This window comes from Marinithermus hydrothermalis DSM 14884 (assembly GCF_000195335.1).
GTDB classification, from domain to species: Bacteria; Deinococcota; Deinococci; order Deinococcales; family Marinithermaceae; genus Marinithermus; species Marinithermus hydrothermalis.
Genome location: NC_015387.1, coordinates 310,001 through 364,026 on the forward strand (window position 1 = coordinate 310,001; position 54,026 = coordinate 364,026).

The 54,026-nt window shown below is 68.5% G+C and carries 58 protein-coding genes, 2 tRNA genes and 1 pseudogene (1 of these 61 cut by a window edge); 40 read left to right on the forward strand and 21 right to left on the reverse strand.

Annotated elements, in window-relative coordinates:
- Both MARKY_RS01625 and MARKY_RS01630 read left to right on the forward strand, forming a co-directional pair.
- On the forward strand, nt 1-259 hold the 3' portion of the coding sequence (locus tag MARKY_RS01625; protein WP_013703128.1) for an NUDIX hydrolase. 182 nt of this gene lie to the left of the window's left edge; only the last 259 of its 441 coding nucleotides appear in the window; its start codon lies beyond the left edge, outside the window; it ends in the stop codon at nt 257-259.
- Entirely contained in the window at nt 244-1,557 is a 1,314-nt protein-coding gene (locus tag MARKY_RS01630; RefSeq protein ID WP_013703129.1) for a nicotinate phosphoribosyltransferase, read from the forward strand. The genes MARKY_RS01625 and MARKY_RS01630 overlap by 16 nt, the downstream gene beginning before the upstream one ends.
- Here the strand turns inward: MARKY_RS01630 and meaB are convergent.
- From meaB to MARKY_RS01650, 4 genes are read right to left on the reverse strand one after another with little or no spacing between them, the layout of a single operon-like run.
- Nucleotides 1,540-2,463: a methylmalonyl Co-A mutase-associated GTPase MeaB gene (gene meaB / locus MARKY_RS01635; protein WP_013703130.1), complete on the reverse strand. Its 924-nt coding sequence runs from the start codon at nt 2,461-2,463 to the stop codon at nt 1,540-1,542. The two genes, MARKY_RS01630 and meaB, sit on opposite strands and share 18 nt — an antisense overlap.
- A gap of 41 nt (nt 2,464-2,504) precedes the next feature.
- Nucleotides 2,505-3,341: a universal stress protein gene (locus MARKY_RS01640; RefSeq protein ID WP_013703131.1), complete on the reverse strand. Its 837-nt coding sequence runs from the start codon at nt 3,339-3,341 to the stop codon at nt 2,505-2,507.
- Nucleotides 3,341-3,718, reverse strand: a complete 378-nt coding sequence (locus MARKY_RS01645) for a RidA family protein (RefSeq protein WP_013703132.1) — start codon at nt 3,716-3,718, stop codon at nt 3,341-3,343. The genes MARKY_RS01640 and MARKY_RS01645 overlap by 1 nt, the downstream gene beginning before the upstream one ends.
- A gap of 9 nt (nt 3,719-3,727) precedes the next feature.
- Nucleotides 3,728-4,666 (reverse strand): Stp1/IreP family PP2C-type Ser/Thr phosphatase, encoded by a 939-nt coding sequence (locus MARKY_RS01650; protein ID WP_013703133.1) that lies wholly within the window; start codon nt 4,664-4,666, stop codon nt 3,728-3,730.
- Between the two features lie 165 nt (nt 4,667-4,831).
- Between MARKY_RS01650 and MARKY_RS01655 the strand changes: the two are divergent.
- The 3 genes and pseudogenes from MARKY_RS01655 to MARKY_RS01665 all read left to right on the forward strand — a co-directional run bounded on the left by MARKY_RS01655 (nt 4,832) and on the right by MARKY_RS01665 (nt 9,578).
- Nucleotides 4,832-5,931, forward strand: a pseudogene (locus tag MARKY_RS01655) (transposase).
- Nucleotides 5,932-7,240: 1,309 nt separating this feature from the next.
- Nucleotides 7,241-8,023, forward strand: a complete 783-nt coding sequence (locus MARKY_RS01660) for a carbohydrate kinase family protein (protein ID WP_013703135.1) — start codon at nt 7,241-7,243, stop codon at nt 8,021-8,023.
- Between the two features lie 46 nt (nt 8,024-8,069).
- Nucleotides 8,070-9,578 carry a carboxypeptidase M32 gene (locus MARKY_RS01665; RefSeq protein ID WP_041657764.1) on the forward strand — a complete coding sequence of 503 codons (1,509 nt, stop codon included), beginning with the start codon at nt 8,070-8,072 and terminating at the stop codon, nt 9,576-9,578.
- Here MARKY_RS01665 and sppA read toward each other — a convergent pair.
- The 4 genes from sppA to MARKY_RS12035 form a co-directional block, all read right to left on the reverse strand.
- A complete protein-coding gene (sppA, locus tag MARKY_RS01670; RefSeq protein WP_013703137.1) occupies nt 9,575-11,209 on the reverse strand; it encodes a signal peptide peptidase SppA in 1,635 nt (544 codons plus the stop codon). The genes MARKY_RS01665 and sppA overlap by 4 nt on opposite strands.
- A gap of 61 nt (nt 11,210-11,270) precedes the next feature.
- On the reverse strand, nt 11,271-11,594 hold the full coding sequence (locus MARKY_RS01675; protein WP_013703138.1) for a nucleotide pyrophosphohydrolase: 324 nt from the start codon (nt 11,592-11,594) through the stop codon (nt 11,271-11,273).
- A gap of 75 nt (nt 11,595-11,669) precedes the next feature.
- Nucleotides 11,670-12,725 carry a M42 family metallopeptidase gene (locus MARKY_RS01680; RefSeq protein WP_013703139.1) on the reverse strand — a complete coding sequence of 352 codons (1,056 nt, stop codon included), beginning with the start codon at nt 12,723-12,725 and terminating at the stop codon, nt 11,670-11,672.
- Nucleotides 12,722-13,066 carry a type 1 periplasmic-binding domain-containing protein gene (locus tag MARKY_RS12035; protein WP_013703140.1) on the reverse strand — a complete coding sequence of 115 codons (345 nt, stop codon included), beginning with the start codon at nt 13,064-13,066 and terminating at the stop codon, nt 12,722-12,724. Before MARKY_RS12035 ends, MARKY_RS01680 begins: the two co-directional genes overlap by 4 nt.
- A gap of 44 nt (nt 13,067-13,110) precedes the next feature.
- Between MARKY_RS12035 and mgsA the strand changes: the two genes are divergently transcribed.
- The 17 genes from mgsA (at nt 13,111) to MARKY_RS01770 (ending at nt 28,816) form a co-directional block, all read left to right on the forward strand.
- Nucleotides 13,111-13,497 (forward strand): methylglyoxal synthase, encoded by a 387-nt coding sequence (mgsA, locus tag MARKY_RS01690; RefSeq protein ID WP_013703141.1) that lies wholly within the window; start codon nt 13,111-13,113, stop codon nt 13,495-13,497.
- Complete coding sequence (locus tag MARKY_RS01695; protein ID WP_013703142.1) at nt 13,475-13,705, forward strand: hypothetical protein; 231 nt, start codon at nt 13,475-13,477, stop codon at nt 13,703-13,705. The genes mgsA and MARKY_RS01695 overlap by 23 nt, the downstream gene beginning before the upstream one ends.
- A 53-nt stretch (nt 13,706-13,758) precedes the next feature.
- Complete coding sequence (gene ygfZ, locus MARKY_RS01700; RefSeq protein ID WP_013703143.1) at nt 13,759-14,751, forward strand: CAF17-like 4Fe-4S cluster assembly/insertion protein YgfZ; 993 nt, start codon at nt 13,759-13,761, stop codon at nt 14,749-14,751.
- 20 nt (nt 14,752-14,771) lie between these two features.
- On the forward strand, nt 14,772-15,971 hold the full coding sequence (locus tag MARKY_RS01705; protein WP_013703144.1) for a CinA family nicotinamide mononucleotide deamidase-related protein: 1,200 nt from the start codon (nt 14,772-14,774) through the stop codon (nt 15,969-15,971).
- Nucleotides 15,968-16,549, forward strand: coding sequence for an RNA 2',3'-cyclic phosphodiesterase (gene thpR, locus MARKY_RS01710; protein ID WP_013703145.1), 582 nt, complete (start codon nt 15,968-15,970; stop codon nt 16,547-16,549). Before MARKY_RS01705 ends, thpR begins: the two co-directional genes overlap by 4 nt.
- Nucleotides 16,491-17,540 (forward strand): recombinase RecA, encoded by a 1,050-nt coding sequence (recA, locus tag MARKY_RS01715; protein WP_013703146.1) that lies wholly within the window; start codon nt 16,491-16,493, stop codon nt 17,538-17,540. Before thpR ends, recA begins: the two co-directional genes overlap by 59 nt.
- 14 nt (nt 17,541-17,554) lie before the next feature.
- Nucleotides 17,555-19,276, forward strand: a complete 1,722-nt coding sequence (rny, locus tag MARKY_RS01720) for a ribonuclease Y (RefSeq protein WP_013703147.1) — start codon at nt 17,555-17,557, stop codon at nt 19,274-19,276.
- A gap of 99 nt (nt 19,277-19,375) precedes the next feature.
- Nucleotides 19,376-20,410, forward strand: a complete 1,035-nt coding sequence (mreB, locus tag MARKY_RS01725; RefSeq protein WP_013703148.1) for a rod shape-determining protein — start codon at nt 19,376-19,378, stop codon at nt 20,408-20,410.
- Nucleotides 20,411-20,412: 2 nt separating this feature from the next.
- A complete protein-coding gene (lpxD, locus tag MARKY_RS01730) occupies nt 20,413-21,396 on the forward strand; it encodes a UDP-3-O-(3-hydroxymyristoyl)glucosamine N-acyltransferase (protein ID WP_013703149.1) in 984 nt (327 codons plus the stop codon).
- The gene (locus MARKY_RS01735) at nt 21,386-22,150 is read left to right on the forward strand and encodes a UDP-3-O-acyl-N-acetylglucosamine deacetylase (protein WP_013703150.1); all 765 of its coding nucleotides are present in this window, start codon (nt 21,386-21,388) and stop codon (nt 22,148-22,150) included. The genes lpxD and MARKY_RS01735 overlap by 11 nt, the downstream gene beginning before the upstream one ends.
- Nucleotides 22,138-23,079 (forward strand): Gfo/Idh/MocA family protein, encoded by a 942-nt coding sequence (locus tag MARKY_RS01740; RefSeq protein ID WP_013703151.1) that lies wholly within the window; start codon nt 22,138-22,140, stop codon nt 23,077-23,079. Before MARKY_RS01735 ends, MARKY_RS01740 begins: the two co-directional genes overlap by 13 nt.
- Complete coding sequence (gene fabZ, locus MARKY_RS01745; RefSeq protein ID WP_013703152.1) at nt 23,076-23,504, forward strand: 3-hydroxyacyl-ACP dehydratase FabZ; 429 nt, start codon at nt 23,076-23,078, stop codon at nt 23,502-23,504. Before MARKY_RS01740 ends, fabZ begins: the two co-directional genes overlap by 4 nt.
- Nucleotides 23,501-24,259: an acyl-ACP--UDP-N-acetylglucosamine O-acyltransferase gene (gene lpxA / locus MARKY_RS01750; protein ID WP_013703153.1), complete on the forward strand. Its 759-nt coding sequence runs from the start codon at nt 23,501-23,503 to the stop codon at nt 24,257-24,259. Before fabZ ends, lpxA begins: the two co-directional genes overlap by 4 nt.
- Before the next feature lie 32 nt (nt 24,260-24,291).
- Nucleotides 24,292-25,467 (forward strand): glycosyltransferase family protein, encoded by a 1,176-nt coding sequence (locus MARKY_RS01755; RefSeq protein ID WP_013703154.1) that lies wholly within the window; start codon nt 24,292-24,294, stop codon nt 25,465-25,467.
- A complete protein-coding gene (locus MARKY_RS01760) occupies nt 25,458-27,146 on the forward strand; it encodes an ABC transporter ATP-binding protein (RefSeq protein WP_013703155.1) in 1,689 nt (562 codons plus the stop codon). The genes MARKY_RS01755 and MARKY_RS01760 overlap by 10 nt, the downstream gene beginning before the upstream one ends.
- A 54-nt stretch (nt 27,147-27,200) precedes the next feature.
- Nucleotides 27,201-28,172, forward strand: coding sequence for a hypothetical protein (locus tag MARKY_RS01765; protein WP_013703156.1), 972 nt, complete (start codon nt 27,201-27,203; stop codon nt 28,170-28,172).
- Nucleotides 28,163-28,816 carry a S4 domain-containing protein gene (locus MARKY_RS01770; protein WP_013703157.1) on the forward strand — a complete coding sequence of 218 codons (654 nt, stop codon included), beginning with the start codon at nt 28,163-28,165 and terminating at the stop codon, nt 28,814-28,816. The genes MARKY_RS01765 and MARKY_RS01770 overlap by 10 nt, the downstream gene beginning before the upstream one ends.
- A gap of 43 nt (nt 28,817-28,859) precedes the next feature.
- Here MARKY_RS01770 and MARKY_RS01775 read toward each other — a convergent pair.
- The 5 genes from MARKY_RS01775 to MARKY_RS01795 form a co-directional block, all read right to left on the reverse strand.
- Nucleotides 28,860-28,951: transfer RNA gene (locus tag MARKY_RS01775), tRNA-Ser, on the reverse strand.
- A 12-nt stretch (nt 28,952-28,963) separates the two neighbouring features.
- Nucleotides 28,964-29,052 (reverse strand) — tRNA-Ser (locus MARKY_RS01780).
- A 153-nt stretch (nt 29,053-29,205) separates the two neighbouring features.
- On the reverse strand, nt 29,206-30,006 hold the full coding sequence (locus MARKY_RS01785) for a chlorite dismutase family protein (protein WP_013703158.1): 801 nt from the start codon (nt 30,004-30,006) through the stop codon (nt 29,206-29,208).
- Nucleotides 30,007-30,063: 57 nt separating this feature from the next.
- A complete protein-coding gene (locus tag MARKY_RS01790) occupies nt 30,064-30,627 on the reverse strand; it encodes a superoxide dismutase family protein (protein ID WP_013703159.1) in 564 nt (187 codons plus the stop codon).
- A 169-nt stretch (nt 30,628-30,796) separates the two neighbouring features.
- Complete coding sequence (locus MARKY_RS01795; protein ID WP_013703160.1) at nt 30,797-31,588, reverse strand: enoyl-ACP reductase FabI; 792 nt, start codon at nt 31,586-31,588, stop codon at nt 30,797-30,799.
- Between the two features lie 63 nt (nt 31,589-31,651).
- Here MARKY_RS01795 and MARKY_RS01800 point away from each other — a divergent pair, with 63 nt between their 5' ends.
- Nucleotides 31,652-32,179, forward strand: coding sequence for a DinB family protein (locus MARKY_RS01800; protein WP_013703161.1), 528 nt, complete (start codon nt 31,652-31,654; stop codon nt 32,177-32,179).
- Nucleotides 32,180-32,223: 44 nt separating this feature from the next.
- On the forward strand, nt 32,224-32,898 hold the full coding sequence (locus tag MARKY_RS01805; RefSeq protein ID WP_013703162.1) for a hypothetical protein: 675 nt from the start codon (nt 32,224-32,226) through the stop codon (nt 32,896-32,898).
- A 152-nt stretch (nt 32,899-33,050) separates the two neighbouring features.
- Here the strand turns inward: MARKY_RS01805 and MARKY_RS01810 are convergent, their stop codons facing one another.
- Together MARKY_RS01810 and MARKY_RS01815 are read right to left on the reverse strand one after the other, a co-directional pair.
- Nucleotides 33,051-33,677 (reverse strand): response regulator, encoded by a 627-nt coding sequence (locus MARKY_RS01810; RefSeq protein WP_013703163.1) that lies wholly within the window; start codon nt 33,675-33,677, stop codon nt 33,051-33,053.
- A complete protein-coding gene (locus MARKY_RS01815) occupies nt 33,674-34,795 on the reverse strand; it encodes a sensor histidine kinase (protein ID WP_083804407.1) in 1,122 nt (373 codons plus the stop codon). Before MARKY_RS01815 ends, MARKY_RS01810 begins: the two co-directional genes overlap by 4 nt.
- Before the next feature lie 167 nt (nt 34,796-34,962).
- Here MARKY_RS01815 and MARKY_RS01820 point away from each other — a divergent pair, with 167 nt between their 5' ends.
- Both MARKY_RS01820 and MARKY_RS01825 read left to right on the forward strand, forming a co-directional pair.
- Nucleotides 34,963-35,070, forward strand: coding sequence for a cytochrome c oxidase subunit 2A (locus MARKY_RS01820; RefSeq protein ID WP_013703165.1), 108 nt, complete (start codon nt 34,963-34,965; stop codon nt 35,068-35,070).
- 3 nt (nt 35,071-35,073) lie between these two features.
- Entirely contained in the window at nt 35,074-35,475 is a 402-nt protein-coding gene (locus MARKY_RS01825; RefSeq protein WP_013703166.1) for a cupredoxin domain-containing protein, read from the forward strand.
- 1,100 nt (nt 35,476-36,575) lie between these two features.
- Here MARKY_RS01825 and MARKY_RS01830 read toward each other — a convergent pair.
- The gene (locus tag MARKY_RS01830; RefSeq protein ID WP_013703168.1) at nt 36,576-37,676 is read right to left on the reverse strand and encodes a transposase; all 1,101 of its coding nucleotides are present in this window, start codon (nt 37,674-37,676) and stop codon (nt 36,576-36,578) included.
- Nucleotides 37,677-37,802: 126 nt separating this feature from the next.
- Here MARKY_RS01830 and MARKY_RS11765 point away from each other — a divergent pair, with 126 nt between their 5' ends.
- Both MARKY_RS11765 and MARKY_RS01835 read left to right on the forward strand, forming a co-directional pair.
- A complete protein-coding gene (locus MARKY_RS11765; protein ID WP_281004375.1) occupies nt 37,803-37,916 on the forward strand; it encodes a cupredoxin domain-containing protein in 114 nt (37 codons plus the stop codon).
- Between the two features lies 1 nt (nt 37,917).
- On the forward strand, nt 37,918-39,609 hold the full coding sequence (locus MARKY_RS01835) for a b(o/a)3-type cytochrome-c oxidase subunit 1 (RefSeq protein ID WP_013703169.1): 1,692 nt from the start codon (nt 37,918-37,920) through the stop codon (nt 39,607-39,609).
- Between the two features lie 69 nt (nt 39,610-39,678).
- Here the strand turns inward: MARKY_RS01835 and MARKY_RS01840 are convergent, their stop codons facing one another.
- The 4 genes from MARKY_RS01840 to MARKY_RS01855 form a co-directional block, all read right to left on the reverse strand.
- Nucleotides 39,679-40,440 (reverse strand): sulfite exporter TauE/SafE family protein, encoded by a 762-nt coding sequence (locus MARKY_RS01840; protein WP_013703170.1) that lies wholly within the window; start codon nt 40,438-40,440, stop codon nt 39,679-39,681.
- Nucleotides 40,437-41,099, reverse strand: a complete 663-nt coding sequence (locus MARKY_RS01845) for a rhodanese-like domain-containing protein (protein ID WP_013703171.1) — start codon at nt 41,097-41,099, stop codon at nt 40,437-40,439. The genes MARKY_RS01840 and MARKY_RS01845 overlap by 4 nt, the downstream gene beginning before the upstream one ends.
- A gap of 12 nt (nt 41,100-41,111) precedes the next feature.
- On the reverse strand, nt 41,112-41,426 hold the full coding sequence (locus MARKY_RS01850; RefSeq protein WP_041657766.1) for a rhodanese-like domain-containing protein: 315 nt from the start codon (nt 41,424-41,426) through the stop codon (nt 41,112-41,114).
- Between the two features lie 61 nt (nt 41,427-41,487).
- Nucleotides 41,488-42,930: an MBL fold metallo-hydrolase gene (locus tag MARKY_RS01855; RefSeq protein ID WP_013703173.1), complete on the reverse strand. Its 1,443-nt coding sequence runs from the start codon at nt 42,928-42,930 to the stop codon at nt 41,488-41,490.
- 213 nt (nt 42,931-43,143) lie between these two features.
- Between MARKY_RS01855 and pdo the strand changes: the two genes are divergently transcribed.
- Together pdo and MARKY_RS01865 are read left to right on the forward strand one after the other, a co-directional pair.
- A complete protein-coding gene (pdo, locus tag MARKY_RS01860) occupies nt 43,144-43,812 on the forward strand; it encodes a protein disulfide oxidoreductase (protein ID WP_013703174.1) in 669 nt (222 codons plus the stop codon).
- 14 nt (nt 43,813-43,826) lie between these two features.
- Nucleotides 43,827-44,216, forward strand: a complete 390-nt coding sequence (locus tag MARKY_RS01865; protein ID WP_013703175.1) for a rhodanese-like domain-containing protein — start codon at nt 43,827-43,829, stop codon at nt 44,214-44,216.
- Nucleotides 44,217-44,259: 43 nt separating this feature from the next.
- Here MARKY_RS01865 and MARKY_RS01870 read toward each other — a convergent pair whose 3' ends face one another.
- Nucleotides 44,260-45,390 carry an MFS transporter gene (locus MARKY_RS01870; RefSeq protein ID WP_013703176.1) on the reverse strand — a complete coding sequence of 377 codons (1,131 nt, stop codon included), beginning with the start codon at nt 45,388-45,390 and terminating at the stop codon, nt 44,260-44,262.
- 126 nt (nt 45,391-45,516) lie between these two features.
- Between MARKY_RS01870 and MARKY_RS01875 the strand changes: the two genes are divergently transcribed.
- From MARKY_RS01875 to MARKY_RS01920, 10 genes are all read left to right on the forward strand, one after another.
- A complete protein-coding gene (locus tag MARKY_RS01875; RefSeq protein WP_013703177.1) occupies nt 45,517-46,449 on the forward strand; it encodes a M23 family metallopeptidase in 933 nt (310 codons plus the stop codon).
- A gap of 10 nt (nt 46,450-46,459) precedes the next feature.
- Nucleotides 46,460-46,858, forward strand: a complete 399-nt coding sequence (locus MARKY_RS01880; RefSeq protein ID WP_013703178.1) for a bactofilin family protein — start codon at nt 46,460-46,462, stop codon at nt 46,856-46,858.
- Nucleotides 46,859-47,713, forward strand: coding sequence for an acetyl-CoA carboxylase, carboxyltransferase subunit beta (gene accD, locus MARKY_RS01885; protein ID WP_013703179.1), 855 nt, complete (start codon nt 46,859-46,861; stop codon nt 47,711-47,713). It abuts the gene before it with no gap.
- Nucleotides 47,703-48,662: an acetyl-CoA carboxylase carboxyltransferase subunit alpha gene (locus tag MARKY_RS01890; RefSeq protein ID WP_013703180.1), complete on the forward strand. Its 960-nt coding sequence runs from the start codon at nt 47,703-47,705 to the stop codon at nt 48,660-48,662. The genes accD and MARKY_RS01890 overlap by 11 nt, the downstream gene beginning before the upstream one ends.
- Nucleotides 48,663-48,719: 57 nt before the next feature.
- Nucleotides 48,720-49,916, forward strand: coding sequence for a PEGA domain-containing protein (locus MARKY_RS12200; protein ID WP_013703181.1), 1,197 nt, complete (start codon nt 48,720-48,722; stop codon nt 49,914-49,916).
- A 58-nt stretch (nt 49,917-49,974) separates the two neighbouring features.
- Nucleotides 49,975-50,712 carry a molybdenum cofactor guanylyltransferase gene (mobA, locus tag MARKY_RS01900; protein ID WP_013703182.1) on the forward strand — a complete coding sequence of 246 codons (738 nt, stop codon included), beginning with the start codon at nt 49,975-49,977 and terminating at the stop codon, nt 50,710-50,712.
- Nucleotides 50,696-51,235, forward strand: a complete 540-nt coding sequence (locus tag MARKY_RS01905; RefSeq protein ID WP_013703183.1) for a hypothetical protein — start codon at nt 50,696-50,698, stop codon at nt 51,233-51,235. Before mobA ends, MARKY_RS01905 begins: the two co-directional genes overlap by 17 nt.
- 58 nt (nt 51,236-51,293) lie before the next feature.
- Nucleotides 51,294-51,533 (forward strand): ferredoxin, encoded by a 240-nt coding sequence (locus MARKY_RS01910; RefSeq protein WP_013703184.1) that lies wholly within the window; start codon nt 51,294-51,296, stop codon nt 51,531-51,533.
- A gap of 81 nt (nt 51,534-51,614) precedes the next feature.
- On the forward strand, nt 51,615-52,472 hold the full coding sequence (locus MARKY_RS01915; RefSeq protein WP_041658213.1) for an NAD(P)H-dependent flavin oxidoreductase: 858 nt from the start codon (nt 51,615-51,617) through the stop codon (nt 52,470-52,472).
- A 216-nt stretch (nt 52,473-52,688) separates the two neighbouring features.
- On the forward strand, nt 52,689-54,014 hold the full coding sequence (locus tag MARKY_RS01920) for a KamA family radical SAM protein (protein ID WP_013703186.1): 1,326 nt from the start codon (nt 52,689-52,691) through the stop codon (nt 54,012-54,014).
- The last annotated feature ends 12 nt before the right edge of the window (nt 54,015-54,026 follow it).

A 54,026-nucleotide genomic window follows, 5' to 3' on the forward strand; every position in this document is an offset into this window, starting at 1 on the left:
CCGCGTGCGTGCCCCGCTTGGATCGATCCGTTACCACTTCACGGTGCGGGAGAACGGACGGCACGTGCGGGTGACCAAGACGGTGCATTACTTTCTAATGGATTACCGGGGAGGGCGGATTCGACCCCAGGTTGAGGAGGTGGACGGCGTGGCCTGGGTGCCCGTGGAGGATGCCCTCTCGCGGCTGACGTATGATAATGAACGTGTCATTTTAAAGAAGGGCCTTTCCCGCTGGAGGAAACTATGCGCGAAGCCTTAACCATGGACCTGTACGAGCTCACCATGGCGTATTCCTACTTCAAACGCGGCCTGAACGGGCCGGCCACGTTTGATTACTTCGTACGTGCCCCGACCGAGCACCGCCGTTTCCTTATCTTTGCCGGCCTCGAGACCCTCCTGGACTACCTCGAGAACCTGCGCTTCGAGCCGGAAGACCTGGCCTACCTGGAGTCCCTGGGCTTGTTTGACCGGGAGTTTCTCGAGTACCTGAGAGGCTTTCGTTTTCGCGGCGAGGTCTGGGCTGTACCGGAGGGGGAGGTGGTGTTCCCTGGAGAGCCGTTGGTCCGGGTGAGCGCTTCGCGCATCGAAGCGCAGCTCATCGAGACGTTTTTGTTGAACGCCTTGAACTTCGAGACCCTGATCGCCTCGAAAGCGGCGCGCGTTTTGCTCGCGGCGGGGCTGGAGGCCTCGGTGGTGGACTTCAGCCCGCGGCGGGACCACGGCGTGGACGCGGCCTTGAAGGTCGCCCGCGCAAGTTACCTGGCGGGGTTCGCCGGGACCTCGAACGTCGCGGCGGGCCGGGCGTTTGGGATCCCGGTGGTCGGCACGATGGCGCACGCGTACGTGATGAGCTTTCCCGATGAGCTTTCGGCCTTCCGCGCATTCGCCGAGGACCACCCGAACCCCACGCTGTTGATCGACACCTACGACGTCCTCGAGGGCGCGCGCAACGCACTTCGGGTCGCACAGGAGCTAAGGGCGCGGGGGCGGCAGCTCTTTGGCGTGCGGATCGACTCCGGAGACCTGGCCGCTTTGAGCCGGAAGGTGCGGCGCCTCCTGGACGAGGCGGGGTTTCCCGAGGTGAAGCTCATCGTTTCGGGGGATCTGGACGAGTACCGCATCCAGGCCTTCCGGGAGCAGGGGGGAGTGGCCTGGGGGTACGGGGTCGGTACCCGGCTGGGAGTCTCGTGGGACCTGCCCGCCCTCGGCGGGGTGTACAAGCTCGTGGAGGACGCGCACGGCCCCCGCATCAAGAAGAGCGCGGGGAAGCTGACCCTGCCGGCCAGGAAGCAGGTGTGGCGCCTCGAGGAAGGCGAGGGGTTCCGCGACGTGATCGGCCTCGAGGGGGAGGACCTTCCCGGCCGTCCGCTGCTCCGCAAGGTGATGGTGGACGGCCGGCGCCTCGAGCCGCCAGCGGACCTTAGGGCGCTGCGGGAGCGGGTGCGCGCCCGGATCTTTGCCTTGCCGGAGCCCTTGCGGGTGATCCGGCTTGAGGAGGCGCCCGCCTACCCGGTGGGGTACAGCGCGCGCCTCGAGGCGTTAGTGCGCCGCTTGTAGGGCTTCGCGCAGGAGCCGTTCCGCAGCTTCCTCCGGCGTGAGGTGGCCCTCGGCGACCTGTCGAACGAGGGCGTCGTCCTGCACGCTGCGGCGGCCCCACTCCTGGATGACGCTTACCACCTCAAAACGAGCGCGCTCGAGGCGGTGCGCTTCGAGGAGGCCGTGGGCCACCATGTGGCAGTGGTGCGCCTCGATCGCTTCGAGGAGAGCTTGGGTGCCCTCGCCTTTGGCAGCGATCGCGGTGGTGACCGGGACCTGCCAGCCCGCGGGGCGAGGCGGGGCGAACTCGAGGGTGGCCTTGAGCTCCTGAACCAGCCGTTCGCCGCCGGGCAGGTCGAACTTGTTGATCGTGATGACGTCAGCGATCTCCATGACGCCGGCCTTGAAGGCCTGGACCGCGTCGCCCGCGGCGGGGGTGAGGACGAGGACGGTGGTGTCAGCCACGCGGGCGATATCCACCTCGCTCTGGCCGACCCCGACGGTTTCGATGAGGATCCAGTCGAAGCCGAAGGCCTCGAGGAGGTTGAGGGCGGCGACGGTGGCGCCGGCGAGGCCGCCGAGGGCGCCGCGGCTCGCCATGGAGCGGATGAAGACCCCGTCGTCCTTGTGGTGGCGCATCATGCGGATGCGGTCCCCGAGGATCGCGCCGCCGGTGAAGGGGCTGCTGGGGTCGACCGCGAGGACCGCGACGGTCTCGCCGCGGGCGCGGATGCCTTCGATGAGGCGGTCGGCTAGGGTGCTCTTGCCGGCTCCGGGGCTGCCGGTGAGGCCGACGATCTTGGCGGTGCCCTGGCCGCGGAGGCGCTTGAGGAGCTCGCGCCCCTCGGGCAGGCCGGCCTCCACCCAGGTGAGCGCGCGCGCCAGGGCCCGTTTGTCGCCTTCGCGGAAGCGTTCGGAGACGTTCATGCCTTTATTTTACGCTTTTAGCTCTTGCTGTGTGGAAAGCGTTAGGGATGAACGAGGAGAGGGGCCGGGGCTTGCTCGAGCACTTCCCGGGTGACCGAGCCCAGGAACCGACTCTGGCGGCTCTTCCCCACGAGGATGAGGTCGGCGGCCTCCTCCTCGGCGACCTCGAGGAGGGTCTTCGCGGGCGGCCCCTCGCGCAGCATCGGCCGAGCCCCGAAAGGGCGGGCAAGGGCCTCGAGCTGCCGGGCCAGGAGCTGCGTGTGCGCCTCGTCGCGCCGGGGAGCGCGCGGCTCCGGCATGTGGATGGGCACCGGAGGGTCCGCGACGGGCTCCGCCACGTACAGCAGCGTCAAGCGCGCGCCGGTAGCCTGGGCGATCCGGTGGGCGAGCTCGAGGGCCCGGCGGGAGGGGTCGGCGAACGCGGTGCTCACGAGGAGGTGCTTAAGAGGCTCGACCCGGGCCTCGGCGCGCACCGCGACGACGGGTTTCCCCGCGAGCTCGATGACCCGCTCGGTGATCGAGCCGAGGATCCGCTCGGCGAGGGTCTCCGGGCCGTGGGTGCCCATCACCACCAGGTCGGCGCGTTGGGCGTACTTCAGGATCGCGGGGAGGGGCTTGGTCCACTCGATCTCGAGCTGGGCTTCGGGGTCCAGGGTGGTGAGGCGCTTGCGGGCCTCGGCGCTCCAGTCCTGCCGCGCCTGCTGGAAGAGCGCCTCGAGCTCCGGCGTCCAGTAATCCCCGTATGGGGAAGGCCGGGGTGGGGGTTCGATCGCGTGCAGGAGGGTCAGCTGGCCGTTCAAGGCCGTACGGAGCGCCTGGGCGACCGCGTGGGCGCGCATCGCCGCCTCGGAGAAGTCCGTGGGGTGCAGGATGCGCATCAGGCCCCCTTAAGCGCGATGCACTCCACCTCGACCCGCACGTCCCTGGGGAGCCGCGCGACCTCCACCACCGCACGGGCCGGGTACGGCTCCTGGAAGAACTCCCCGTACACGCGGTTGAACGCCTCGAAATCGTTCATATCCGCGAGGTACGCCGTGACCTTCACCACTCGGTCCAGGCCGCTGCCCGCGGCCTCGAGGACGGCCTTTAGGTTCTCCAGAACCTGCCGGGTTTGGGCCTCGATCCCGCCCGAGACGCGCTCCCCGGAGGGGGTGAAGGGGATCTGGCCGGAGACGAAGACGAACGGGCCGGCCTGGATGCCTTGGCTGTAAGGGCCGATCGCTTGCGGGGCACGGTCGGTCTGCACTCGGTTCATAACTGCCTCCTATCGCTGGTTGAGTAGGACGAAGAGCAACAACGCGACGTACGCCGCGAGGAAGATGAGGTCGCGGTACTTACGCCAGAAGCTTTGAGGACGGGACGGCTCGATCACCTGGGTGCTCACGGCCTCGGCCTCCTCCCCAAGGCGCAGGGTGACCGGCTCGCCGGTCTCCAGGGGGAGGGCGTAGGGTTTGGGCGCGGTTTCGGGAACGTGCTGGATCCGCACGATCGCGACGCTGATGTTGTCCGGGCCGCCCCACTCGTTCGCGAGCTGCACCAGGCGCCGTGTGGCGTCTTCGGGGGGCAGCGCCTCGAGGACCTCCTGGAGCACCTCGTTCTCCAGCACACCGGAAAGCCCGTCGGAGCAGAGCAGGAACACGTCCCCCGGCCGGACCTTGAGGCCGATCAGGTCGACCCGGGCGTGGGGAAAGGAACCCAGGGCGTTGGTGATCACGTTGCGCCAGCGGTGATTGCGGGCCTCCTCCATGGTGAGGAGGCCTTGCCGTACACGCTCGGCCACCCAGGAGTGGTCCTGAGTGAGTTGAGTGAAGGTGCCCTCGCGCAACAGGTAGGCGCGGGAATCCCCCACGTGCCCGATGAGGGCGTACGGCAGGTCGAGCAGAAGCGCGGTCGCGGTGGTGCCCATCCCCCGCGACTCGGGGCGCTGCCCGGCCTCGTAGATCGCGTGGTTGGCCTCCTCGAACGCTTCGAGCAAGGCGCTGGGGGAGGGGGGCGTGTGGGTGAGGTGATCGAGGATGTGCTGCACGGCGAGCTGGGAAGCGATCTCGCCGGTGCGGTGCCCCCCCATCCCGTCCGCGACGATAAAGACGCCCCCGTACGGGGTGAACCGCTGCCCCACGGCGTCCTGATTGACGTGGCGTTTGCGCCCGGGGTGGGTCAGCACAGCGGCCTCGAGGGCGGTGGCGCCTTCCGGGGCGGGCATATGCGAATTATGCCAGCCGACCCAAGGGCATGGCGGCGGCTCGGAACGGGAGACTCATGTAAAAAAGTCGGTTGACTCAAAACTTGCACTTATGCACCCTGGGGATACCTATGCGCCAGGACCACTTGAAAGGGGCCGCTGGTTTCCCGTCTGATGACGGGTGCCATGACCCAAGCGGCCCTGTCCCTACTTTGGACCCTCCTGGCCCTTTTGCCAAGCCCCCACCTCCAGGAATCCCTCAAGGCCCTGCTCTTGCTCCTCCTCCACGGCCACGGCAAGGCCAGACCCCAGCACAGCCAGGTCAAGTCCCCCTCCGCCCTCTCTCGCTTCCTCAACCGCTACCCCTGGCCCACCCGCGCTCTCATCCGCCTGGCAAGAAAAGAGGCCGAGAAAGCCCTGGACCGGGCCAGAAAGAAAAAAGGCCCCAAGCCCCGTCTCCTGGTGGTCCTGGACCTAGTCACTCTGGAGAAGCGGGGCCGTTTCCAGGCCCTGCCCCTCTCCTTTTTTCACGGCAAGTGGGGACTCCATCTGGTGGTCCTCTACCTCGTCTACGGAGACCTCCGCATCCCTTGGGCCTACCGCCTCTGGCGGGGCAAGGGGGAGAAGGCCCTCTCCCGCCTGGCCCTAAGCCTCCTGGCCTCTCTGCCCCCCTGGATGCGCCGGGCCTTCCGGATACGGGTGGCCGCGGATGCGGCCTTTGGCACCACCGGTTCCTTTTCGGGGTGAAGCGGTTGGGTTTTGAAGCGGTGGTGGGGATGCGGCGGGACCGGAGGCTGCGGGAAGGGGGGAGGCTTGGGGACCTCAGGCGGCAGGGGAGCCGGGTCTACCTTTGGGGGCTTTCCTTCCCGGTCTGGGTGGCCTGGTACCGCTACCCCCTGCCCCAAGGGGGCTGGGAGTGGCGGTACGTGGTGGCCACCTTTCCCGCCACGCCCCGGACGGCGCTCACTTGGGGAAAGAGGCGGTTTGCCATAGAGCACTTCTTCCGCGCCGCGAAAAGCGAGTTCTCCCTGGGGCAGTTTGGGCAGCGGACGGCTTTGGGGGTGCACCGTTTTCTGGTGCTTTCCCTTCTGGCCTACCTGTTGGCCCACTGGGTGGGCATGGAGGGGGAAGGAAGCTGGCGGGAGGCCAGGGAGCGGGCGGCGCGGGTTCTCTTGCCTGAGCTCGTGGTGCAGGTCGCCCTGCGGGAGCTCTATGCCCTGGGTCTCTGGCCGCCGGGGGGAGGGGGTGAAGGTTTATGCGGGATATGCGGGAGGTGCAAGTTTTGAGTTGACCCTTTTATCCTCCCCACCAGGGGCCTCCACCAGCACTCTGGGGAAAGAGTTCCCGTAAGCCTTTCCCAGGGGCTCTTTTCCCCAATCCGCCGATGCCGCATCCGGTAAAGCCCCACCATCAACCAGGATTCCCCCACCTCCAGGCTCCGCAACACCCTCCGCCTGCGCCGCCGCCACAATCGCCCATGCCCTACCTCCGCCACGTTGTTTGTCCAAGGAGGCGGTACCTCGGCCCCCCAAGCCTCCTGCAACCCCTCCCAAGCCCGCACCCAGCCCTCCAAGGCCTTACCCCACCGGGGCAGAAGCTCCTTCCAAAAGAACGCCTCCCTCTCCCCAGGCCCAAGCCCCCGCAGCACCCTCAGACCCTCCCGTATCTCCCCCCACGCCTTCCGGTCCACCTTGGCCCGTACCTCCCGCATCAGGTGGAAAGCGCACCGGGCCCAAAGCAGCCTCCGCCCCAACCAGCCCAACGCCTCCCCTACCTCCTGCGCCCCGTCCGAAACCACCCCCAGCCTTGGAGGTAACCTCCAAAGGAGCTCCCGCACCCGCTCGTAACGCCGCCGATGGCCAAGGTCTCCCCACAGCGGGCAACCCGTCCAAGCCTCAAAGTAAAGGTACCCGTACCCCTTGGGGCCCCGGCCAAAGGCCCATTCATCCACACTCCCCCAGTACACCCGCCCTCGGAGAAGACGGTTCTCCCGCTGAAGGAGCCGTTTGGCCCTGGCCCCCGCGGACCTGAGCCAGCGGAGGCGGGTGGGACGGGTGAGGGGGAAGCCCAGGTTCTTGGCGAGATCGTTTTGGACGCTTTCAGGGGCGCGATGGCTTGCGAGGATGAGGAAGTGCTCCTGGATGGAGATCGCGTACCAGCGGCTTCTAGGGCAGTCCTCCGGGTAGAGAGCTCGTTTCTGGCGCTTGCATTGGGCGCAGCGGATCCGTTTGACTCTGACTTCCTGGATGCCCCGAAAGGTGCGCAGCTTGCGTCTGCGGTAGCCCCCGCTCTCCTCACGGGTGGCTCCGCAGTGGGGACAGGGTACGATGGAGCTCGGGGAGTCCTCAGTCGGCTTCATGGCAGAACCAGACTAAGGGCTCCCCTCTTACTCAACCGAGTTTTTTACATGACCCGGAACGGGAGCGTGGGGCGCACCCTTCGCCGTGCAGGTAGGCGGGGTGGAGTGGTAGAAGCCCGCGCGAGGCGGTACCCTAGAGGTGGGGGGGAGTCCCGCGCTTCGCCCCCCCGAGGTGTACCCGCGGGTTGTTGGGCCTCCGGGCGATCCGGAGGGTGTTTAAGGAGGCAAGAGACTCCATGTTGCTTGCATTTGGTGAGGCGCTGATTGAACTCTCTGGAGACGGAGACGGTGGTACTGCGCTCCTATCGGAGGTAAGCCACTTCACGCCGCGACCGGGCGGGGCGGTGTTGAAACAAGCGCTGGCGGCGGCGCGTCAGGGCGCGCGGGTACGGTTTTTAACCCGTGTAGGCCGGGACGCGTACGGAGGCGTGGTGCGCCGCACCCTGGCCGAAGCGGGGGTCGAGGGGGTTGTGCAGGAGGACCCACAGCTCCCCACCAGTCTCCAGCTTGTGGGCACGGACGCGGTCGCTTACCGCATGGCTGACGCCCAGCTCGAGACCCCGCCCGAGAGCTTCTTCGAAGGCGGTACGCTCCTGCACGCCTCGGCCTGGCCCTTCGGCTTGGACCCAGCGCGCACCACCGCGGTCAAGTTGTTCCGTGAAGGGATCCGCCGAGGGTTGGCGCTTTCCCTCGATTTGAACTACCAGCCCTGGGCGTTCCGCGGGGATTTGCTCGAGGTGCTGCGGCCGTTCCTGCCGCTCTCCTACCTCAAGGTTTCGGAGGAGGCGCTGAACCTCTTGGACCTCCGGCCGGGCGAGTTGTTCCAGCTGGCGCACACCGTGCTGTACTTCCGCGACAAGGGGCTTAAGTTGATCAACCTGTTCGGCGAGCACGCTTTCGACGCCCCCCCCAAGGGGCAGGAGGACGCGGTGTACGGGGCCTTCCTAGCACGGATCGTTGGGGGGGAGGACCCGGAGGAAGCCCTGAAGGCCGCGCTCGCACAGGCCGCGGCCCTGTAGCGCCACAGCCTTGACCCGCCGGTCATTTTCTGGGATGAATAAAGGCATGCGTCCACGCGAAGCCTACGAATGGTTGCTCACCCACCATAAGGAAAGCGCGTACCTGGGTTCGGTACGGGCCCTACTGGCCTGGGACCAGCGCACCCAGATCCCCCCTAAGGGGCACGCGCACCGCGCGCAGCAGGTCGCCCTACTCACCAAGCTGCTCCACCAACGCGCCACCGACCCCCGGATTGGGGAGATGCTCGAGATCCTCGAGGGCAGCGAGTTCACCCAGGAGCCCACCGCGCCCGAGGCGGTGAACATCCGCGAGTGGCGGCGGGCTTACGAAAAGGCCCGGAAGATTCCCGAGCGCCTCGCGGTCGAGCTCGCCCGCACCACCGCCCAGGCCGAGTCCGCTTGGGAGGCGGCCCGCCCCCAAAACGACTGGGCGGCCTTCAAGCCGCACCTCGAGAAGGTGCTCGAGCTCACGCGGGAGGTGGCCGAGGCCCTGGGGTATGAGCGCGAGCCCTACGACGCTCTGCTCGACGGGTACGAGCCCGGCGAGACGACGGCGCGCCTCGAACCGATCTTCGCCCGGCTGCGTGAGGCGCTCGTGGATCTGTTGGGCCGCATCCAAAACGCCCCGCGCCGCCCCGACACCTCGGTGCTGCACCGGCACTACCCCCGCTCCGCGCAGGAGGCCTTCGCTAAGGCGGTTGCGGCCCGGATCGGGTACGACTTCGAGGCCGGCCGCCTCGATCCCACCGCGCATCCCTTCGCGATCGCGATCGGGCCGGGGGATGTGCGCATCACCACGCGCTACGACGAGAACTACTTCTCCGGCGCGTTCTTCGGCACGATCCACGAGGCGGGGCACGCCATGTACGAGCAAGGACTGCCCGCCGAGCACTGGGGCACCCCCATGGGCGAGCCGGTCTCCCTGGGTATCCACGAGTCCCAGTCCCGCATGTGGGAGAACATGGTGGGGCGCAGCCTCGGGTTCTGGCGGTACTTCTTCCCCGAGGCGCAGCGCCACTTCGAGGCCCTAAAGGACGTGGACCTGGAGGCCTTCCACTTCGCGGTGAACGCGGTGGAACCCAGCCTGATCCGCGTCGAGGCCGACGAGGTCACGTACAACCTGCACATCCTGCTGCGCTTCGAGCTCGAGCTGGCCCTGCTCCGGGGGGAGCTCGAGGTGGCGGACCTGCCCGAGGCGTGGAACGAGAAGATGCGCGCCTACCTCGGCCTGACCCCCCCCGACTACCGGGACGGCGTGATGCAGGACGTGCACTGGTCCGCCGGGCTGATCGGGTACTTCCCCACCTACACCCTGGGGAACCTGTACGCCGCGCAGTTCTTCGCAAAAGCCCAGGAGGAGTTGGGGGACCTCGAGGCGATGTTCGCCCAGGGGGAGTTCGCGCCGCTCCTCGAGTGGTTGCGCGAGCAGATCCACCGCCAGGGCATGCGCTACCACCCCCGCGACCTGGTGCGGGCAGTGACCGGGGAGGAGGTCAGCCCCGAGCCACTGATCCGGTACCTGAACGCGAAGTTCGGCGCGCTCTACGAGGTCTAGCGGATCTCGAGGACCTCAGGGTGCAGCAGGAGCGCCCGCTCCGCCAGAAGCGGCGCGAGGACCTTAAGGAAGGCGCTGGGCTGGTCCGGGCGCGGCAGGATCAAGGGTTTCGGCATCGGGACGTTCCAGGCGGGGGCGTCGGGGGGAAGGTCGGCGAGTTCACGCGCGAGCGCGAGGCCGCGCTCCACGTCCCCCAGCTCGTCCACCAGGCCGAGCTCGAGGGCGTCCTGCCCAGCCCAGACCCGCCCGCGCCCGATCTCGTCCACGCGCGCCGGCTCGAGGCCCCGGCCCTCCACGACCCGCGCGACGAAGCGCGCGTAGACCTCCTCGATGTACCGCTGGATCAGCGCGCGTTCCTCCTCGGTCGGGGCGCGGCGGCTGGTGCCGAGCTCGGCGAACCGCCCTAGGGTGATCGCCTCGGGGTTCAGCCCGTAGCGGTGGTTGAACTCCTCGAGGATTCCGAACAAAGTCACCACCCCGATCGAGCCCGTGAGGGTGGTGGGGGCCGCCACGATCCGGGTCGCTTGGCACGCGACGTAGTACCCGCCGGAGGCCGCGACGGGTCCCAGGACCGCGACGACGGGCTTGGTCTTTTTGATCCGGGCGACCTCGCGCAGGATCAGGTCGCTCGCCAGGGCCGAGCCGCCGGGCGAGTCCACGTACAGCACGATCGCCGCGGTTTTGGGGTCGGCCTCCGCTAACCGCAGCGCGCGCAGGAGGCTTTCCGAGCCGGCCTGGTCCCCACCTAGGATGGGGAGGGGGAGGGGCACGCGGCGGGAGGGGCCGGTTACGATCGCGCCTACGAGCGGGACGACCGCGACGCGCCGCGCGGAGAAGACGCGGAGCTTGGGGGGCAGGAAGCGCGCCGCGGCCCGGTAGGGCTGGTGGTGTTTTTGGATGAGCTCGTCCTCGTAGGCCACGCGGTCCACCAAGCCGCGGGCTTGGGCCTCCTTAGCGGAGGTGATGCCCGCGTCTATCCAGTCCCGCACGGTCTGGGGGTCCACGCCGCGTGCCTCGGCTACGGCCTGCGCGAAGACCTCGAAGAACCGCTCCAAAAGCGTGGTGTACTGCTCGCGGTTCGCTTCACTCATCCGTGAGTGCACGAGGTTGTCCCCTGCGCTCTTGTACTCCCGGATCGCTTGCTTCTCGAAGCGAATCCCGTAGCGGTCGAGGAAGTCCTTCACGAAGGTCACGGAGAGCTTGAGGCCGAGCAGGGAGAACTCGGCGCTTTCCGGAACCGCGATGGTCTGGGCCGCGCTCGCGAGGTAGTAGCTGGAAAAATCCACCCGCGTGAGGTACGCGAGGGTTTGCTTTCCCGCGTCGCGCAAACGCTGGACGGCCTCGCGCAGCGCGAAGACCGTCCCGTACGGGGCGCGCAGCCCCTCGATCCTTAGCACCACCCCCTCCACCCACGGGGCCTGAGCGAGGGCCTGGAGTTTTTCCGTCAGCTGCTCGAGGGTTTCCGCGCGCTCCTCAAACCCCCAGATCCGCCCGGTGGGGCGGCGCGCGGGGTAGGGGCCGCCGATCTCGAGGACCACCCACCGGGGGCGTTCTCCGGGCAGGGCCGCGAGCCCGCGGTGGAGAAGGGCCCGCGTATTGTGGCGCAGGTCCGCAAACCAGTGGTGTGCCATACTCCTAAGCTTACCCTCTCGCATCGATGGAGGGCGTTCACGTGCCGGGGATTAGGAGGCGTTAGTCGCGCTTGGGGGTCCAGCGGGTGCGGTCCCGCGCCTCGTACTTCTGCATCACCCGGGTGAAGGCCTCCTCGAGGTCGATGCCGTGGCTGTTGGCCATGGAGACCAGGACGAACAGCAGGTCCGCGAGTTCCATCGCGAGCTCGCCCTCCGCCTCGCCCGGCTTGGGCTTCTTCCCGTGTTGGTGTGCTAGGACCCGGGCGATCTCTCCCACCTCCTCGGTCATGCGGGCGAGCATGAGGAGGGGCGGGAAGTACCCCTCCTCGAACTGGCGAATCCACGCGTCTACCTGCGCTTGGAGGTCCTTGAGCGTGAGGCTCATCCCCTGGATTATACGCGCGCGGCGTAGGCTCCCTGCTGGGGCTTAGGCTGCGGTGGGGGTTCGCAACCCGGAGGCTTAGCGAACGAGGTCCGTAACGGGCGCTTGCGCGTACAGGGCCAGCAGGCGTACCACGGCCTCCACGTCCCCGAGGTCCACCACTTCGGACGGGGAGTGCATGTACCGGTTGGGGATCGAGACGACCGCGGAGGGCACGCCCTCGCGCACCAGAGCGATCTCGTCCGCGTCCGTGCCGCTAAAGCGCCAGTGTGCCGCGAGCGTGTACGGCACCTTCTCCCGCTCCGCGAGCTCCCGAAGCCGCCGGAGCACCTTGGGATGCACGAACGGTCCCACTGCGAGGTTCGCGCCGGAGCCGAGGGGGGCCTCCCCCCACTTCTTCTTGTCCACCCCCGGCTGCCGGCTGCAGAAGGTCACGTCCACCACGAGCGCGGTGTCCGGCCGCAGGCGATAAGCCGCGGTGCGCGCCCCGTACGCTCCGATCTCCTCCTGGACCGTGGCCACCGCGGTGACCTCGGCCGCCACCCCGGCCGCCTTCAGGTAACGGAGCGCTTCGAGGACCGCGAAGGCCCCGATGCGGTTATCGATGGCCTTCGAGGCGACGCGGCGACCCAGGAGGCGTTCCAGGGGCTGCGCGATCACGCCGACCGCGCCGACCTCGAGGTGCGCGCGGGCCTCCGCCCCGTCCTTTGCGCCGATGTCCGCCCATAACTCGTCGATCTTGACCGCTTTTTCGCGCTCGGCCGCCTCGAGGAGGTGGATGGGCTTGCGCCCCACGACGCCCAGCACGCTGCCCTGGGGGCCGAGGAAGCGGAGGCGCTGGCCGACGAGGACCTGGGGGTCCCAGCCGCCAAGCCCTTGGAAGTAGACGTACCCGTCGTCGTCGATGTGCGTGACGATCACGCCGATCTCATCGATGTGCCCGGCGAGCATGAGGCGCGGGGTGCCGCCAGGGTTGATCTGGGCGTAGGCGTTCCCGTGCGCATCCCGCTCCACCCGGTCGGCGAAGGTCTCGGCCTGAGCGCACCAGACCCGGGCGGCCTCGTCCTCGAAGCCGGTAGGGCCGATGGCTCCGAGGAGCCGCTCCAGGAAGGCAAGGTCCAGCTCGAGCTTCACTCCACCACCTCCCGTCCGTCCTGCTCGAGGGCGCGTTTGAAGGCGGTGAGGCCGTCTTGAACCAGGGCGGCTTGATGCTTGGGAGCGAGGGTCTGGATGCGGCGGGTTTCGGGGTCGTACCAAAGGGCTCCCACCGGTTGGCCCGCGGGGTCGCGCAGGATGTAGTGCACGAGCCGGCCGCTTTGAATCCACTCCTGGTAGTAGCGCTCGCCTTCCCCGAAGGGCACCTTGCGCGGCGGGTTCTGGTACGCGGGGTCGGCCCACCACATCACCAGGTGCGGGGCGTCCTCGGGGCGCGTGCGGGTCAGGATGGCGCGTTTGCCGAAAAGCACCTCGTTCACAGGGAACAGTATAGGCGGCGCGGGCAGCCCTTAATATAAGGGGTGTGAAGGCGTTGGCCCTGATCGCGCACGACGGGAAGAAGCTGGACCTCATCAGCTTCGCCAAGGATCACCGCGAAACCCTCGCCCGTTTCGACCTGGTGGCTACCGGGACTACGGGCCGGTTGCTCCGGGAGAAGGTGGGGCTTACGGTACGGACGCTCGCTTCGGGGCCGTTGGGGGGGGATTTGCAGATCGGGGCCATGGTCGCGGAAGACCGGGTGCTCGCGGTGATCTTCTTCCGGGATCCCCTGACCGCCCAGCCGCACGAACCGGACGTGTCGGCCCTCATGCGCATCTGCGACGTGCACAACGTCCCGCTGGCGACGAACCTGGCCGCTGCGGAGGCGGTGTTGGCGTGGTTGGAGCATGGAGCTGAGGGAGCTGCTTGAGGCGTTGCTCGAGGAGAACCGCGAGCTCCTCGAACGCCTGCCGGTCCCGGAGGGGCTGGCGGCGTACGTGGAGGAGCTGGTGCGGGCCGGGGACGGCGCGAAGCTGCTCGCGCTCCTCAAGCTGGCGTACGTGATCGGCGTGCAGCATGGCGCGGCGCGGAGCTCGGGCGGCGGGCCGGGGCCTCGAGGGCCGTTCATTCAGGCCTAGTGCCGGTTCGCACGGCACGTTTAGCCCGTTGCGCTCGGGGGTAGACTGGTAGCGTGAGCGGGCTGAAGCGACTGCACGACGCGCTAGGGGCGGTGTACGCCGAGGTTCGCGGCGTGGCCGTGCCGTGGCGCTATGGGAATGAAGCGGCGGAGCACGCGGCCCTTCGGACGGGGGCGGGCCTCGTGGACCAGAGCGAGCGCGGGGTGCTGGCCCTTTCCGGCGCGGACCGCGTGGATTTCCTGAACGGCCAGTGCACAGCGAACATCAAGGCTTTAACGCCTGGCGGGGTGGTGGAGGCCCTGTTTTTGAACGCGCGGGGCCAGGTGGAGCTCTTCGGCACGGTGTACCACCGGGGGGAGGCGCTTTGGATCACCGCCCCCTCGGGGATGAGCCAAGCGCTCGAGGCGCGCTTTCGGCGGTACATCATCTTCGACCAGGTCGCGCTGGAACCCTTTGAGGCGGCGCAGTTCCGGCTGGTGGGGCCCAAGGCGGGCGAGGTGCTTGGGCGTGCTGGGTACGCGCTGCCGGAGGCGGGGCGTTTCGTGGAGGTGAAGGGCGGCCTGCTGGCCCGGGACGCGCACGGGTACGCCCTGGTCGTGCCCGTGGAGGACGCGGAGGCGGCGTGGCGGGCGTTGTGCGCGGCGGGCGCGACCCCGGTGGGGCGGGGGGCGTTGGAGGTGTGGCGGGTCGAGCGGGGGATCCCCGACCTGCCCGAGGCCCTGGGGCGGCTGCCCCAGGAGGTGGGCCTCGAGGACCTGGTGCACCCCGGCAAGGGGTGTTACCTGGGCCAGGAGATCATGGCGCGCCTGGAGGCGCGGGGGAACGTCCGTCGCCGGTTGATGGGCCTGCGGCTCGGGGAGGTGGTGCCTTCGGGCGCGGAGGTAACGCACGAGGGTCGGGCGGTGGGCCAGGTGGGAACGGTGGTGCGCTCCCCCCGGCTGGGAGCGGTGGCCCTCGCGGTGCTCGGGAAGGCGCTCGAGCCTGGGGACCGGGTGGAGGTCGGGGGGGTGGCGGCTGAGGTGGCCGCGCTGCCATTCGTTGATTGATAAATTGAGCGGGGCGTGTTATGTTGATAGCAGAAATCATCGGGGTGGGGAGCGAGTTGATTCGGGGGGACACGCTGGACACCAACACCGCCGAGATCGCGCGCAGCCTCGAAGCTTACGCGGTCCGTGTGGACCGTACCCTGCGGGTCGCGGACGACCTCCAAGCCCTCGCGGAGGCCGTGCGGGAAGCCTGGCGGCGGGCGGACCTCGTGGTGCTCTCCGGTGGTCTCGGCCCCACCCCGGACGATCTCACCCGCGAAGCCATCGCCCAGGCCCTCGGGGAACCCCTCGAGCTCGACGCGGCGATGCTCGAGCGGATCCGGGCCTTCTTCGCGGCCCGCGGGCGGGCGATGCCGGAGGGAAACCAGAAGCAGGCCCTGCGGATCCCCTCGGCCCGGTGGCTGGAGAACCCGCGCGGCACCGCGCCTGGCTGGTGGGTCATCCGGGAGGCCAAGCAGCTCGTGGCCTTGCCGGGGCCGCCCGCGGAGTGGCGGCCGATCTGGGCTGAGCTGCTGCCGCAGCTGGGCCTGCCCCCCGCGCCGCGCGTTCGGAAGGTCTACAAGACCTGGGGGCTCGGCGAGTCCACGCTTGTCCAACGTCTCGGTCCCCTCGCGCGTCGAGGGGATCCCGCCCTTGGCACCTACGCCCACCCGGACGGGGTGCACGTGGTGATTGAGGGTACCGACCCCGCGGCCACCCGCGCGCTGGCCCGGTCGGTACGCGCCCGATTGGAGGCGTACATCTGGGGAGAGGACGACGCCACCCTAGCCCAAACCCTTCTCCGGAGGCTCGAGGCCCGGGGCGGTACCCTGGCCGTCATGGAATCCCTCACCGGGGGGCTCGTCACCTCGCTCCTCACCGATGTGCCCGGCGCATCCCGGGTGGTGTTGGGCGGCGTGGTATCGTATTCCGCAGGGGCTAAGGCACGCTTTGGCGTGCCGGAAGCGGTGCTAGAAGCGCACGGCACGGTTTCGGCCGAGGCCGCGCGGGCCATGGCTGGGGCCGTAAGGGCGTTGTTCGGGGCCACCCACGGGATCGCCACCACGGGGGTGGCGGGACCGCAGCCCCTCGAGGGACACCCTGTGGGTACGGTGTACGTAGGGGTCGCCGGCCCCGATGGCAGCGCGGCGCGGGCGTACCGGTTCCCGCCCGTAGGCCGGGAAGCGATCAAGCTCCGGGCGGCCTACGCGGCCCTCGCGTACTTTTGGAGTCAGACATGAGGCTGTTCTACGCGGTGTTCGTACCCAAGCCTGTGCAACAGGCCCTGGCCGAAGCGCAGAAACGACTGGTGGGTCGGTGGAAACCCGTCCTTCCCGCACAGATGCACGTAACGCTGCTCTTTCTCGGCGAGGTGCACCCCAAGGCCCTGGAGCGGCTCGTCCACGTTGGGCGTGACCTGGGGCGGTCCGTGCCCGCGTTTACCGCCGTGGTGCGCGGGACGGGGTACTTCCCCAACGAAGGCAAGCCCCGGGTGTGGTTCGCCAAGGCGGAAGGCGAAGGGTTCGAGCCGCTCGCGGAAGGCTTGAAGGCACGCCTTTCCGACCTGATCGAGGAAGACCGTCCCTTTAAGGCCCACATCACCCTCGCGCGCCGCAAGGGGCCCGCGCCCCGGGTGGGGCCGGTGGTGTTCAACCTAGAGTTTCCCGTGCGGGATTTCGCCCTGGTGCATTCAGAACTCCGCCGGGAAGGGCCGGTGTACACGGTGCTCGAACGGTTTGCGCTAAAGGAGCGTGAAGAGAATGGAAAACCTGGACAAAGAGCGGAAGAAAGCCTTGGAAAGCGCCCTGAAGCAGATTGAACGCCAGTTCGGCAAGGGCTCGATCATGCGCCTGGGCGAGGCGCCGCGGCAGCAGGTGGACGTGATCCCCACGGGCAGCCTGGCCCTCGACCTGGCCCTCGGCGTAGGGGGCATTCCCCGCGGGCGGATCATCGAGGTGTACGGCCCTGAGTCCGGCGGGAAGACCACCCTCGCGCTGCACATCATTGCCCAGGCCCAAAAGCGGGGGGGCGTGGCGGCATTCGTGGACGCGGAGCACGCCCTGGACCCCGTCTACGCCCGCTCGCTCGGCGTGAACGTCGACGACCTGCTCGTCAGCCAGCCCGACACCGGAGAGCAGGCCCTCGAGATCGTGGAGCTCTTGGTGCGCTCGGGGGCGGTGGACGTGATCGTGGTGGACTCGGTCGCCGCGCTCGTGCCCCGCGCGGAGATCGAGGGGGAGATGGGAGACGCGCACGTAGGGCTGCAGGCCCGGCTCATGAGCCAGGCGCTCCGTAAACTGACCGCCGTCCTCGCCAAGTCCAACACCGCGGCGATCTTCATCAACCAGATCCGGGAGAAGGTGGGGGTCATGTACGGCAATCCCGAGACCACCCCCGGCGGGCGCGCCCTGAAGTTTTACGCCTCCGTACGGCTCGACGTGCGCCGTAGCGGGCAGCCCATCAAGCAAGGCAACGAAGCAATCGGCAACCGCGTGCGCGTCAAAGTCACCAAGAACAAGCTCGCCCCGCCCTTCCGCGAGGCGGAGATCGAGCTCTACTTCGGCAAGGGAATCGACCCCATGGCCGACCTCGTGACCGTCGCGGTGGCCCAGGAGGTCATCCAGAAGGCTGGCTCGTGGCTCTCCTACGGAGACACCCGGCTGGGCCAAGGAAAAGAGCGGGCCGCCGAGTTCCTGCGCGAGCACCCCGAGCTGGCCGAGGAGATCCGCGCGCGCGTGCTGGAGGCCGCTCGGTCAGCCGCGCCGCAAGTGCCCCGGGAGGCGGCTGAGGTCGGCTCCGTCCAGGAGTAAAGGAGGGCGGAGCCATGATGGAGGTACTGCCCTGGCTGTTGCTTCTCCTGCTCTTGGGTTTATTCTATGCACAGTGGCGCAAAGGCGGGGTTGATAACCGCTCCTTCCTGGACGAGATCGAGCGCATGCGCCGTTCCGCCGAGCAGGAGGGCAAGGCCCTGCTGGAGGACGCCCGCCGCGAGGCCGAGCGGGTCCTGAGCACGGCCAAGGAAGAAAGCAAGAGCCTGCTGGAAGCAGCCCGGCGCGAGCTCGAGCAAGCCCGCCAGGAAGCCCGGGAACTCCGGCAGAAGGCCGAAGCGGAAGCGGACCGGTTGCGGCGCGAAGCTGAGCGCCAGGTCAAAGCCCAACTCACCGAGGAACGCGCCCGCCTCGAGCGCGAACTCGCCCGCGAGCGCGAACGCCTCGAGCGCGAGTGGGAGGCGCTGCGCCGCGAGCGCGACGAGCTCAAGCGCCAGGACGAACGCCTCGCCCGCCGGGGCGAGCAGCTCGACGCGCGCGCTGAACGCCTCGACCAGCTCGAGGAGAAGCTCGAGGCCGAGTCCCGCCGTTTGCGCGCGGTGGAGGAGTCCCTCGCCGCTCGGGCTCGCGAGGTGGAGCTCAAGCTCGAGGAGGTCGCGGGCATGACCCGCGAGGAGGCCAAGGCCCTCCTCTTGAAGCGGCTGGACGAGGAGCTCGAGGAAGAAAAAGCCATTCGCGTCAAGGCCGCGATGGAACGCGCGCGGCTCGAGGCGAAGAAACAGGCCCAACACCTGATCGCGCAGGCCGTGCAGCGCCAAGCCTCAGAGACCGCGGCGGCCCTCGCGGTCAGCGTGGTCCCGATCCCCTCGGACGCGATGAAGGGCCGGATCATCGGGCGGGAGGGACGCAACATCCGCACCTTCGAGGCCCTGACGGGCGTGGATCTGATCATCGACGATACCCCTGAGGCGGTCATCCTCTCCTCGTTCAACCCCCTGCGCCGCGAGATCGCCCGGATGGCCCTCGAGCAGCTCGTGGCCGACGGCCGCATCCACCCCAGCCGCATCGAGGAGGTGGTGGAGCGGGCCAAGGAGGAGATGAAGCACTTCATCTACGAGCGCGGTGAGGAGGCCGCCCTCGAGGCGGGCGTGGTGGGGCTCAAGCCCGGCCTGGTGCAGCTTCTGGGTCGGATGCACTTCCGCAGCTCCTACGGACAGAACGTGCTCAAGCACTCGATTCAGGTGGCGCACCTCACGGGCATTCTCGCGGCCGAGCTGGGGCTGGATCCGGGCCTTGCGCGGCGGTGCGGGCTACTGCACGATATCGGGAAGTCCGTGGACCGCGAGATCGAAGGCACGCACGTCGAGATCGGCATCGCCCTCGCCAAGCGTTTCGGGGAGCCGGACGAGGTCATCGACGCCATCGCGCACCACCACGATCCGGAAAACGCCAAGACCCTCTACGCCGTGCTCGTGGCCGCCGCGGACGCGATCAGCGCGGCCCGGCCCGGGGCGCGGCGCGAGTCGCTGGAGGAGTACATCAAGCGGCTGGAGCAACTCGAGGCGATCGCCTCGAGCTTCCCGGGGGTGGAGCAGGCCTTTGCGGTGCAGGCCGGGCGGGAGGTGCGCGTGATCGTCAAGCCCGACAAGATCACGGACGCCAAGGCCACCCTGCTCGCGCACGAGATCGCGCAGCGCATCGAGCGGGACATGGACTACCCGGGGCAGGTGCAGGTCACGGTGGTGCGGGAGACGCGGGTCGTGGATTACGCGCGTTAGCCGGGCGCGGGGGAGGCGGTGAGTTCTGCGCGCTGACTTCTTCGTTTCGCATCTTCCTTTCAGCCTTCCCCGCGCGGCTTGTGAGTAGAATGGGTTGATATGTTTAGGGGCGAGGATATCGGGATCGACTTGGGTACCGCCTCCGTCCTGGTGTACGTGCGGGGGAAGGGCATCGTGCTGCGCGAGCCCTCGGTGATCGCAATGGTGCGGGACACCAAGGAGGTAAAGGCGGTGGGGGCGGAGGCGTACCGCATGCTGGGGCGCACGCCCGGCAATATCGTAGCGGTGCGGCCAATGCGGGACGGGGTCATCGCGGACTATACCCTGACCGAGCGGATGCTCACCATGTTTTTGAAGAAGGTGCTGGCGCCCACGGCGCGCCTGTTCAAACCGCAGGTCATGGTGGGCGTGCCCTCGGGGGTGACCGAGGTGGAGCGGCGCGCGGTGGTGCAGGCCATCGTCGAGGCCGGCGCCAAGCGCGCCTTCTTGATCGAGGAGCCCCTTGCGGCCGCGATCGGCGCGGGCATCAACATCGCTGAGCCCACCGGCAGCATGGTGGTGGATATCGGGGGCGGCTCGACGGACATCGCGGTCATGTCCCTCGGCGGCATCGTGCAGTCCGAGTCGCTGCGCATCGCGGGGAACGAGTTCGACGACGCGATCATCCGCTACGTGCGGCGCACGCACAACCTCTTGATCGGTGAACGCACCGCGGAGGAGATCAAGATCCGGATCGGAGCGGCCAAGATCATGTCCGACGAGGACCGGCTGGTCGCCGAAGTGCGGGGGCGCGACCTGATCACGGGCCTGCCCAAGACCGTCGAGGTCCGGACCGAGGACGTGGTGGACGCCCTGAGCGAGCCGCTGGAGAAGATCGTGCTCGGCGTGCGCCGGGTGCTCGAGAACACGCCCCCCGAGCTCGTCTCGGACATCGTGGACCGCGGCATCCTCCTCACCGGGGGCGGGGCGCTCCTCAAGCACCTGGACGCCCTCTTGCAGGAAGCGACCGGCGTACCGGTCGTGGTGGCCGAGAACGCCCTGGACGCGGTCGCGGTGGGTACCGGCCGGGCCCTCGAGATGATCCCGGTCCTGAAGGACACCCTGATCTCTTCGGATAACGTGCTCAAACGCTAACCATGCGGCTCGCTGAGATCGCGGTGGCGCTCTCCGGTCGCCTCGAAGGGCCGGACCGTGAGGTGGCCCGCCTGGCTGCCCCCGACCAGGCCCAGCCCGGGGATCTCGTGGCGATCCGGGAGGCGCGCTGGCTCGCGCCGGCCCTCGAGGCCCGCGCCGCGGTGGTGGTGGACGAGGCTACGGTCCTGCCGGAAGGCACGAGCGCGGTCCGGGTGGCTTCGGTGGCGGCCGTGTGGCCCCGGCTATTGGACCTCTTCGCCTGGGAGGACGACTGGGGGAAGGGGGTGCACCCCACCGCCTGGGTTGAACCCGGCGCCGAGATCGCGCCCACCGCGAGCGTGGGCGCGTTCGCCTGCGTGCGCCGCGGTGCGGTGGTCGGTCCGGGCGCGGTCGTCGGCCCCTACGCCTACGTGGGCGAGGACTGCCGCGTTGAGGCCGGCGCGGTCCTCGAGCCGCGCGTTACGCTGCACCGCGGCACGGTGGTGGGGCCGCGGTGCCGGGTGATGGCCGGGGCGGTGATCGGCGCGGCGGGGTTCGGCTTCCAAGACGGGCAGCGCCTTATGCACACCGGCCGGGTGGTGCTCGAGGAAGGCGTCGAGGTCGGTCCTCAGGCGGTGATCGAGCGGAGCGTGGTGGGGGAGGCGCGCGTGGGGGCGCACACCAAGATCGGCGGCGCGGTGTACGTGGGGCACAACGCCCGCATCGGGCGGGGCGTGGTGATCGTGAGCCAGACCGGCTTGGGGGGCAGCGTGACGCTAGAGGACGGGGTGATCCTCGCCGGGCAGGTGGGGGTCGCGGACCACGTGACCGTAGGGGCCGGGGCCCGCGTGGGCGCGAAGGGCGGTGTGACGAAGAACGTGCCGCCCGGCGAGACCTGGGGCGGGGTGCCCGCGCGTCCTCTGCGCGAGTACTGGCGGCGTTTGGCGCTTTTGGACCGGCTCGAGGAACTCCTCAAGCGGCTGAAGGAGGGACAGCGTGACGGTTGAGGGGGTGGGGTTGCACACCGGCGCACCCGCGAGGGTGCGGTTTCACCTGGAGGAGGGGCCGGTGCGTTTCCGGGTGGGGCGGGTAGAGATCCCGGCCCGGGCTTCGCGCGTGGTGGAGACCACGCGCGCGACCGTGCTGGGTGGGGAGGGGGTGCGGCTCGCGACGGTGGAGCACCTCCTCGCGGCCCTCTTCCTGCGGGGGATCTGGACGGGACTGGTGATCGAGGTCGAGGGACCCGAGCTCCCTATCCTGGACGGCAGCGCGGCGGAGTGGCTCGCGGTGCTGGAGGGGCTGACGCCTGCTCCGCTCCCGGCCGCGCGCGTCCCGGAGCGCATCCGGGTCGGGGACGCATCCAGCACGGTCATGGCCGAGCCCGCGGAGGGCTTTTCCGTAACGGTCTCCATCTTCTTCAAGCACCCCCGGATCGGGTACCAGAGCTTCGAAAGCCCACCCCGCGCGCTCCGTGAGGTCGCGGACGCCCGCACCTTCGGGTTTGCGCACGAGGCGGAGGCCCTGCGCGCCCAAGGGCTGATCCAAGGGGCCTCTCTCCGGTCGGTGCTCGTGTACGGGGAGCGTGCGCCGTTAAACCCTCCCCGTGGGGTAGACGAGCCGGTACGGCATAAGGCGTTAGACTTTTTGGGGGATCTCTACCTCGCCGGTAGGCCTCCGTTGGGACGCTTTGTAGTCCACCGGGGCGCGCACCGGTGGCACGTGGAACTGGCAAGACGCTTGGAGGCGGTATGGCAGAGCTAAACGTTGGGGTCGTCGGCGTCGGGGTGATGGGCACCTACCACGCGCAGATCTACGCAGGACTGCCAGGCGCCCGCCTCGTCGGCGTGGCCGACCCGGACCCCCTGAGGCGGCAGGTGCTCGAGCGGGACCTTGAGGTCCCGGCCTACGCCGACCCGTACGCCCTGATCGGGAAGGTGGACGCGGTCAGCGTCGCCTCGCCCACCTCGTTGCACTACGAGCACGTCAAGACCTTCCTCGAGGCTGGCGTGCACGTTCTGGTGGAAAAGCCGATGGTTCCCCGACTGGAAGAGGCCCGCCACCTGGCGGCGCTGGCCGAGCGGAAGGGGCTGGTCTTGCAGGTGGGGCATATCATGCGGTTTTACCGCGCGGTGGAGGAGATGCCCCGGCTCCTCCGGAACCCCATCGTGATCGAGGCCCGCCGCGTGGGGAACAACCGCCGCATCCGGGATATCGGGGTGATTCTGGACCTGATGATCCACGACCTGGACGTGCTTCTCCTGCTACTGCGCGAGCGGCCCCGGCGTTGGCAGGTGGTGGGGCACCACCTGGGGGCGGTGGAGGAGTACGCCCACGCGGTGCTCGAGTTCCCCTCGGGCACCAAGGCGGTCTTGACCGCGAGCCGGCTCTCGGCGCAGGCCGAACGTTCCCTCGCGATCACCCAGGAGGACGAGGTGATCCGCATGGACTTCACCAACGATCCCTACACCGAGGTCTCCATCTACCGCGCGGCCGGCGAGCAGAACGGCAAGACCGAGGTCCAGGTCGCGCGTACCTCGATCCACAACGAGAACCCCCTGCGCCGCGAGCTCAAGCACTTCATCGACCGGATCCTACGGGGCGTGGAGCCCATCGGCACCCTCGAGGACGACCTCACGACCCTGGAGATCGCCCTGGCTTTGCGTCAAAGCCTGCACGAGGTGGTGGCATGAATATTACCGAGATTATGCAGATCCTCCCGCACCGGTACCCGTTCCTCCTGGTGGACCGGGTGCTCGAGGCGGACGACAAGCGCTTTAAAGCCATCAAAAACGTGACCATGAATGAGCCCCACTTCCAGGGGCACTTTCCGGACTACCCGGTGATGCCCGGGGTGCTGATCCTCGAGGCGATGGCCCAGGCTTCGGTAGCCGTGGTGGTGCACCAGCCCGAGTTCAAGCCGGGCGGTTTGGTTTTCCTGGTGGGGGTGGACCGGGTGCGTTTCAAGCGCCAGGTCGTGCCGGGAGACACCCTGGTGATGGAGGGGGAACTCCTGACCTACCGGCGGGGTTTGGGTAAGGTCCGGGTGCGGGCCACGGTGAACGAGGAGCTCGCCGCGCAGGCGGAGATCAGCTTCGTGGTCAGGGAGGGCGCATGACCCGGGTGCACCCGACCGCGGTGGTAGCGCCGGACGCGCGCCTAGGCGAGGGCGTGGTAGTGGGCCCATACGCGGTGATCGAGGAGGGGGTGGAGATCGGGCCGGGGACCGTGATCGGTCCGCACGTGGTGATCCACTCCGGGGTCCGGATCGGGGCGAAGAACCGCATCCACGCGCACGCGGTGATCGGAGACCAGCCGCAGGACCTGAGTTACGACGGTGCCCCCACCCGCGTGGAGATCGGGGACGAGAACGTGATCCGCGAGGGGGTGACGATCCACCGCGCCACGCGCCCGGACCGGCCCACCCGCGTGGGCTCCCGCTGCTTCTTAATGGCTTACAGCCACGTGGGGCACGACTGCCAGGTGGGGGACGACGTAATCCTCACGAACGGCGTCCTCCTCGGGGGTCACGTGGTGATCGAGGACCGTGCGGTGCTCGGCGGGGGGGTCGGGGTGCACCAGTTCGCGCGTGTGGGCCGGCTCGCGATGGTCGGGGCGCTCGTGAAGGTCACGCAGGACGTGCTGCCGTTTATGCTCGTGGAAGGCAAACCCGCCCGCCACTACCGGCTCAACACCGTAGGCCTTCGGCGCGCTGGCGTGAACGGCGAACGTTACCGGGCCCTCGAGCAGGCCTTCCGCGCCCTGCGCGCCGGGAAAGGGTTGAACGGCGTGCCCCTGACGCCTGAGGTCGCGCACCTCAAGGCCTTCCTCGAGGCCCCCACGAAGCGCGGCATCACGGGGTTTGTGCGGTGAGGGGCACCAAGCGGTGGGGGTGACGCGACAGGGTGGACGAGGTCCTCTTGATCACCAATGGGCCTGGAGAGCTCTCCACCTGGGTGCCGCCCGTCCTCTCGCGGCTTAGGGCGCGCCTCCCCCAGGCGCGCATCGAGCTCTTCCTCCTCACCGACCAGTTCTCCAGCGGCACCGAGGCCCTCAAGGCCCGGGAGTACCCGGTGGACGCGCTCTCAAACCGCGCCGCCTTTCTCGCACGCCTCGCGCGCCGTAAGGCGGCGCAGCGGGGGATCGTCTTGATGCTGGGCGGCGCGCCGCGGGACGCGGTCCTCCTCGCGCGGGCGACCGGGTACCCGGCGTACGCCTACAGCTTCCACGGGCGGAACTGGCACCCGGGCCTTCAGGGATTCTTCGTGGACGCGGAGCGCTCGCGGCGGGAAGCCCTCGAGCGCGGGGCGGATCCCGCACGCGTGCGGGTGGTGGGTAACCTGGTGGTGGACGCCCTCGCCGAAGCGCCGGACCTGGGGGCGCGCGCGGACGTCCTGCTCCTTCCCGGCAGCCGGCCCTTCGCCGCCCGGTACCTTCTGGGCTTCATGCTGCGCGCGGCCGAGCTTCTGGCCGAGCGACGGCCGGACCTGACCTTCGCCTGGCTCAAAAGCCGCCTGCTGCCCGACGCGGTCGTGCAGGAAGCCCTCTCCGGACGGTACACTCGCGCGGTGGGGGGTGTCGGGGCGCGCCTCGAGGACGGCGCGCTCGTCACCGAGGGGGGGCTAAGGGTGCGGGTGCTGGACGAGCCGCAACGCTACGGCGCGATGCGCCGCGCGCAGCTCGCCTGGACGATCCCCGGGACGAACACCCTCGAGCTGGCCCTCGCGGGGTTGCCGGCCCTGGTGCTCCTGCCGTTGCATAAGCCGGAGCTGCTGCCGCTCGAGGGGCTCGTGCAGTGGGTGGGGGCGCTGCCCGGTGTGGGGCCTTGGATCAAGCGCCGTGCGGTCCTGGCCCTGGAGGCCCGCGTGCCGTACCTCGCCTTGCCCAACCAGTGGTTGAACACGCGCGTGTATCCGGAGCTGCGGGGCGTGTTCGGTCCAGAGCGGCTTGCCCAGGAGGCCGACGCATTGCTCGAGGCGGACCGCGCCCGGGAGGTGCGGGCGCACTTGGCGCGCTTGGAGCGCACCCCGGGCGCGGACCGGTTGGTCGCAGCCGTCCTGGAGGAGGGGTCGTGCGCCTGATCCGTCTGCTCAGGCCGTACTGGCGCGAGCTGTTGCTGGCGCTCTTCCTCGCCGCGCTGCCCGCGGCGGCGCAAGCCGCGCTGCCGCCCTTGCTCGTCAAGCCGCTGTTGGACGAGGTGCTCGCCGAGGGGCGCTACGACCAGTTGCGGGCGTTGCTCGGGGTCGCAGCCGGCCTCCTCGGCCTCGTCGCGCTCGGCGGGTACGCGCAGGAAGCGTTTATGGGGTACCTCTCGGTGCGCGTGCCGCGCGAGCTGCGGGAGCGGATCCAGGCCCGGCTCCTCCAGGCGGACCTCGCCCGCCTCCCCGCCGCGCCCGCGGCGCTCGCCGGCCGGATCCTCGCCGACCTCAGGGAACTCGAGAGCTTCATCTTCTTCGGGTTGGGAGCGCTGCTCGTGCAGGGGGCGCTGCTTTTGGCGCTCCTTGTGGCGCTCTTGGTCCTGTACCCCAAGCTCACCCTGGCCCTCGTCGCGCTGCTGCCCCCCCTGTGGCTGCTGTTTGGCTGGGTGGGGCGGCGGGTCGCGGCGGCGAGCGGCCGCACCCAGGCCGCGGCCGAGCGGGTTGCTGGGCGGCTCGCCGAGGGGTTCAGCCGCCTCGAGCTGATCCGCGCCCAGAACCTCGCGGACTTCGCGCGGGAGCGGTTCCGTCAGGAGAGTCGCGCCTACTACCGGTTGGGCCTTGCCCGGGCGCTCACCGCGGCCTTGCACCTGCCCCTATCCCAGCTGGCCACGGCGGTGGTGGCGCTGGCGCTGTTGTGGCTGGGAGCCCGGGCGGTCGAGGCGGGAGCCATGACGACCGGGGACCTCACCGCTTACCTCACCTACCTGGGCCTGGCCGTCTCCCCGATGCAGACCCTCTCCCGCGCCGGGATGCTCTTCGCGCAGGCGGAGGGGGCCGCCGCGCGGCTCGTGGACCTCCTGCACCTTCCCGAAACGCCCCCCTCTGGAGGGTACCGGCCGGAGCGGCTCGAGGGGCGGATCGAGTTTCGCGAAGTGCGCTTCGCCTACCCGGAGGGGCGCGCGGCCCTTGAGGGGGTGACATTCACCCTCGAGCCCGGCACGCTGAACGCCCTCGTGGGGCCTTCGGGTGCGGGGAAGAGCACCGTGCTGCGCCTGATCCTGGGGCTGTACCGCCCCGCGGCGGGGGAGGTGCGCTTGGACGGGCGGCCGCTTTGGGCGTACGACCTGGAGCTGGTGCGCCGGGTGGTGGCCTGGGTTCCGCAGGAACCCGCGTTCTTCGGGGGGACGGTGCGGGAGAACCTCGAGGCCCTCGCGCCCGGGGTGAGTGCAGCGGCGATGCGGGAGGCGCTCGAGACGGTCCAGCTTTGGGAGGAGCTCTCCGCGGGACTGGAAACCCCGGTGCACGAGGAGACGGGCGGGCTTTCCGTGGGGCAGAAGCAGCGCCTCGCGATCGCCGCGGCCTTGCTGCGCGACGCGCGCGTGCTCTTGCTGGACGAGGTGACCAGCGCGCTCGACCCGATCTCCGAGGCCCGCGTCCTCACGGCGCTCGAGGCGGCCCGGGCGGGACGTACGGTCCTCGTGGTCGCTCACCGGCTGCACACCGTGCGGCAGGCGGACCGTATCCTGGTGATGCAGGCGGGGCGCGTGGTGGAGACGGGCACCCACGCGGAGCTCGTGGCGCGGGGGGGGTTGTACACCCGCCTCACCGAGCAACTGGCGTAGAACGTCGTACCCGATACCCTTTGCTCTCCGTTCGCGCGCAACCCTGAAGTGCTCATGACGGCACGCGGGCGCGGCAACTTGTGGCGCTGGGGACGGGCGGTCCTTTGGGTGTGGGCCTGGCTCACGCTCGGGGGGCTGGGGGTGGCGCAGGGCGGGGTGGGGCATATCCAGGTCCAGGCGGAGCCGGGCGTACAGGTGTTCTTGGACGATACCTTTGTCGGCTTGACCCGCGAGGCGGTGGGGGGGCTCGTGATTCCGAACGTGCCGGCCGGGCCACACACGCTACGCCTGGTCAAGGAGGGGTTTTACCCTCAGGAGGGCGCGATCACGGTCGAGACCGGGCGGGTGCTCGTGTACCGGGTGGAGCGGTTTGCCCTCAAGCTGCGGATCACCGAGGAAGGGGAGGCTGTGGTGGGCGAGCCCAAGGCCCAGGTCGGCACCCTGATCATCCAGTGCCTGCCGATCGAGTGCGTGATCGACATTCCCCTTTTGGAGGTACACGGCTACCGCAAGACCGGGGTGCGGTGGAAGGCCGAGGGTGTGCCCGCCGGAGTATACGACCTTACGGTGCGCGGGCTGGGACGGCGCGTGGAGCAGCGTGTGGGGGTGTGCTCGGGCAGCGAGGTCATGGTTTTGCAAGGGCATACTGGCGCGGTGCGCTCCCTCGTCTTCAGTTCCGACGGTACCTTGCTCGCCACTGGGGGTTTCGACTGCACGATCCGGTTGTGGGAGGTGGGCACCGGCCGGGAACGCGCGGTGTTGAAAGGGCACGCGGACCTGATCTACGGGGTCGCGTTCAGCCCGGACGGGGCGCGGCTCGCCTCGGCCTCGAGCGACCGCACGGTGCGGCTGTGGGCCCTCGGCGCGGCTGAGGCCCCGGCGGTTCTCGAGGGGTACGGGGACGGTGGCCTTCAGTCCCGATGGGCGGCGGCTCGTGGCGGGGCTCGAGGACGGCGCGGTGCGCGTCTGGAAGGTGAACTGGGAGGCGATCGCGAGCGGCACGCTACCATGAGGGTATGGACGTGATCGCCTTCATCAAGCGCGCCCGCGGAGGGCGCGTGGTCGAGACCCCGTTTCTGGATCCGGAGGACCAGGCGCGCCTGCAGGTTCTCGCGGAGCGGGAGGGGGTGCGCCTCGCCTGGTTCGGGGGCCTGCCCGGCGCGGCGCGGCGCGTGGGCGTGCTGTACCCCGGGCACGTGCCCGCGGTGAGCGACCCCACGCGCGTCCTCGAGGTCGTGGGGGAAGGGGACCTCGAGGCGCGGGTGCAGGCCTGGCTCGACCCAGCCCTCCGGGGTGAGGTGCGGGCCACGGAGGACGGGGTGCTCGTGGTGACGACCGAGAAGGGGCGCAAGCAGCTTGTGGCGGCGGGCCTCGAGGTGCGCGAGCTTCCGCAGGCGGCGCGGCGTCGTACGCGGGAGCGGGTGGTGGTGGTGCCGTCCCTGCGCGTGGACGTGGTGGGCGCCAAGGGGTTCGGCACCTCCCGCAACTACTTCGTGCAGGGGGTGAAGGCTGGGAAGGTGCGGATCGGGGGGCGCGTCGCGCGGGCGAAGGACGTGGTGGCCGAGGGGGACGTGCTGGTGGCTGAGGGGCTCGGCCAACTCACGGTGCTGCGCGTGCTGGGCCGGACCACGCGGGGGAACGTGAAGCTCGAGGTGCGGCTAGAGCGGTGAGCCAAGAATGCGTTTGCGGGGCCGGTGATGGGCCCCGCTGTTTTGGCGGAGAGGGCGGGATTCGAACCCGCGGTACCGGTTGCCCGGTACAACACCTTAGCAGGGTGCCGCCTTCGACCACTCGGCCACCTCTCCACGCTGCTGTTCTGGCGGAGGGTGAGGGATTCGAACCCCCGGTGGGCGTTGCCCACTGCGGTTTTCAAGACCGCCGCCTTCGACCGCTCGGCCAACCCTCCGGCCGCACCCTATACTATGGCGAACCGCGGCTGGGTTTGTCAAGGCGGCTTGGGTCTTCTCGTACGGCCCTGGGGGGATCGGGCGGCGAGGGTTTCGAGGCAAACGCGATCCCCCGCCCGAAGGCGGGGGAGGCTCGGCGCGAACGCACCGCGTTAGGCCAGGTCGTCCATGATCTCGCGGATCTCCTTCTTAATGCAGGTGAACATGGGGGTGTCGCGCAGGGTGTACATCGAGGCCTCGGTGAACCGCAGGCGGTGCACCAGGTCCACGAACTCCTGGGGGTAGTTGGAGTCGAAGGCCACCACGAACTCCTGGTCGTCGAGGCCGTAGGAGTACGAGGTGTTGAGGCGCACGCCTTCGAACGGGGCGGAGACGTAGATGTGCTCGTCCATCATGCCCTGGCGGGTCTGGGGGGTGAGCCGGTACCAGTCGCGTTTCTTGACGAAGGGATATACGAACAGGTACTGCCCCTCGCCCGGCCGGAGCTCGACCCCCTCCCCCTCAGGATTGAAGCGATCCACGTAGATCGAGCGCTTCTGCATGGAGAGGAAGGAGTAGGGTTGGGTCAGGTACCCCGCGAGGTGCGTGCGGTTCAGCTCACGCTGCATCGCTTGGAACTCACGCACATCGAAGGCGATGCGCCAGATCATGAAGTCCGCGTCGCTGCGCACCCCCACCAGGGAGTAGGTGCGCACGATGAACCCTTCGCCGCGCTCCGCCCACCGCTCCACGACCTCCGCGAACTCGGCCTTGGCCCGCTCCTTCTCGCTCGGCTCGAGGCGACGGAAGGCCGGGTCCAGCTTGAAGAAGGCGTAGTTCATGAACTGCCGCTTGGCCCGGTCGGGTTCCTTCTTGACCACGAGGCCCGCGGGGTCCATATCGGTCATGCGGCGGGTGGGCCGCTCGTTGTACTCGCGGATCTGGGGTTTGGGGCGTTCGGGTCGCTCTGCCATACCGTTCCTATACTACCGAACCCCGAAGGGACGGTCGTCCCGTGCACCTCACGTTTGCTACCCCTCCGCGGCCTCAATCACGCCACAGGCCACTCGAGGCCCCGCGTTCCCCGAGGGTTGAGTGGTGAGATCGTCCGGGTTCGCGTGCACGACCACGCTCAGGCCCAGGACGGAGGCCAGGCCGCCCTCAAGGGCAAGGTCCGCCATGGTGCGCTCGTAGCGGGCACGGCCGTCCTCGCCGGCCTCGAGGTTTCCCAGGTCGCCCGCGTGGTGCTCCGGACTGTCGGGGCTGCCGTGCGCGGAGGCCGTGGGGTTGTAGTGCCCGCCGGCGCTCGAGGCGTCCGGAGCGCTGCAGTCCCCGACCTCGTGGATGTGGAAGCCGTGCTGGGTGTTCGGCTCGAGGCCGCTCACCTCCGCTACGATCCGAAGCCCTTGGTCCGTTTGGGTGAAGCGCACCGTGCCTTGGACGCTGCTGCCTGAGGTGGGGGCGAGGGGTGCGAGGGCTTCGGTTGTGGTGGGGCTGGCGGCGGCGGGCGGGTTAGGGGCGGGGGAGCGGCGCAGCACGAGGAAGAGCGCCGCTATGATGACGGCCAGGATCAAGAGTCCTATGCTTCGATTCATGCGAATACCTCCTTCAATCCGGGAAATATGGGGAAATCTAAGCGCGTTGCGGAATGGTCGGCTGTGCGCGGTACCCCGCTATCTTACCACCGGAGGACCGGACCTTCCTGGAACCCTGCCGGGGCCCGCGGCGCGCAGGCCGGGGCCCCGGTTCGCGAGACTTGGGGGGTTAGGCCTCGCTTTCCAGGTCCATGCCCATCACGTGGTATCCGGCGTCCACGTAGACGGTTTCCCCGGTGATGCCCGAGGCGAGGGGGGAGAGGAGGAAGAGCCCCAGGTTCCCAACCTCCTCCAGGCTGATGTTACGTTTTAGGGGCGCGATCGAGGCGACGCGCTCGTACATCTTCATGAACCCAGGAATGCTGCGCGCCGCGACGGTGCGCACCGGTCCCGCCGAGACCGCGTTGACCCGCACGCCCTTCTTGCCCAGGTCGTACGCCAGGTACCGCACGCTCGCCTCGAGGGCGCTTTTCGCGATGCCCATCACGTTATACTTGGGCACGACCTTCTCCGAGGCGTAGTAGGTCAGGGTGATGATGCCACCGCCTTCGCTGAGGAGGGGTTCGGCCTCGCGCGCGACGGCGACCAGGGAGTACGCGGAGACCTCGAGCGCAGTCAACCAGTCCTCGCGCCGGGTCTCGATGTAGCGGCCTTCCATCGCGGCGCGGGGCGCGAAGGCGATGGAGTGCACGATGTAGTCCAGCCCCCCCCAGGCCGCCTTGAGGTCGGCGAACAAGGCCTTGAGTTCGTCCTCGCGGGTAACGTCGCACGGGTAGAGCCGACGGTCCGGGATCTTCTGGGTGAGCTGCTCGAGGATGGGTTTGAGGCGCTCGCCTTGGTAGCTGAACGCGAGCTCGGCCCCAGCCTCGTGCAGTTTCTCGGCGATGCCCCACGCGAGGCTGCGCTGGTTGGTCACGCCCATCACCAAGGCGCGTTTACCGGAGAGGTCAATGCGCACCATACGTCCCGTATCTTAACCGGACCGGGGCGCTGGGGGCATAGACTGGGTGTAACGGAGGAAACGATGCGGGTGGATTTGACGCGTTACGGGAACATGCACAACTGCTTGCGGCACCTCGAGCGTTCGCGGCGCGAGGTCCTCGAGGTGGTCGAGGGGCTGGACGAGGCGAGGTTTTTCCGTAAGCCGGAGCCGGAGGCGTGGTGTGCGGCGGAGGTGCTCGAGCACATCGCGCGGGTGGAGGACTCGGCGGCACGAGTGATCCGCCGGCTTCGGCGCGCGGTTGGGGGGGAGCCGCTGCCGCAGGTGCGCGTGGCGCCGGGGCGTTTCCGCCCCGACGGGCGGGCGGTTGCGCCGGAGGTGGTCGCGCCGAAGGGGGGATTGTCGCGAGCGGAGGTGCTGCGGATGCTCGGGGCGGCCCGGGCGTTCCTGCTCGCCGAGGTACACGCGAGCGAGGAGGTGCTCGAGGCTCCGGTGACGTTCCCGCACCCGTTTTTCGGGGCGTTGACCGCTCTAGGGTGGCTGCGGGTCGCGGCGTTTCATGAGCGGCACCATCTCCGGCAGCTCCGCCGGATCGTGAGTGGACCGTCTTGATACAAGCTTAACCATACCCCCGTAGGGTAGGGTCGGAGGTGGGAATGATGAAACGCAACTCCAAGACCTGGATCGGCGCGAGCCTCTTGACCCTGGCCCTGCTCGGCCTCGCGGCCGCCCAAGGCATGATGGGCGGCGGCAGCGGCATGATGGGCGGCGGCATGGGAGGGTTCCCGGGAACCACAGGCATGGGAGGCCCTTCAAGCGGCATGGGGGGCGGCATGGGCATGATGGCCGTCTACCCGGCCACGGCGAAGCCGATCCCGAAGGAGCAGGCGGAGCGGCTGCTCGAGGCGTACGCGGCGCGGCTGGGCCCCGACGCCCAGATCCGGGACGTGATGGTGTTCAGCAACAACTACTACGCCCAGGTGGTGAACGCCCGGGGTGAGGGACTGGGCGAGGTCCTGGTGGACCGGTACACCGGGAACGTCTTTCCCGAGCCGGGGCCGAACATGACGTGGAACGCCCGGGCGGGGTTTATGGGCGCGCCGCTGGGCGCGGTGCGGTACGACCTCGAGGCGGCGCAGGCGCTGGCGGAGGGGTTTCTTGCGGACTACCTGCCGGGTGCGGAGGTGAAGGCGGCGCAGGCGTTTAGCGGGTACTACACCTTCGACTTCGGCCGGGAGACGGTCGAGGGGATGCTGAGCGTGAACGCCTTTACCGGGGAGGTGTGGGTGCACACCTGGCACGGGCCGTTCCTGGGGGGCGACGAGGAGTAATGTAGGACCGGAGGGCCGATCAGGGGGCGCTATGCGCCCCCGTTTCGCGCGCATCCAAGGATCGCCCCTTAAACCTCCCACACGGACCCCTGCTGAGCCTTACGTGCGGTCCCCCTGGGGTCCCCATCGTGATGAACGCCACGGTGGCGTGCTTAGCCGAGCAGCCCGCGTTCAAGGGCCCACCGCACGAGCTCGGCCCGGGTCTTCAGACCGAGCTTTTCCGCGGCCCGCTCGCGGTAGGTCGCCACGGTCTTCTCGCTGATCCCCAGGTGCTCCGCGATCTCCTTGTACGTCTTGCCCTCCGCGATCTGCCGGACCACCTCCAGCTCGCGCTCGGTCAGCTTGGCTTCGCGCGCGTGAGGGTTCGCCATCTCGCGCGCAACCCGTGAAAGGAGTCGGGCGGGAGCGTAGTACTCTCCCCGCACCACGGCGAGCACCGCGTCCACCAGCTCGGCTTCCACCGCGCTTTTAGGGACGTACCCCTGTCCGCCGGCCTCGAAGAAGCTCTGCACGTACTCAGGGTCCTCATGCATCGAGAGCGCCACAAGGCGCACCTCGGGGGCCCGCGTTCTCAGGGTTTTCGCGGTCTCGATCCCGCTCATTCCGGGAAGCGAAAGGTCGAGCACCGCCACCTCGGGCTTGAGCAGGGGGATCTTCTCGAGGGCTTCCTCGCCACTCTCGGCCTCTCCTACCACCTGCACAGGACCTTTGGCCTCGAGCAGGAACCGGATCCCGGCGCGCACCACCGGGTGATCATCCACCAAAAACACGCGGATCATGCGCGTCCTCCCGGTTTGAGCGGCAGCCGGGCGTACACGGTCGTTCCCGCACCCGGTGCGCTCTCCAACCGGAACTGGCCCCCCAGCAGCTCGACGCGTTCCCGCATCCCCGCGAGCCCCAGCCGTGTGGAGGCGACCCGGCGGGGATCAAACCCCACGCCGTCGTCCTCCACCACGAGCTGCACCGCGTCCCGGTGCGCGGTCAGGACCACCGAGACCCGCTGGGCCCGCGCGTGCCGCACCACGTTGGTGAGGGCCTCTTGCGCCACGCGGTAGAGGACGGTCTCCATCTCCGGGGGGAGGCGAAGGGGCAGGCGGGCCACCAGCTCCACCTCAAGGCCGTACCGTTCCCCGACCTCGCGCGTGTACCGCTTGAGGGCGGCTTCCAGCCCCAGCTCGTCCAATACGGAAGGCCGCAGGTCCAGCGCGATGCGCCGCACGTCCGCGAGCGTCATTCCGGCGAGTTCCTTAAGGCCCTCGAGGCGCGCCGGATTCGGGTCGGCGAGGGCGGCCTCGAGGCCAAGGATGATGCCGGTCAGGGCCTGGCCCACCTGGTCGTGTAGGTCGCGGGAGATGCGCGTGCGTTCCTCCTCCTGGGCGTTGAGTAGAGCCTTGAAGAGGCGGGCGCGTTGGGCCTCCTTTTCCTTGAGAGCGGTGTAGAGTCGCGCGCGTTCGAACGCGGCGCGGATGCACTCCACGACCGTGTTGAGGAAGGGCCGGGACACCTGACCGCCCGAGACGGCGATGGCCGCTTCAGCGTCGATGGGCACGATTTGCCAGCCCTGCACCTGCCGCACCTCCTTCGCCTCAAGGGCCTCCCGCACCCACTCGAGGAGAGCGGGGCGCAGCGCGCAGGCCTTCAGGTCGGTGTAGGGGCAGGTGCCGACCGCCACGGTGTCCAGCCCGGCTGTACCGGTGATGAAGGCTTCGCCGCAGCGGAACCACCCGGTGTGCACCAGGGTTGCGAGGGCGCTTTGCAGCACCTCGCGCGGCTCCAGGCTGCGCAGCGTTGCCTGCGCGAGGCGCTGGAGGGTCTCCAGTTCGCGCGTCCGCTGTTCCGCCTCGGTCCGGGGCCAGGGTCGCGCGTGCTCCCCTTCCGCCACTCGACACACGCCCATACCTCCAGCATAGGGGGTTTTCCCACGTTGAATGTCCGAAAAACTCCTACAACCGAGAAGTATCCCCTGGACGTTTGTCCCTGCCACTTCCCGGGCTGCTCGCCTACGCTTGAATTTAGGCTGAACTCCTGGGGAGTTGGCCGCTTGCGGCAAGGGAGGTCTGGGTCATGCAAGAGGGGAAACCAACAGGCACCTTGGCACTCATCGCCTTCTTGACCGCCACGATCCTGATCTTTTGGTTTGGGGTGTTCTACCTCTTCCTTTCCCGGGGGTGAGCGATGGAGGAGAAGAAACTGGCGAAAACCCTCGAGCGCTACGAGCGTGGCTGGATCGTCTTTGCACTGACTATGATCCTGGTCTTTCTCGTGTTGACCGGGTACACCGTCTCGAACTTCGCCTCCTACGTGCCGGACACCGTGAATCGGGTAGACCCGCGGAGCGTACGACTGGAGGGGGAGTTCGCCAATCCGCGGGTGGAGCAGGTCGGGCCGAACGCTTACCGGGTCTACATGATCGCCCAGGCCTTCAGTTTTGTGCCGGGGGAGGTACGGGTGCCGAAGGGTGCGGAGGTGACCTTCTACGTCACCAGCCCGGACGTACAGCACGGGTTCTTAGTGGAGAACACCAACATCAACGTCCAGATCATTCCAGGGGGTCATGTAAAAAACTCGGTTGAGTAAGAGGGGAGCCCTTAGTCTGGTTCTGCCATGAAGCCGACTGAGGACTCCCCGAGCTCCATCGTACCCTGTCCCCACTGCGGAGCCACCCGTGAGGAGAGCGGGGGCTACCGCAGACGCAAGCTGCGCACCTTTCGGGGCATCCAGGAAGTCAGAGTCAAACGGATCCGCTGCGCCCAATGCAAGCGCCAGAAACGAGCTCTCTACCCGGAGGACTGCCCTAGAAGCCGCTGGTACGCGATCTCCATCCAGGAGCACTTCCTCATCCTCGCAAGCCATCGCGCCCCTGAAAGCGTCCAAAACGATCTCGCCAAGAACCTGGGCTTCCCCCTCACCCGTCCCACCCGCCTCCGCTGGCTCAGGTCCGCGGGGGCCAGGGCCAAACGGCTCCTTCAGCGGGAGAACCGTCTTCTCCGAGGGCGGGTGTACTGGGGGAGTGTGGATGAATGGGCCTTTGGCCGGGGCCCCAAGGGGTACGGGTACCTTTACTTTGAGGCTTGGACGGGTTGCCCGCTGTGGGGAGACCTTGGCCATCGGCGGCGTTACGAGCGGGTGCGGGAGCTCCTTTGGAGGTTACCTCCAAGGCTGGGGGTGGTTTCGGACGGGGCGCAGGAGGTAGGGGAGGCGTTGGGCTGGTTGGGGCGGAGGCTGCTTTGGGCCCGGTGCGCTTTCCACCTGATGCGGGAGGTACGGGCCAAGGTGGACCGGAAGGCGTGGGGGGAGATACGGGAGGGTCTGAGGGTGCTGCGGGGGCTTGGGCCTGGGGAGAGGGAGGCGTTCTTTTGGAAGGAGCTTCTGCCCCGGTGGGGTAAGGCCTTGGGGGGCTGGGTGCGGGCTTGGGAGGGGTTGCAGGAGGCTTGGGGGGCCGAGGTACCGCCTCCTTGGACAAACAACGTGGCGGAGGTAGGGCATGGGCGATTGTGGCGGCGGCGCAGGCGGAGGGTGTTGCGGAGCCTGGAGGTGGGGGAATCCTGGTTGATGGTGGGGCTTTACCGGATGCGGCATCGGCGGATTGGGGAAAAGAGCCCCTGGGAAAGGCTTACGGGAACTCTTTCCCCAGAGTGCTGGTGGAGGCCCCTGGTGGGGAGGATAAAAGGGTCAACTCAAAACTTGCACCTCCCGCATATCCCGCATAAACCTTCACCCCCTCCCCCCGGCGGCCAGAGACCCAGGGCATAGAGCTCCCGCAGGGCGACCTGCACCACGAGCTCAGGCAAGAGAACCCGCGCCGCCCGCTCCCTGGCCTCCCGCCAGCTTCCTTCCCCCTCCATGCCCACCCAGTGGGCCAACAGGTAGGCCAGAAGGGAAAGCACCAGAAAACGGTGCACCCCCAAAGCCGTCCGCTGCCCAAACTGCCCCAGGGAGAACTCGCTTTTCGCGGCGCGGAAGAAGTGCTCTATGGCAAACCGCCTCTTTCCCCAAGTGAGCGCCGTCCGGGGCGTGGCGGGAAAGGTGGCCACCACGTACCGCCACTCCCAGCCCCCTTGGGGCAGGGGGTAGCGGTACCAGGCCACCCAGACCGGGAAGGAAAGCCCCCAAAGGTAGACCCGGCTCCCCTGCCGCCTGAGGTCCCCAAGCCTCCCCCCTTCCCGCAGCCTCCGGTCCCGCCGCATCCCCACCACCGCTTCAAAACCCAACCGCTTCACCCCGAAAAGGAACCGGGTGGTGCCAAAGGCCGCATCCGCGGCCACCCGTATCCGGAAGGCCCGGCGCATCCAGGGGGGCAGAGAGGCCAGGAGGCTTAGGGCCAGGCGGGAGAGGGCCTTCTCCCCCTTGCCCCGCCAGAGGCGGTAGGCCCAAGGGATGCGGAGGTCTCCGTAGACGAGGTAGAGGACCACCAGATGGAGTCCCCACTTGCCGTGAAAAAAGGAGAGGGGCAGGGCCTGGAAACGGCCCCGCTTCTCCAGAGTGACTAGGTCCAGGACCACCAGGAGACGGGGCTTGGGGCCTTTTTTCTTTCTGGCCCGGTCCAGGGCTTTCTCGGCCTCTTTTCTTGCCAGGCGGATGAGAGCGCGGGTGGGCCAGGGGTAGCGGTTGAGGAAGCGAGAGAGGGCGGAGGGGGACTTGACCTGGCTGTGCTGGGGTCTGGCCTTGCCGTGGCCGTGGAGGAGGAGCAAGAGCAGGGCCTTGAGGGATTCCTGGAGGTGGGGGCTTGGCAAAAGGGCCAGGAGGGTCCAAAGTAGGGACAGGGCCGCTTGGGTCATGGCACCCGTCATCAGACGGGAAACCAGCGGCCCCTTTCAAGTGGTCCTGGCGCATAGGTATCCCCAGGGTGCATAAGTGCAAGTTTTGAGTCAACCGACTTTTTTACATGAGTCATTCCAGGTGAGGTGGCCAAGGTCAGCACCCGCTTTGACCGACCCGGAGTCTACCGGATCATCTGCACCGAGTACTGCGGCATCGGCCACCAGAACATGCTGGGGAAGATCATCGTGGAGGAGTGAGATGGCGGTAGCGACGCGAAGCCAAGCGGAGGCGACGCCGTACGCGGCTCATCCGGAGAAGAAGGTCGCGCTGTACTTCGTCGTTTTGGGGTTCGTTGCCCTGTTGATCGGCACGCTCTTCGGGCCGTTGCAGGCCCTGAACTACGCGGGGATCAATCTGTACCCGTTGCTCGAGCCCCTGGTGAAGTCGTACTACCAGGGGTTGACCTTGCACGGGGTGCTGAACGCCATCGTCTTTACTCAGCTTTTCGCGCAAGGGGTGGTGCCGTACCTGCAGGCCCGTGAGCTCGGGGTGCGCCCCAACCTCACACTGTCCTGGATCGCGTGGTGGATGGTGCTCGTTGGTCTAGTGATGGCGGCGGTGCCCCTGTTGACCGACGACGCGACCGTGCTCTTCACCTTCTACCCGCCCCTTCAGGGGCATTGGGCCTTTTACGTGGGGGCCGCGCTGATCGTGCTCTCCACCTGGGTCACGGCTTACGTCTCCCTGGAGATGTGGCTCCGCTGGAAGCGGCAGCACCCGGGCCAGGTCACGCCCCTCGTAACCTACATGAGCGTCACCTACTGGTTGATGTGGCTGCTGGCCTCGATCGGGCTCGTGGTGGAGGCCGCAGTCTTCCTGATTCCCTGGTCTCTAGGCATCGCCTGGAAGGATGGCGTGGACCCGCTCGTGGCGCGCACCCTGTTCTGGTGGACGGGCCACCCCATCGTGTACTTCTGGCTGCTGCCGGTATACATCGCGGCGTACGCCATGCTGCCACGGTTTGCGGGCGGGAAGCTCGTCTCGGATCCCCTGGCGCGCGTGGTCTTCCTGGCCTTCCTCCTCTTCTCTACGCCGGTCGGCTTCCACCACCAGTTTGCGGATCCCGGGATTAGCCCGACCTGGAAGATGATTCACACGGTGTTGACCCTTATGGTGGCGGTGCCCAGCCTGATCACCGCTTTTACCGTGGGGGCCTCCCTCGAGTTCGCGGGCCGCGTGCGCGGCGGGCGGGGGGTGCTGGGATGGATTCCGAAACTGCCCTGGCGTAACCCCACCGTGGCGGCCTTTCTGCTGGCGTTTATCGCCTTTATCCCGGGTGGAGCTGGGGGGATTGTGAACGCCAGCTTCTCACTGAACTACGTGGTGCACAACACCGCCTGGGTCGTGGGGCACTTCCACCTGCAGGTCGCTACGATGGTCACGCTGTCGTTCATGGGACTGAGCTTCTGGCTGCTGCCCCACCTGACGGGTAAGCCTTTGGTGAAGCCGGGCGTGGCCCTCGCCTCGGTGTGGCTGTGGTTCATCGGGATGATGGTGATGGCCCTGGGGCTGCACTGGATGGGCCTGTTGGGCGTGCCGCGCCGCACCTGGATCTCGAACATGGCGGAGGAGGGTGTGTACGCGCAAGCGGCGGTACCCATGGTGTTCAACGCGATCGCCGGGGTGGTGTTGCTCGTTGCGGCGGCGATGTTCTTCTACGTTTTCTTCGCGACCCTGCTCCAGTCCCGGCGAAACGCCCGCGAGGCGTGGGAGGAGGTGCCCTTTGCGGAGGTGCTCTCCGGCCCTGAGGGACGCCGGAGCGTGCGCCTTATGGACCGGGTGGGTTTGTGGTTCGGGATCGCGCTCGCGTTGGTGCTGGTGGTGTACTTGCCCACCCTGGTTGGCCTGTTCCGCAACATGGTTGCCGCGCCCGGGATGCGCTTGTGGTAGCCCTTTGAAGAACAACCACGCCCCCCGCTTGCCGGGGGGCGCTTTACGAGGGGGGGTGGGAAGGAAGGGCTACAACAGGTCCGGAAGGTTCCGCACAAGGATCAAGGCTCCCATCGCGACCAGGAACCCGGCGAACCCACGGCGCAGGCTTGCCTGAGGCACGCGCAAGGCGAGGCGGCCGCCGAGGAGGCTGCCCGCGAACCCGAGGAGGCTAAATAGCCCGATCAGCTCCCAGTGCATCGCGTACCCTTGGGCGGGGAGGAGCAGGGCGTACTTGTAGAATCCCGCAGCGGACTTCAGCGCGATTACCACGAGGCTCGTTCCGATCGCTTGGTGCATGGGGAGTCCCCCGAGGAGAACCAAGGCCGGGACGATGAGGAATCCGCCCCCGACCCCCACGAGCCCCGTCAAGACGCCCACCCCGAGCCCGTCCAGCGCGATCTTCCAGTACGGCCGCGGTGCGCGGGGCGTGGCCTCGAGGCGGGGCGGCCGGGCCATGGAGCGGGCGGCGAGGAGCATCACGAAGGCGAACAGGGCGAGCTGAAGTGCGCCGGAGACGAACTGGGAGAGGAAGGCCCCGAGGTAGGTGCCGGCCATGCCGGGCACCCCGAACCAAAGGACGTTGCGGAAGTCCACCAGGCCCTTGCGCGCATAGGGCAGCGCGGCGGCGAGGCTGATCAGGCCGACGATGGCCAGGGACTCAGCGATGGCGAGCTTCTCCGGTTCCCCCACCAGGTAGACCAGGATGGGCACGGTGAGGATCGAACCTCCCGAGCCGAGCAGCCCAAGGGAGAGCCCGATGAGCACCGCCCCGATCCAGGCTAGGATCACCGTTCAACCTCCAACCCGGCCGTGATCCAGGCGTAGGTGCCGCCCTCCAGGTTTCCGATCCGCTCCCCAGCAAAGCCGTGCTCGAGCAACAGCTCGCAGGCGGCGCTGGAGCGGTTGCCCGAGGCGCAGACCAGGAGGATCCGGCGGTCCTTGGGGAGTTCCTCGAGGCGGTTGGGGAGCTGGCCGAGCGGGATGTTCAACGCGCCGGGCAGGTGTCCCATCGCGTACTCGAAGGGTTCCCGCACGTCCACCACTACGGCGCCTTCCCGAACCCAGGCTGCGGCCTCGTGGGGGGTGAGCTCGTGGTAGGCCGTAGCTTGGTAGGCGGCCTCGATCGGCTGGGTGTCGAGGGGGAGGCCTTGGCGGTACCAGGCGAGGATGCCGCCCTCGAGATTGAGGGCGTTGCGGTAGCCCATCATGGCGAGCCAGGCAGCGGCTTGGGCGCTGCGGTTCCCGCTGCGGCAGTACAGCACCACGGGAGTGTCCTTGGGGATCTCCGCAACGCGGGTGGTGAACTCCGACAAGGGGATCAGTTTCGCGCCCGGGATGCGGGCTTGGGCGTACTCCTCCACCTCGCGCACGTCGATGAAGGGCACGCCTTGGTCAAGGAGCTCCTTAGCCTTCTTTGGGGTGATCTGCTGGGTTTGGGTGAAGCTCATGGGGTTCCTCCTTTAGCTTGGGGGGATACAGGGCAGACCGGCCGCGCGCCAGGCCGTAAGGCCCCCTTCGAGGTGCCAGACCTGGCGGTGGCCAAGACGCGCGAGGGTTTGGGCGGCTTCGCGGGAGCGGTTCCCGCTGCGGCAGTAGAGGAGGACGGGCCGCTCCCGCGCCACGCGCAGGGGGGCGAGGGCCTCGAGGTGGGAGAGGGGCAGGCGAAGGGCCTCCGGGAGCACGCCCTCGGCCCACTCCTCCGGTTCACGCACGTCCACGATCTGGAAGCGGTCGAGGAGGTGGTAGGCGGTGTGAGGATCCAGGGCACGCGGCATACGCTTCATGCTGCGGGAAGATGGCCCCGCCCGGAGGCCCGGGCGGGGCTGCGGCTGGGTGTTAGATGGCGGCCTCGGCGGTCTCTTGGCCTTTATCCACGGGGAAGCCTTGGGTGTGCCAGGCCTGGAAGCCGCCGGTGAGGTTCACGACGTTGCGGAACCCGGCGGCCAGCAGGGCGCTGATCGCAGTGCTCGAGCGGTCCCCGCCCTGGCAGTAGACGATGAGGGGTTTATTGGTGGGGAGCTGCTCCAGGTGCCGCATCACGCGACCGGCGTGGATGTGGAGGGCGCCGGGGATGTGGCCCGCGCGGTACTCCTGGGCGCCGCGCACATCGAGGACGTGGGCCTCGCCCCGCTCCCACATGGCCTTGGCCTCGGCTGCGGTGACCTGGGGTACGGTCTCGAGCTCGCCCTCGACGTACCCCTCGAGGGTGGGGATGTACCCGGCGATGTTGTCCAACCCGATGCGGATCAGGTGACGGGTCAGGGTCTCGAGCAGCTCCGGCGCAGCGAGGAGGATGAGGGGCTTGTCGTAGGGGAGGAGCCAGCCGGCCCAGGTGGTGAAGTTCCTCCCGGCGGGGATGTTGATCGCGCCTTTGAGGTGCCCGCCGGCGAAGGCGTACTTGTCGCGGGTGTCCACCAGAACCGCGCCTTCGGCGAGGGCCTTGTGGAACTGGGTGGGGGTGAGGCGCGCGGGGTGCGGGATGCCGCCCAGTAGCGGGGCACCGTCGCGGTTGAGGCGCTTCATCTGGGCGAAGTAACTGGGGGCTTCGGGCTGGTCCTGGAGGAGCGCCCGGACAAACCCTTCCTCGTCGTCTTTCTCGAGGTACGTGGCCCACCAGGCGAAGCGGCGCTCGTACCCGACGGTGGTGCTGGGGAGGGCACCGAGGGCCTTGCCGCAGGCGGAGCCGGCGCCGTGGCCGGGCCAGACCTGGACATGGTCGGGGAGGGTGAGGAACTTGGTCTTGAGGCTGTGGAACATGCGGCGCGCCCCCGGCTCGGCGGTCCCTTGGATGCCGGCGGCCTCCTCGAGGAGGTCGGGGCGGCCCACGTCGCCTACGAAGACGAAGTCGCCGGTGAGGAAGAGCATGGGCTCATCCGCGGCGGCGCCGTCGGTGACGAGGAAGGAGATGTGCTCGGGGGTGTGGCCGGGGGTGTGGACCACCTGGACACGGACGTTACCGATGCGGATCTCGTCGCCGTCCTTGACGAGGACGTACTTGAAGCCGTCCAGGTTCTGGTACTTCCAGTTTTCGTCGCCTTCGTCGGAGAGGTAGAGGGTGGCGCCGGTGGCCTTGGCGAGCTCGCGGGCGCCGGAGAGGTAGTCGGCGTGGATGTGGGTCTCGGTGACCGCGACGATCCGTAGTTTGTGCTTTTGGGCTTCCTGGAGGTAGGCCTCGATGTCGCGGGTCGGGTCCACGACGAGGGCCTCTCCGGTGGCCGGACAGCCGATCATGTAGGACGCGATGGCCAGGCTTTCCTCGTAGAAGGGTTTGAAGAGCATCAGGACCTCCTGTTCTTTAGGGGTGTGCCGGGACGCTTGTCCCGACCGTCATGGGGAGCATATACCTCTACCGGGTATATGTCAAGCCCTCCCATCTCGTTTTGGGGCGCGATACACTCTATTTGATGCACAAAGTTTGGTTTGCCGGGTGGTCGGATCAGGGGCGTGGTTGACCTATATACCCCTACAGGGTATATTGATGTGGGGGTAGACATGTCTCTGCTCGGAACCGAGGAACAACGAATCGTCAAAGAACGGCTCTCCGGCCTCACGCGCACCGTCGAGCTTTTGCTCTTCACCAACCGCGCGGATCCCGCCTGCCTGTACTGCAGCGAGACCGAAACCCTGCTCGGCGAACTCGAGGCCCTCTCCGAACGCTTGCACCTCGTCGTGCACGACTTGGCTGATCCCGAGGCTCGTGCGCTCGCTGAGCGCATGCGAGTCGAGGCCGCGCCCACCCTCATCCTTCGGGAGGAGGGCTCGAACGCGGTGAACCTGCGCTACCGCGGGATTCCCGCCGGGTACGAGTTCGCCAGCCTCCTGGAGGACATCACGATGCTCGGGCGGGATGGGCACGGTTTGCCGGACGAGGTGGTCGCTCGGCTCAACGCGCTTCCCGAGGAGGTCCAGCTCCAGGTCTTTGTGACCCCGAGCTGCCCGTACTGCCCGCAGGCGGTGCGCACCGCTCACCGGCTGGCCTACGCCTCCGAGAAGGTCTGGGGAGAGATGATCGAGGCGAACGAGTTCCCCGAGCTCTCCCAGCGCTTCCAGATCCACGGCGTGCCGGACACCATTGTGAACCAAGGGGCGACCCGCATCCTCGGCGCGCAACCCTTGAGTGCCTTCCTCGAGGCCATCCAGCAGGTCGCCCCTGTACGGTAACGGGAGGTTACGGTATGGAACTGCGGATGCGTCGCGTGCTCTTGCTGCTGTTGGGTTTGCTCTTCGTGCTGGCGGCGTGCGCGCCCCAGGGGCGGTACACCGATGTCTCCGTGGACGACCTGTACGACCGCCTGAACGATCCCTCCGTGTACATCGTGGATGTGCGCACCCCCGGGGAGTTCGCGGCCGGACACGTGCCCGGGGCGGTGAACCTGCCCCTTCAGGAGATCGACCGTTGGTGGAACGAACTTCCGAAGGACCGGCCGGTCTACGTGTACTGCCGCAGTGGCAGCCGTTCCCGCCAAGCCTCGGAGTACCTGAAGCGCAAAGGGTTCACCAACATCTACAACGTGACCGGTGGCATCCTGGACTGGCAGGCGGCGGGGTATCCCTTGGTACGCTGAAACCGGGCCTCTGTTCTGGCCGCCTTCCCAAGCGGAGGGCGGCCTATAGCTTGGATCGCACCCAAAGCGCGACTCCAAGAAATCCAGCCCCGCTCGCTACGAGCACCTGGGGTAGCTGCGGCGCGCCCAGCCCGGCGAGCAGCGCCCCAAGGACGTACCCGCCGTCACGGAAGAAGCGGTAGATGCCCAGCGCGGTCGCGCGCCGATCGGCGGGGGTTTGGTCGGCCACGTGCGCGATCAGGGTGGGGTAGACCATGCTGGTCCCGAGCCCCAGGACGAACGCTGCGGCCAGGGCGACCTCGAGGCCAGGGGTCACGCCCAACAGGCCAAGCCCCACGCCCTGCAGCGTGATCCCGGCCAGGATGAGCGGCCTACGTCCCATCCGGTCGGAGAGGGGGCCGAAGAGGAGCTGACCGAGAGCCCAGACCAAGGGGTAGAGACCAGCGACCGCCCCGATCGCGGCGGGGTCCAACCCCCGCGCGGCTAAAAGGAGCGGGAGGGCCACCCAGACCAGGCCGTCCTTGAGGTTGGTCAACAGCCCCAGCAGGCTGGGTACGCCCACGCCCCGCACCCACCGGACCCGGAACAGGGCGGTGGGACGGTGGGTTTCCGGGGCGGCGAGGGCGAGGCCCAACCCCAGCAGGGCGGTGGCGGTGCCGAGGTAGAACGGGGCCGGCCTCAGGCCGTGGGCGGCGGCCACCAGACCGGTGAAAAAGGCGAGCGCGCTCACCCCGAGGTACCCGGCGAACTCATTGATCCCGGCGGCCACGCCGCGCCGGTTGGGGGGGGCGAGGTCCACCATCATGTTCACGGTCATGGACCAGCTGAGGGCCTGGTTCACGCCCAGGAGCAGGTTGGCTGCGACGACCCACCCCCACGAGGGGGCCCAGATCAGCACCAGGGGCACCGGAAGGCCCGTAAGCCAGCCCAGCACCAGCACCCTGCGGCGTCCGACCCGGTCAGCCAGCCCCCCCGCGAGGAGGTTGAACAGGGCCTTGCTGATTCCGAACGAGACGATGAAGCCGCCGACGGCCACGCCTTGCTCGAGCCCGAACGCTTCGTGCGCGAGGAGGGGCAGGACGGTGCGCTCGAGGCCCACCATGCCGCCGACGAAGAGGTTGTTCAGGGCCAGGAGCCAGAACACGGTGGGAAAGGCGAGGGCAGCGCGTGGCACTCCGAAAGTGTACTATGCCCCGGTAATGTATACAACCGCGATCGGGAAGCGAGGGCAGCGGCGATTCTTGACCTGGTTCAGGTAAATGTGTCATGCTCCTGTATCGGGAAGGGGGGAACAAACGGGATGCGCCGACGCATCGCCACCCGTTACACCGTGATCGTCGCCCGCACCGGCCGGGCGCCCTTCTCCGTTTCCTTCAGACCGGTCTGGGTCTTCCTGGGGGTGGCGTTGTTGCTGGGCTGGGGTGGGGTCACCGCTTACCTGTACCAGCGGCACCTCCTAGCCCAAGAAGCCCTCGCGCGCCTCGAGTCCCTAAGCCGCGAGGCCCGGGACCTCACGTTGAAGCTCGAGGCCGAACGCGACCGCAACGAAGCCCTGAGCGTGGAGGCCGCCGCGATGCTCGAGCGGTTGGGGGCGCTCGAGGACGAGCTCGACCGCTTGCGCGAGCGGGCGGGGCTGCCCGAACCGCAATCCACGCCGACCAGCGAGCAGAGCCCCGGCGCGAACAACCAGGGGGGCGGTCAGGCCCTACCGGACGCGGAGGTGCTGCTCGAGACCGTGCGCGGCCGCATGGACCAGCTCGCGCGTTCCTTGAACCAGGAGGTGGCGCCCGCGCTGCAGGAGACCCTGGCCCGCGAGGCCGCACGGCCCCGGGGGTTGCCCATCCGGGCGGAGTACTACATCAGCTCCGGCTTCGGCGTGCGCCGCAACCCCTTCGGGAAGGGGTACGAGTTCCACGACGGGCTGGACATCGCGGCGTGGTACGGGGTGCCGATCTACGCGACCGCGCCGGGCACGGTGGTGACCGCGGGCTGGTCGCGCATCTTTGGGAACTACGTGGTGATCGATCACGGGTACGGGTACCGTACCCTCTACGGCCATATGTCCCGCATCCGGGTCAAGCGCGGACAGCGGGTGGAGCGCGGGCAGCGGATCGGGGACGTGGGGAGCACCGGGCGGTCCAGCGGACCGCACGTGCACTACACCGTCTTCCGCAACGGCAAGCCGGTGGACCCGCGCGACTACCTGGACCCGGTTCAACAGGCGGAGCGTTAAACTGTGAGCGATGCTGAGGAGGAAGAAGCACACGAATGCGCTGACCTACCTCGGTGCGGGCACCGAGGTGCAGGGCACCCTTAAAGTCGAGGGCAACCTGCGCGTGGACGGAACGGTGCTGGGCACCGTGGTGGTAGCGGGCGACCTCGAGGTGGCCCCTACCGGACGCATCGAAGGCGATGAGGTCCGCGCGCGCAGCATCCTCGTGAACGGAGAGATCCGTGCCCGCGTGATCGCGGAGGGGAAGCTCACCCTGACCCGTACCGCGCGGCTCGAGGGGGACGTGATCGCTCACGCCCTGGATATCGAGGCGGGCGCGACCTTCGTGGGGCGCAGCGTGACCGGGGAGCAGCGGGGGTTGCCCGAGCCCCAAGCCGAAACGGTTTCGGCCCAGGGCGAGGAGGCGTAGATGGCCCTCGAACGCCTGTTCCGCCGCCGGAAGCCCACCGGCGCGGGGCGCGACGTACCTGAGCTGTGGACCAAGTGCCCGGCCTGCGAGGCCCAGATCTACAAGAAGGACCTCGAGGCCAACTGGCTGGTCTGCCCCAAGTGCGGCCACCACCTCCGCCTTCCGGTGGAAAAGCGCGTCGCGCTGCTCGCGGACGAAGAAACCTTCGAGCGCACCACGGGCCAGGTGGTGCCCGCCGACCCCCTGGAATTTGTGGACACCGAGCCGTACCGGGAGCGCCTCGAGCGCTACCAGGCGAAGACCGGCCGGCCCGACGCGATCCTCGGGGGGCGGTGCGCCATCGAGGGGGTGCCCACGGTGCTCCTCGTGATGGACTACGCCTTCGCCGGCGGCTCGATGGGCACCGTCGTGGGGGAGGAGATCGCGCGGGGCGCGGAGCTCGCCGCGCGCGAGGGGCGCGCCCTCGTGATCGTGGCGGCCTCGGGCGGGGCGCGTATGCAGGAGGCGGCGCTTTCCCTGATGCAGATGGCCAAGACCACCATGGCCCTCGAGCGGCTCTGGGAGCGGCGGCTGCCCTACGTCTCGATCCTCACCGACCCCACGACCGGCGGGGTGACCGCGAGCTTCGCGGCGCTGGCCGACGTGATCATCGCCGAGCCCGGTGCCCTCATCGGCTTCGCGGGGCCCCGCGTCATCAAGCAGACCATCCGCCAGGACCTGCCGGAAGGCTTCCAGCGCGCGGAGTTTTTGCTCAAGCACGGCATGGTGGACCAGGTGGTGGACCGGCGAAAGCAAAAAGCCGCGGTCGCCGCGGTCCTGCGGCACCTGCACCCGGGGGTGAAGCGTGGCGCTTGAGTTCGAACGCCCCATCATCGAGCTCGAGAACCGCATCAAGGAGCTCGAGGCGTACGCCGCCGAGAAGGGCTTGGACCTCTCGGACGAGATCGCGCTCCTCAAAGAGAAGCTCGAGCGGGTGCAGCGCGAGGTCTTCGAGGGGCTTTCCCGCTGGCAGCGGGTGCAGCTCGCCCGCGCGCCCGGTCGCCCCACCACGCTGGACGTGCTGGAGCGGGTCTTCGAGGGGTTCGTGGAGCTGCACGGGGATCGCGCCTTCGCGGACGACCCCGCGGTCGTGGGGGGGCTCGCTTACCTCGAGGGGCGGCCGGTGGTCGTGGCGGGGCACCAGAAGGGGCGCAACACCAAGGAGAACATCCAGCGCAACTTCGGGATGCCGCACCCCGAGGGGTACCGCAAGGCCATGCGCATGATGGACCTGGCGGACCGGTTCGGCCGGCCTTTCATCGCTTTGATCGACACGCCCGGGGCCTATCCTGGCGTCTCCGCGGAGGAGCGCGGCCAGGCCTGGGTGATCGCGCAGTCCATCCAGCGCATGGCGCGGCTTCGGGTCCCGGCCGTGGCGGTGATCCTGGGCGAGGGCGGCTCGGGCGGGGCGCTCGCGATTGGGGTGGGGAACCGGGTCCTCGTGATGGAGAACGCCTGGTACTCGGTGATCTCTCCCGAGTCGTGCGCCGCGATCCTGTGGCGCGACGCCAAGGAGGCCCCCAAGGCCGCAGAGGCCCTGAAGCTCACGGCGAAGGACCTGCTCGAGCTCGGCGTGGTGGACCGCGTCATCCCGGAGCCGGGGGGTGGGGCGCACCGCAACCCGGAAGGAGCGCTCGCGAACCTGAAGGCGGCGCTACTGGAAGCCCTGGGGGAGCTCGAACGTTTGGGGCCGGACGAGCTGGTGCGGGACCGGTACGAGCGCTTCCGCCGTCAGGGGGTCTTCCAGGAAGTTAACGTTTCCTGAACCGTTTCTCACGAGCAGCCGGCCGCGCGCGGTTTAGCTTGAGGTGGGAGGTGGACCATGCAGAGGCTGCTCGTCGCGTTGCTGCTTGTTTTGGGGGTGGGCTGGGCCGCCCCCCAGATCTCGCCCCAGGGCATCATCGTGAACCCGGTGCCGACCGACCTCGAGGTCCGCGTATGGGTGGACAAGGACCCGGGGCGCACCGGGAGTGCGGTGTACCAGGTCGGCGACCCGATCCGCATCTTCGTGACCGTCAACCAGGACGCGTACGTTTATCTCTTCAACGTGAACGCGGACGGCCGGGTCGACCTGATCCTGCCGAACGCCTTTGACCGGGATAACTTCCTGAGGGCCCGTGAGGTGCGGCGCTTCCCTCCCCCCGGGGCGCGGTACGAGTTTCAGGTGAGCGGGCCTGAGGGGGAGGACCGGGTGCTGGCGGTGGCCTCGAAGCGCCCCCTCTCCCTTGAGGACCTGGCCGAGATCGAGCGGGGGCGGATCAAGGTCCGGGGCCTCGAGAGCCTCTCGCGCGCCCTGTCCATCATCGTGCGGCCGGTGCCCGACCGCGACTGGATCACCGACTCGGTGCGCTACTTCGTGGGGCGGCCGGTCGCCGCGCCCAGCACGGGCCGGCTCCTCGTGGAGACGGTGCCCTCCGGAGCGCGCGTCTTCATCGAGGGGGAGTTCCGAGGGCGCGCTCCCCTTGCCCTGGACCTCCGGCCGGGCCGGTACGAGGTCGAGGTGGAGCTGGAGGGGTTTGAGGACTACGAGGCCGAGGTGCGGATCCGGCCTGGCCGGACGGAACGCCTGAGCGTGCGGCTGGTGCCCGAGCGGCGTCAGGGGGAGTTGGTGGTGGACTCGACGCCGGCGGGGGCGGAGGTCTTCGTGGACGGGGCGTTCGTGGGGCGCACGCCGCTTTCCCTCCGCCTGGACGAGGGACGGCACGAGGTGCTTTTGCGCCTGGAGGGGCACCGCGAGTTCGCCACCACCGTGCGCGTACGGCGTGGCGAGACCAGCCACGTGCAGGCCCGGCTGACGCCCCTTAAGGCCACCCTGGAGGTGCGGACGAACGTTGAGGCCCGGGTGTTTCTGGACGGGTTCGAGCTGGGCCGCACGCGGGACGGCCGGCTTGTAGCGGAGGTGGACCCGGGGGTACGCGAGCTGGTGGTGCTCGCCCCGGGGTACCGGGTCTTCGTGAGCCAGGTCGCGCTGGAGGCCGGGGCGGTGCAGCGGATCTTCGCGACGCTAAGTCGACGCTAGGACTCGATTCAACGCGGTTTAAGCGACGTCCGGGGAGCGATGTGATATCTTGAGCGGCGTGAACGCCGTTGTGCTTGGAGGGGGCTCCCCGGACGATTCGCTGGCGCGCCGCTACGGCGTGCCCGCCAAACCCCTCGTTCCCGTGGCCGGACGGCCCATGGCCGCCTACGTGCTGGATGCCCTGCGCGCTTCCGGCGTGGTGGACCGCGTCGTCTACGTGGGTCCCGCGGCGGGCCTCGAGCCCGCGCCGGAGGTGGTGCTCGCCCAGCGGGGCGGGATGCTGGAGAACCTGGAGGCGGGCTTGTCGGTGGCGGGGGAGGAGAAGGCGCTCGTGGTTTCCGCGGATGATCCGTTCCTCACGCCGGAGGCGGTGCGTTGGGTGGTGGCGCACGCGCCTGAAGCGGCTCTGGTCTACCCGGTGGTGCCGCGCGAGGCGGTCGAGGCGCGCTGGCCGGGGATGCGGCGCACCTACGCGCGGCTTCGTGAGGGGCAGTTCACCGGAGGGAACCTGGTGCTGCTGGACCCGGCGCTGTTCCGCGGAGCCTTGGATATGGCGCGCCGCGTGATCGCCTTGCGCAAGCGGCCGCTGGCCCTGGCGCGCCTGGTGGGGCTCGACATTCTCTGGAAGCTCCTCTGGGGGCGGCTTGCGATCGCGGAGGTGGAGGCGCGGGCGAGCCGGATCCTGGGCGTGCCGCTGCGCGCGCTGGTCACACCGTACGCGGAGGTTGGAGTGGACGTGGATAAGGAGACCGACCTGGTGTGGCTCGAGGGGGTCGTGGATGCGAACCGTGCGTGAACTGCGTTTGGCGGGTTGGATCGCTTACGTTGCCGCGCTCGTTCTGGGGTTGGGGATCAGTTTCGGAGTCCACGCGCTTTTGGGGGGCACGGGCCGCTTGGGTTGGGAGGGGTTTAACCTCCAGGGGTTGCTGGAGGGGTTGTTCTTCCTCCTGATCTTCACGCTGAGCCTGTGGGTGGCGAAGCGGGCGGTGCGGGTCCCGGCCACCACGCTGCTCACCGCGGGCCTGGTGGCGCCGCCGCCGGCGCGGGCCCTGGCGAAGCCGGTGCCGCTTTTGGAGAACGTGGACGCGTACGAGGGCCGGTTGGCCGTGGTGGTGGAGGACGGGCAGCCGGTGGGCGTGCTGGGGTTGGATGACCACGTGGTGCCGTGGGATGAGGCGCCGGTGGTCTCGGGGGAGGTGGCGGCCACCGAGCTCTCCCCCTTGTTCTGGCGGTACCCGATCGTGATCGTGGCGGACGAGCACGGGGTTCACGGCGCGATCACGCGGGAGCGCTACCTCCGGATGCTGGGGGTGGGATGATCCCTTACAATAGGGGGGAGCGAGGGCCCTTCGCTCGCTGATTGGAGGAGGTAACGGTATGCCCCACGTGATTACGGAGCCTTGCATCGGCGTGAAGGACCAGTCGTGTACCGAGGTCTGCCCCGTGGAGTGCATCTACGACGGGGGGGACCAGTTCTACATCCATCCCGACGAGTGCATCGACTGTGGCGCTTGCGTCCCAGCCTGTCCGGTTTCGGCGATCTATCCCGAGGAGGATGTGCCCGAGCAGTGGGTGAGCTTTATTGAGAAGAACCGCAAGCTCGCCGGGCTGGAGTGACAGCCCCTGGGAGCGGGTAGCGCCCCGAGGGGGCGCTGTTTTTCATTTGGGTGGACCCGGTACAATTCTCTTATGGAACGGATCGAGACCCCCATCACCCGGATGCTCGGCATCCGCTACCCGATCGTCGCGGCCCCCATGTTTTTGGTTTCCAACCCGCCTCTCCTCGAGGCGGTGGCCCGTGCCGGGGGGATCGGGGCGATCCCGAGCCTGAACTTTCGGGATCCCGAGGCGTTTCGCGCCTTCCTGCAATCCTTTCCGGAGACGCTGAAGTTCGGGGTGAACCTGATCCTGAAGCACAACCCGCGCCTCGAGACCGACCTGGCCGCGGTCGTGGAGCGCCGGGTGCCCTTGGTGATCACCAGCCTCGGCGACCCTACCGAGGTGGTCCAGGAGGTGCACCGCTACGGTGGGGTGGTCTGGTGCGACGTGGTAGGGCTTCGGCACGCGGAGAAGGCCGCCCAGGCGGGGGCGGACGCCTTGGTCGCGGTGGCCGCGGGTGCGGGGGGGCACGCGGGGCGGATCAGCCCGTTCGTGCTGGCCCCGTGGCTCAAGCAGGAGCTGGGGCTGCCGGTGATCGTGGCGGGAGGGCTCGCCACCGGCCGGCACCTGCTCGCGGCGCTTGCCCTCGGAGGGGACGCGGCGTATTTTGGCACGCGGTTCATCGCCACCCAGGAGGCAGCTGCGCCCGAGGCGTACAAGGCGGCCCTGGTGCGCGCCCAGCCCGAGGATATCGAGTACACCGCCGAGGTGAGCGGGGTGCCCGCGAACTTCCTGCGCGCCTCCCTCGAGCGCTTTCGTCGGGAGGGCGGCAAGGCCTGGAAGGAGGTGTGGAGCGCGGGGCACGGGGTGGCCTTTATCCGGGAGGTGCTGCCCGCGGGGGAGGTGGTGGCCCGAATCGTGCGGGAATACGCGGAGGCCAGGGCGTCCCTGCCGTAGGCCGCGATTATGCAGATGTGTATAGAATAACGATAAAATCGGGATAAATTGGCGTATGTTATGCTAGGGGGGCCCGGTCTTGGGGCCCCCGGATCAGTCCCGCGGTGGACCCGCCTGCTTTTTTCGCCTGAGCTGGCTTGACGTTCCCTTGTGGCCATCGGGCAAACGCGCGTGTTTGCCGGAGTGATTTTTTCGCGTAGAGCAAAGGAGGTCGAAATGTCGTTTACGCTGACGGAACCCACGTACGAACGCTACCGCGCGATCACCAACCAAAACATCCACAAGTACTCCGAGTGGGAGCGCCTGGACCCCGAACTCAAGGAAGCGGTGATGGTGGTCTCCCAGGTGCTGCCCTTCCGCACCAACGAGTACGTGATGCGCGAACTCATCGACTGGAGCCGCGTGCCCGAGGACCCCATCTTCCAGCTGACCTTTCCCCAGCGGGAGATGCTGGACCCGGAGGACTACGAACGCATCCGGACCCTCCTGAATAACGGGGCTTCCCGCGAAGAACTCCTAGCGGCCGCGAACGAGATCCGCTTCCGCCTTAACCCCCACCCCGCCGGCCAGCTCACGCACAACGTCCCCACCCTCAACGGTCGCAAGCTTCCCGGATTGCAGCACAAGTACCACGAGACCGTCCTGTTCTTCCCGGGACAAGGCCAGACCTGCCACGCCTACTGCACCTACTGCTTCCGCTGGGCGCAGTTCATCGGCCTGCAGGACATCAAGTTCGAGGCCCGGGAGACCGACGACCTCGTCGCCTACCTCCAAGCTCACCCCGAGGTCACCGACGTGCTCGTGACCGGCGGGGACCCCATGATCATGCGCACCAAGATCCTGCGCAAGTACCTCGAGCCCCTCCTCGAGATCCCCACGCTGCGCACCATCCGCATCGGCACCAAATCCCTCGCGTACTGGCCGCAACGCTACGTCACGGACGCCGACGCGGACGACGCCCTGCGCTTTTTCGAGGAGATCGTGGCGGCCGGGAAGCACCTCGCGATCATGGCGCACTCGAGCCACCCCGTGGAGCTCGCCACCCCCATCGCCCAGGAGGCGATCCGCCGCGTGCGCGAGACCGGCGCGGTCATCCGCACCCAGGCGCCCCTCATCAAGCACGTGAACGACGACCCGGACGTCTGGGCCGAGAAGTGGCGCCAGGAGGTCAAGCTCGGCATGATCCCCTACTACATGTTCGTGGAGCGCGACACCGGGCCCAAGCGCTACTTCGAGGTGCCCCTCGCCCGGGCCCAGGAGATCTTCGCGGCCGCGTGGCGCCAGGTCTCGGGCCTGGCCCGCACCGTGCGCGGCCCCAGCATGTCCGCCTTCCCCGGAAAGGTGCGCATCATCGGCACCGCGGAGGTCGCAGGGGAGAAGGTCTTCGTCCTCGAGTTCCTCCAGGGGCGGAACCCCGAGTGGGTGGGCAAGCCGTTCTTCGCCAAGTTCGATCCCCACGCGAGCTGGTTGGACGACCTCAAGCCGGCGTTCGGGCAGGAGCGCTTCTTCTACGAGGAAGAACTCGCCCGGATGGCGCACTAGCCCCCGCTTGGG

Bases quoted from the DNA above. Each gene is read 5' to 3' on its own strand.
- MARKY_RS01770 (WP_013703157.1), top strand. From the start codon at position 28,163: ATGGACGTGATCGCCTTCATCAAGCGCGCCCGCGGAGGGCGCGTGGTC.
- MARKY_RS01850 (WP_041657766.1), bottom strand. From the start codon at position 41,426: ATGCCGCGTGCCCTGGATCCTCACACCGCCTACCACCTCCTCGACCGC.
- fabZ (WP_013703152.1), top strand. From the start codon at position 23,076: ATGAATATTACCGAGATTATGCAGATCCTCCCGCACCGGTACCCGTTC.
- accD (WP_013703179.1), top strand. From the start codon at position 46,859: ATGGCCCTCGAACGCCTGTTCCGCCGCCGGAAGCCCACCGGCGCGGGG.
- MARKY_RS01675 (WP_013703138.1), bottom strand. From the start codon at position 11,594: ATGAGCCTCACGCTCAAGGACCTCCAAGCGCAGGTAGACGCGTGGATT.
- lpxA (WP_013703153.1), top strand. From the start codon at position 23,501: ATGACCCGGGTGCACCCGACCGCGGTGGTAGCGCCGGACGCGCGCCTA.
- MARKY_RS01740 (WP_013703151.1), top strand. From the start codon at position 22,138: ATGGCAGAGCTAAACGTTGGGGTCGTCGGCGTCGGGGTGATGGGCACC.
- MARKY_RS01905 (WP_013703183.1), top strand. From the start codon at position 50,696: ATGCGAACCGTGCGTGAACTGCGTTTGGCGGGTTGGATCGCTTACGTT.
- rny (WP_013703147.1), top strand. From the start codon at position 17,555: ATGATGGAGGTACTGCCCTGGCTGTTGCTTCTCCTGCTCTTGGGTTTA.
- MARKY_RS01705 (WP_013703144.1), top strand. From the start codon at position 14,772: ATGTTGATAGCAGAAATCATCGGGGTGGGGAGCGAGTTGATTCGGGGG.
- MARKY_RS01805 (WP_013703162.1), top strand. From the start codon at position 32,224: ATGATGAAACGCAACTCCAAGACCTGGATCGGCGCGAGCCTCTTGACC.
- MARKY_RS01800 (WP_013703161.1), top strand. From the start codon at position 31,652: ATGCGGGTGGATTTGACGCGTTACGGGAACATGCACAACTGCTTGCGG.
- MARKY_RS01920 (WP_013703186.1), top strand. From the start codon at position 52,689: ATGTCGTTTACGCTGACGGAACCCACGTACGAACGCTACCGCGCGATC.
- MARKY_RS01910 (WP_013703184.1), top strand. From the start codon at position 51,294: ATGCCCCACGTGATTACGGAGCCTTGCATCGGCGTGAAGGACCAGTCG.
- MARKY_RS01790 (WP_013703159.1), bottom strand. From the start codon at position 30,627: ATGAATCGAAGCATAGGACTCTTGATCCTGGCCGTCATCATAGCGGCG.
- thpR (WP_013703145.1), top strand. From the start codon at position 15,968: ATGAGGCTGTTCTACGCGGTGTTCGTACCCAAGCCTGTGCAACAGGCC.
- MARKY_RS01795 (WP_013703160.1), bottom strand. From the start codon at position 31,588: ATGGTGCGCATTGACCTCTCCGGTAAACGCGCCTTGGTGATGGGCGTG.
- MARKY_RS01835 (WP_013703169.1), top strand. From the start codon at position 37,918: ATGGCGGTAGCGACGCGAAGCCAAGCGGAGGCGACGCCGTACGCGGCT.
- MARKY_RS01845 (WP_013703171.1), bottom strand. From the start codon at position 41,099: ATGAGCTTCACCCAAACCCAGCAGATCACCCCAAAGAAGGCTAAGGAG.
- recA (WP_013703146.1), top strand. From the start codon at position 16,491: ATGGAAAACCTGGACAAAGAGCGGAAGAAAGCCTTGGAAAGCGCCCTG.
- MARKY_RS01830 (WP_013703168.1), bottom strand. From the start codon at position 37,676: ATGACCCAAGCGGCCCTGTCCCTACTTTGGACCCTCCTGGCCCTTTTG.
- MARKY_RS01650 (WP_013703133.1), bottom strand. From the start codon at position 4,666: ATGCCCGCCCCGGAAGGCGCCACCGCCCTCGAGGCCGCTGTGCTGACC.
- MARKY_RS01765 (WP_013703156.1), top strand. From the start codon at position 27,201: ATGACGGCACGCGGGCGCGGCAACTTGTGGCGCTGGGGACGGGCGGTC.
- MARKY_RS01640 (WP_013703131.1), bottom strand. From the start codon at position 3,341: ATGCGCATCCTGCACCCCACGGACTTCTCCGAGGCGGCGATGCGCGCC.
- MARKY_RS01695 (WP_013703142.1), top strand. From the start codon at position 13,475: ATGGAGCTGAGGGAGCTGCTTGAGGCGTTGCTCGAGGAGAACCGCGAG.
- MARKY_RS01820 (WP_013703165.1), top strand. From the start codon at position 34,963: ATGCAAGAGGGGAAACCAACAGGCACCTTGGCACTCATCGCCTTCTTG.
- MARKY_RS12200 (WP_013703181.1), top strand. From the start codon at position 48,720: ATGCAGAGGCTGCTCGTCGCGTTGCTGCTTGTTTTGGGGGTGGGCTGG.
- MARKY_RS01645 (WP_013703132.1), bottom strand. From the start codon at position 3,718: ATGAACCGAGTGCAGACCGACCGTGCCCCGCAAGCGATCGGCCCTTAC.
- MARKY_RS01865 (WP_013703175.1), top strand. From the start codon at position 43,827: ATGGAACTGCGGATGCGTCGCGTGCTCTTGCTGCTGTTGGGTTTGCTC.
- MARKY_RS01815 (WP_083804407.1), bottom strand. From the start codon at position 34,795: ATGGGCGTGTGTCGAGTGGCGGAAGGGGAGCACGCGCGACCCTGGCCC.
- MARKY_RS01810 (WP_013703163.1), bottom strand. From the start codon at position 33,677: ATGATCCGCGTGTTTTTGGTGGATGATCACCCGGTGGTGCGCGCCGGG.
- pdo (WP_013703174.1), top strand. From the start codon at position 43,144: ATGTCTCTGCTCGGAACCGAGGAACAACGAATCGTCAAAGAACGGCTC.
- MARKY_RS01630 (WP_013703129.1), top strand. From the start codon at position 244: ATGCGCGAAGCCTTAACCATGGACCTGTACGAGCTCACCATGGCGTAT.
- MARKY_RS01875 (WP_013703177.1), top strand. From the start codon at position 45,517: ATGCGCCGACGCATCGCCACCCGTTACACCGTGATCGTCGCCCGCACC.
- lpxD (WP_013703149.1), top strand. From the start codon at position 20,413: ATGCGGCTCGCTGAGATCGCGGTGGCGCTCTCCGGTCGCCTCGAAGGG.
- mreB (WP_013703148.1), top strand. From the start codon at position 19,376: ATGTTTAGGGGCGAGGATATCGGGATCGACTTGGGTACCGCCTCCGTC.
- MARKY_RS01665 (WP_041657764.1), top strand. From the start codon at position 8,070: ATGCGTCCACGCGAAGCCTACGAATGGTTGCTCACCCACCATAAGGAA.
- MARKY_RS01660 (WP_013703135.1), top strand. From the start codon at position 7,241: ATGTTGCTTGCATTTGGTGAGGCGCTGATTGAACTCTCTGGAGACGGA.
- sppA (WP_013703137.1), bottom strand. From the start codon at position 11,209: ATGGCACACCACTGGTTTGCGGACCTGCGCCACAATACGCGGGCCCTT.
- meaB (WP_013703130.1), bottom strand. From the start codon at position 2,463: ATGAACGTCTCCGAACGCTTCCGCGAAGGCGACAAACGGGCCCTGGCG.
- MARKY_RS01825 (WP_013703166.1), top strand. From the start codon at position 35,074: ATGGAGGAGAAGAAACTGGCGAAAACCCTCGAGCGCTACGAGCGTGGC.
- MARKY_RS01785 (WP_013703158.1), bottom strand. From the start codon at position 30,006: ATGGCAGAGCGACCCGAACGCCCCAAACCCCAGATCCGCGAGTACAAC.
- MARKY_RS01880 (WP_013703178.1), top strand. From the start codon at position 46,460: ATGCTGAGGAGGAAGAAGCACACGAATGCGCTGACCTACCTCGGTGCG.
- MARKY_RS01855 (WP_013703173.1), bottom strand. From the start codon at position 42,930: ATGCTCTTCAAACCCTTCTACGAGGAAAGCCTGGCCATCGCGTCCTAC.